The 55693-nt window shown below is 70.1% G+C and carries 52 protein-coding genes and 3 pseudogenes (1 of these 55 cut by a window edge); 27 read left to right on the forward strand and 28 right to left on the reverse strand.

Going from position 1 to position 55693, the window contains the following annotated elements; genetic code table 11:
• Window positions 1–76 precede the first annotated feature (76 nt).
• The 4 genes from ACIBK8_RS30785 to ACIBK8_RS30800 all read right to left on the reverse strand — a co-directional run bounded on the left by ACIBK8_RS30785 (window position 77) and on the right by ACIBK8_RS30800 (window position 2708).
• Window positions 77–184 (reverse strand): Ms5788A family Cys-rich leader peptide, encoded by a 108-nt coding sequence (locus ACIBK8_RS30785; RefSeq protein ID WP_393688062.1) that lies wholly within the window; start codon window positions 182–184, stop codon window positions 77–79.
• A 201-nt stretch (window positions 185–385) separates the two neighbouring features.
• Window positions 386–1087: a DUF2993 domain-containing protein gene (locus ACIBK8_RS30790; protein ID WP_399045418.1), complete on the reverse strand. Its 702-nt coding sequence runs from the start codon at window positions 1085–1087 to the stop codon at window positions 386–388.
• A 180-nt stretch (window positions 1088–1267) separates the two neighbouring features.
• On the reverse strand, window positions 1268–2452 hold the full coding sequence (locus ACIBK8_RS30795; protein ID WP_399045420.1) for a hypothetical protein: 1185 nt from the start codon (window positions 2450–2452) through the stop codon (window positions 1268–1270).
• 10 nt (window positions 2453–2462) lie between these two features.
• Window positions 2463–2708 (reverse strand): MoaD/ThiS family protein, encoded by a 246-nt coding sequence (locus ACIBK8_RS30800; protein WP_399045514.1) that lies wholly within the window; start codon window positions 2706–2708, stop codon window positions 2463–2465.
• Window positions 2709–2903: 195 nt separating this feature from the next.
• On the opposite strand from ACIBK8_RS30800, the gene ACIBK8_RS30805 reads away from it, so the two are divergent.
• Both ACIBK8_RS30805 and ACIBK8_RS30810 read left to right on the forward strand, forming a co-directional pair.
• Window positions 2904–4637 (forward strand): ABC transporter ATP-binding protein, encoded by a 1734-nt coding sequence (locus ACIBK8_RS30805; protein ID WP_399045422.1) that lies wholly within the window; start codon window positions 2904–2906, stop codon window positions 4635–4637.
• A gap of 92 nt (window positions 4638–4729) precedes the next feature.
• Window positions 4730–6640 (forward strand): ABC transporter ATP-binding protein, encoded by a 1911-nt coding sequence (locus tag ACIBK8_RS30810; RefSeq protein ID WP_399045516.1) that lies wholly within the window; start codon window positions 4730–4732, stop codon window positions 6638–6640.
• A gap of 34 nt (window positions 6641–6674) precedes the next feature.
• On the opposite strand, the gene ACIBK8_RS30815 is transcribed toward ACIBK8_RS30810, so the two are convergent.
• A complete protein-coding gene (locus tag ACIBK8_RS30815; protein ID WP_399045424.1) occupies window positions 6675–7562 on the reverse strand; it encodes an alpha/beta hydrolase family protein in 888 nt (295 codons plus the stop codon).
• Between the two features lie 237 nt (window positions 7563–7799).
• Here ACIBK8_RS30815 and ACIBK8_RS30820 point away from each other — a divergent pair, with 237 nt between their 5' ends.
• The 5 genes from ACIBK8_RS30820 (at window position 7800) to ACIBK8_RS30840 (ending at window position 13462) form a co-directional block, all read left to right on the forward strand.
• The gene (locus ACIBK8_RS30820; protein WP_399045426.1) at window positions 7800–8627 is read left to right on the forward strand and encodes a winged helix-turn-helix domain-containing protein; all 828 of its coding nucleotides are present in this window, start codon (window positions 7800–7802) and stop codon (window positions 8625–8627) included.
• A gap of 161 nt (window positions 8628–8788) precedes the next feature.
• On the forward strand, window positions 8789–9814 hold the full coding sequence (locus ACIBK8_RS30825) for a LacI family DNA-binding transcriptional regulator (RefSeq protein WP_393688073.1): 1026 nt from the start codon (window positions 8789–8791) through the stop codon (window positions 9812–9814).
• A gap of 124 nt (window positions 9815–9938) precedes the next feature.
• Window positions 9939–10958, forward strand: coding sequence for a S1C family serine protease (locus tag ACIBK8_RS30830; RefSeq protein WP_399045428.1), 1020 nt, complete (start codon window positions 9939–9941; stop codon window positions 10956–10958).
• Between the two features lie 234 nt (window positions 10959–11192).
• Window positions 11193–11930 (forward strand): response regulator transcription factor, encoded by a 738-nt coding sequence (locus ACIBK8_RS30835; RefSeq protein ID WP_393688077.1) that lies wholly within the window; start codon window positions 11193–11195, stop codon window positions 11928–11930.
• On the forward strand, window positions 11927–13462 hold the full coding sequence (locus tag ACIBK8_RS30840; protein ID WP_399045430.1) for a sensor histidine kinase: 1536 nt from the start codon (window positions 11927–11929) through the stop codon (window positions 13460–13462). Before ACIBK8_RS30835 ends, ACIBK8_RS30840 begins: the two co-directional genes overlap by 4 nt.
• Window positions 13463–13509: 47 nt before the next feature.
• On the opposite strand, the gene ACIBK8_RS30845 is transcribed toward ACIBK8_RS30840, so the two are convergent.
• Window positions 13510–14466, reverse strand: a complete 957-nt coding sequence (locus ACIBK8_RS30845; protein ID WP_399045432.1) for a phosphotransferase family protein — start codon at window positions 14464–14466, stop codon at window positions 13510–13512.
• Between the two features lie 152 nt (window positions 14467–14618).
• Here ACIBK8_RS30845 and ACIBK8_RS30850 point away from each other — a divergent pair, with 152 nt between their 5' ends.
• Both ACIBK8_RS30850 and ACIBK8_RS30855 read left to right on the forward strand, forming a co-directional pair.
• Entirely contained in the window at window positions 14619–14891 is a 273-nt protein-coding gene (locus ACIBK8_RS30850; protein WP_399045434.1) for a hypothetical protein, read from the forward strand.
• Between the two features lie 126 nt (window positions 14892–15017).
• Window positions 15018–16472 carry a tetratricopeptide repeat protein gene (locus ACIBK8_RS30855; protein ID WP_399045436.1) on the forward strand — a complete coding sequence of 485 codons (1455 nt, stop codon included), beginning with the start codon at window positions 15018–15020 and terminating at the stop codon, window positions 16470–16472.
• Between the two features lie 81 nt (window positions 16473–16553).
• On the opposite strand, the gene ACIBK8_RS30860 is transcribed toward ACIBK8_RS30855, so the two are convergent.
• Complete coding sequence (locus tag ACIBK8_RS30860) at window positions 16554–17999, reverse strand: DUF2993 domain-containing protein (protein ID WP_399045438.1); 1446 nt, start codon at window positions 17997–17999, stop codon at window positions 16554–16556.
• 211 nt (window positions 18000–18210) lie between these two features.
• Window positions 18211–20034 (reverse strand): bifunctional metallophosphatase/5'-nucleotidase, encoded by a 1824-nt coding sequence (locus ACIBK8_RS30865; RefSeq protein WP_399045440.1) that lies wholly within the window; start codon window positions 20032–20034, stop codon window positions 18211–18213.
• 281 nt (window positions 20035–20315) lie between these two features.
• On the opposite strand from ACIBK8_RS30865, the gene mshD reads away from it, so the two are divergent.
• Both mshD and ACIBK8_RS30875 read left to right on the forward strand, forming a co-directional pair.
• Window positions 20316–21254, forward strand: coding sequence for a mycothiol synthase (mshD, locus tag ACIBK8_RS30870; RefSeq protein WP_399045442.1), 939 nt, complete (start codon window positions 20316–20318; stop codon window positions 21252–21254).
• 143 nt (window positions 21255–21397) lie between these two features.
• On the forward strand, window positions 21398–22426 hold the full coding sequence (locus ACIBK8_RS30875; protein ID WP_399045444.1) for an aminoglycoside phosphotransferase family protein: 1029 nt from the start codon (window positions 21398–21400) through the stop codon (window positions 22424–22426).
• Between the two features lie 6 nt (window positions 22427–22432).
• On the opposite strand, the gene ACIBK8_RS30880 is transcribed toward ACIBK8_RS30875, so the two are convergent.
• Complete coding sequence (locus ACIBK8_RS30880; RefSeq protein ID WP_399045446.1) at window positions 22433–22723, reverse strand: DUF397 domain-containing protein; 291 nt, start codon at window positions 22721–22723, stop codon at window positions 22433–22435.
• Window positions 22720–23550, reverse strand: coding sequence for a Scr1 family TA system antitoxin-like transcriptional regulator (locus ACIBK8_RS30885; RefSeq protein ID WP_399045447.1), 831 nt, complete (start codon window positions 23548–23550; stop codon window positions 22720–22722). Before ACIBK8_RS30885 ends, ACIBK8_RS30880 begins: the two co-directional genes overlap by 4 nt.
• Window positions 23551–23722: 172 nt before the next feature.
• On the opposite strand from ACIBK8_RS30885, the gene ACIBK8_RS30890 reads away from it, so the two are divergent.
• The 4 genes from ACIBK8_RS30890 (at window position 23723) to ACIBK8_RS30905 (ending at window position 27898) form a co-directional block, all read left to right on the forward strand.
• Complete coding sequence (locus ACIBK8_RS30890; protein WP_399045449.1) at window positions 23723–24355, forward strand: hypothetical protein; 633 nt, start codon at window positions 23723–23725, stop codon at window positions 24353–24355.
• A 150-nt stretch (window positions 24356–24505) separates the two neighbouring features.
• Entirely contained in the window at window positions 24506–25423 is a 918-nt protein-coding gene (gene uppS, locus ACIBK8_RS30895) for a polyprenyl diphosphate synthase (protein WP_399045451.1), read from the forward strand.
• A 47-nt stretch (window positions 25424–25470) separates the two neighbouring features.
• Complete coding sequence (locus ACIBK8_RS30900; RefSeq protein ID WP_399045453.1) at window positions 25471–26427, forward strand: squalene/phytoene synthase family protein; 957 nt, start codon at window positions 25471–25473, stop codon at window positions 26425–26427.
• A 295-nt stretch (window positions 26428–26722) separates the two neighbouring features.
• Window positions 26723–27898: a methyltransferase domain-containing protein gene (locus ACIBK8_RS30905; RefSeq protein ID WP_399045455.1), complete on the forward strand. Its 1176-nt coding sequence runs from the start codon at window positions 26723–26725 to the stop codon at window positions 27896–27898.
• An 11-nt stretch (window positions 27899–27909) separates the two neighbouring features.
• Here ACIBK8_RS30905 and ACIBK8_RS30910 read toward each other — a convergent pair whose 3' ends face one another.
• Complete coding sequence (locus ACIBK8_RS30910; RefSeq protein ID WP_399045456.1) at window positions 27910–28545, reverse strand: GNAT family N-acetyltransferase; 636 nt, start codon at window positions 28543–28545, stop codon at window positions 27910–27912.
• Between the two features lie 97 nt (window positions 28546–28642).
• Between ACIBK8_RS30910 and ACIBK8_RS30915 the strand changes: the two are divergent.
• From ACIBK8_RS30915 to ACIBK8_RS30935, 5 genes and pseudogenes are all read left to right on the forward strand, one after another.
• A pseudogene (locus ACIBK8_RS30915) lies at window positions 28643–29563 on the forward strand (ATP-binding cassette domain-containing protein); the annotation flags it as partial.
• Between the two features lie 326 nt (window positions 29564–29889).
• The gene (locus tag ACIBK8_RS30920) at window positions 29890–30915 is read left to right on the forward strand and encodes an ABC transporter permease subunit (RefSeq protein WP_399045458.1); all 1026 of its coding nucleotides are present in this window, start codon (window positions 29890–29892) and stop codon (window positions 30913–30915) included.
• A 304-nt stretch (window positions 30916–31219) separates the two neighbouring features.
• Entirely contained in the window at window positions 31220–33514 is a 2295-nt protein-coding gene (locus ACIBK8_RS30925; RefSeq protein ID WP_399045459.1) for an RNA degradosome polyphosphate kinase, read from the forward strand.
• A complete protein-coding gene (locus ACIBK8_RS30930) occupies window positions 33441–35000 on the forward strand; it encodes a CHAD domain-containing protein (protein ID WP_399045460.1) in 1560 nt (519 codons plus the stop codon). Before ACIBK8_RS30925 ends, ACIBK8_RS30930 begins: the two co-directional genes overlap by 74 nt.
• 175 nt (window positions 35001–35175) lie before the next feature.
• Entirely contained in the window at window positions 35176–35631 is a 456-nt protein-coding gene (locus ACIBK8_RS30935; RefSeq protein ID WP_399045518.1) for an NUDIX hydrolase, read from the forward strand.
• Between the two features lie 91 nt (window positions 35632–35722).
• Here the strand turns inward: ACIBK8_RS30935 and ACIBK8_RS30940 are convergent, their stop codons facing one another.
• The 4 genes and pseudogenes from ACIBK8_RS30940 to ACIBK8_RS30955 form a co-directional block, all read right to left on the reverse strand.
• A complete protein-coding gene (locus ACIBK8_RS30940; protein ID WP_399045461.1) occupies window positions 35723–36199 on the reverse strand; it encodes an AbfB domain-containing protein in 477 nt (158 codons plus the stop codon).
• 361 nt (window positions 36200–36560) lie between these two features.
• Window positions 36561–36779, reverse strand: a pseudogene (locus ACIBK8_RS30945) (IS5/IS1182 family transposase); the annotation flags it as partial.
• A 79-nt stretch (window positions 36780–36858) separates the two neighbouring features.
• Window positions 36859–37527 carry a response regulator gene (locus ACIBK8_RS30950; protein ID WP_399045462.1) on the reverse strand — a complete coding sequence of 223 codons (669 nt, stop codon included), beginning with the start codon at window positions 37525–37527 and terminating at the stop codon, window positions 36859–36861.
• 33 nt (window positions 37528–37560) lie between these two features.
• Entirely contained in the window at window positions 37561–38733 is a 1173-nt protein-coding gene (locus ACIBK8_RS30955) for a histidine kinase (protein WP_399045464.1), read from the reverse strand.
• A gap of 195 nt (window positions 38734–38928) precedes the next feature.
• Between ACIBK8_RS30955 and ACIBK8_RS30960 the strand changes: the two genes are divergently transcribed.
• From ACIBK8_RS30960 to ACIBK8_RS30970, 3 genes are read left to right on the forward strand one after another with little or no spacing between them, the layout of a single operon-like run.
• The gene (locus tag ACIBK8_RS30960; RefSeq protein ID WP_399045466.1) at window positions 38929–39621 is read left to right on the forward strand and encodes an ABC transporter ATP-binding protein; all 693 of its coding nucleotides are present in this window, start codon (window positions 38929–38931) and stop codon (window positions 39619–39621) included.
• Window positions 39618–40985, forward strand: coding sequence for an FtsX-like permease family protein (locus ACIBK8_RS30965; protein WP_399045468.1), 1368 nt, complete (start codon window positions 39618–39620; stop codon window positions 40983–40985). Before ACIBK8_RS30960 ends, ACIBK8_RS30965 begins: the two co-directional genes overlap by 4 nt.
• A gap of 54 nt (window positions 40986–41039) precedes the next feature.
• Window positions 41040–41756, forward strand: coding sequence for a DUF4097 family beta strand repeat-containing protein (locus ACIBK8_RS30970; RefSeq protein WP_399045469.1), 717 nt, complete (start codon window positions 41040–41042; stop codon window positions 41754–41756).
• A 36-nt stretch (window positions 41757–41792) separates the two neighbouring features.
• On the opposite strand, the gene ACIBK8_RS30975 is transcribed toward ACIBK8_RS30970, so the two are convergent.
• The 7 genes from ACIBK8_RS30975 to ACIBK8_RS31005 form a co-directional block, all read right to left on the reverse strand.
• Window positions 41793–42911, reverse strand: coding sequence for a protein-L-isoaspartate(D-aspartate) O-methyltransferase (locus ACIBK8_RS30975; RefSeq protein WP_399045520.1), 1119 nt, complete (start codon window positions 42909–42911; stop codon window positions 41793–41795).
• Window positions 42912–42970: 59 nt separating this feature from the next.
• Window positions 42971–43093: a hypothetical protein gene (locus ACIBK8_RS30980; RefSeq protein WP_399045471.1), complete on the reverse strand. Its 123-nt coding sequence runs from the start codon at window positions 43091–43093 to the stop codon at window positions 42971–42973.
• Window positions 43094–43487: 394 nt separating this feature from the next.
• On the reverse strand, window positions 43488–44282 hold the full coding sequence (locus ACIBK8_RS30985; RefSeq protein WP_399045472.1) for a hypothetical protein: 795 nt from the start codon (window positions 44280–44282) through the stop codon (window positions 43488–43490).
• Window positions 44283–44284: 2 nt separating this feature from the next.
• Window positions 44285–44503 carry a hypothetical protein gene (locus ACIBK8_RS30990; protein WP_399045474.1) on the reverse strand — a complete coding sequence of 73 codons (219 nt, stop codon included), beginning with the start codon at window positions 44501–44503 and terminating at the stop codon, window positions 44285–44287.
• 254 nt (window positions 44504–44757) lie between these two features.
• Complete coding sequence (locus ACIBK8_RS30995) at window positions 44758–45207, reverse strand: hypothetical protein (protein WP_399045476.1); 450 nt, start codon at window positions 45205–45207, stop codon at window positions 44758–44760.
• Window positions 45208–45283: 76 nt separating this feature from the next.
• The gene (locus ACIBK8_RS31000; protein WP_399045478.1) at window positions 45284–45499 is read right to left on the reverse strand and encodes a hypothetical protein; all 216 of its coding nucleotides are present in this window, start codon (window positions 45497–45499) and stop codon (window positions 45284–45286) included.
• A 90-nt stretch (window positions 45500–45589) separates the two neighbouring features.
• Entirely contained in the window at window positions 45590–46009 is a 420-nt protein-coding gene (locus ACIBK8_RS31005) for an ATP-binding protein (RefSeq protein ID WP_399045522.1), read from the reverse strand.
• A 222-nt stretch (window positions 46010–46231) separates the two neighbouring features.
• Here ACIBK8_RS31005 and ACIBK8_RS31010 point away from each other — a divergent pair, with 222 nt between their 5' ends.
• The 3 genes from ACIBK8_RS31010 (at window position 46232) to ACIBK8_RS31020 (ending at window position 48730) form a co-directional block, all read left to right on the forward strand.
• Window positions 46232–47476, forward strand: a complete 1245-nt coding sequence (locus tag ACIBK8_RS31010; RefSeq protein ID WP_399045479.1) for an XRE family transcriptional regulator — start codon at window positions 46232–46234, stop codon at window positions 47474–47476.
• Window positions 47467–47985, forward strand: coding sequence for a GNAT family N-acetyltransferase (locus ACIBK8_RS31015; RefSeq protein WP_399045481.1), 519 nt, complete (start codon window positions 47467–47469; stop codon window positions 47983–47985). The genes ACIBK8_RS31010 and ACIBK8_RS31015 overlap by 10 nt, the downstream gene beginning before the upstream one ends.
• A gap of 163 nt (window positions 47986–48148) precedes the next feature.
• Window positions 48149–48730, forward strand: coding sequence for an HD family hydrolase (locus ACIBK8_RS31020; protein ID WP_399045483.1), 582 nt, complete (start codon window positions 48149–48151; stop codon window positions 48728–48730).
• A gap of 230 nt (window positions 48731–48960) precedes the next feature.
• On the opposite strand, the gene ACIBK8_RS31025 is transcribed toward ACIBK8_RS31020, so the two are convergent.
• The 4 genes and pseudogenes from ACIBK8_RS31025 to ACIBK8_RS31040 form a co-directional block, all read right to left on the reverse strand.
• Entirely contained in the window at window positions 48961–50220 is a 1260-nt protein-coding gene (locus ACIBK8_RS31025) for a hypothetical protein (protein WP_399045485.1), read from the reverse strand.
• 386 nt (window positions 50221–50606) lie between these two features.
• Window positions 50607–50911 (reverse strand): annotated as a pseudogene (locus ACIBK8_RS31030) (ISAzo13 family transposase); the annotation flags it as partial.
• Window positions 50912–51011: 100 nt separating this feature from the next.
• Window positions 51012–51725 carry an MSMEG_1061 family FMN-dependent PPOX-type flavoprotein gene (locus ACIBK8_RS31035; RefSeq protein WP_399045486.1) on the reverse strand — a complete coding sequence of 238 codons (714 nt, stop codon included), beginning with the start codon at window positions 51723–51725 and terminating at the stop codon, window positions 51012–51014.
• The gene (locus ACIBK8_RS31040) at window positions 51718–52707 is read right to left on the reverse strand and encodes a PDR/VanB family oxidoreductase (protein WP_399045488.1); all 990 of its coding nucleotides are present in this window, start codon (window positions 52705–52707) and stop codon (window positions 51718–51720) included. Before ACIBK8_RS31040 ends, ACIBK8_RS31035 begins: the two co-directional genes overlap by 8 nt.
• Before the next feature lie 147 nt (window positions 52708–52854).
• Between ACIBK8_RS31040 and ACIBK8_RS31045 the strand changes: the two genes are divergently transcribed.
• The gene (locus tag ACIBK8_RS31045) at window positions 52855–53502 is read left to right on the forward strand and encodes a TetR/AcrR family transcriptional regulator C-terminal domain-containing protein (protein WP_399045490.1); all 648 of its coding nucleotides are present in this window, start codon (window positions 52855–52857) and stop codon (window positions 53500–53502) included.
• Window positions 53503–53623: 121 nt separating this feature from the next.
• Here ACIBK8_RS31045 and ACIBK8_RS31050 read toward each other — a convergent pair whose 3' ends face one another.
• Together ACIBK8_RS31050 and ACIBK8_RS31055 are read right to left on the reverse strand one after the other, a co-directional pair.
• Window positions 53624–54589, reverse strand: a complete 966-nt coding sequence (locus tag ACIBK8_RS31050; protein ID WP_399045492.1) for an aminoglycoside phosphotransferase family protein — start codon at window positions 54587–54589, stop codon at window positions 53624–53626.
• Between the two features lie 122 nt (window positions 54590–54711).
• Window positions 54712–55693, reverse strand: partial view of a trypsin-like peptidase domain-containing protein gene (locus ACIBK8_RS31055; RefSeq protein WP_399045494.1) — the 3' portion only. 893 nt of this gene lie beyond the right edge of the window; only the last 982 of its 1875 coding nucleotides appear in the window; its start codon lies beyond the right edge, outside the window; it ends in the stop codon at window positions 54712–54714.

The raw sequence follows: 55693 nt of genomic DNA on the forward strand, positions 1-55693 counted from the left end.
TGCGCGCGGCGCTGCGCGGGGGAGGTGCGGAAGGGCCGGCCCGGAAGTCCGGGCGGCGGGACGGGTGCGGGGCCCGTCAGACAGGGCGACAGAGCATGGCGGCGACGCGGCACAGATCAACTGCCCGCCGCTTCGTGAGGTTCGCCTGTCCCCGGAAACGGAGACCGCTCAATGCGCTCTGCATGCTGCCGATCGTAGGGACGCACACCGGGGCCTGTCACCGGTGTGTCGGATGATGAGACGTGATTGTCCGTGATCCGAGACGGCAGACGCCGCCCGGCCGTGTGTGACGGGTGCCGGGCGGCGCTGTGCGGGTGGGGGGTCGGCTTACGGAACGCGATGTCTCAGCGATTGGACGGTGTGGGGGCGGCCGACCGGAACGGGGTCAGCCGGGGAGCTTGACGTCCTTGCCGGACGCGGAGATCGAGATGCCGCCCGACCCCGCGGTGACCTTGTCCAGCTTCAGGTTGCCGGGCAGCTGGTCCAGCTTCCACTCGTGGTCGGTCTGGCCGCGGACCTTGTCCGTGCAGCCGGGGATCGCCCCGCACACGGCCGGGATCCGGTCGGCGCGCAGCCGCAGCGTGTCGCCGCCGGAGACCGAGATCGTGCCGGTCACCTCCAGCGAGCTGAGCAGCGGGATGCTCGGCGAGATCTTGACCTGGCTGTGGCCGTCCTTCTGGCCGCCGTAGCTCACCTTGACGTTCGCGCCTGACGCCTTGGTCAGGTCCGCGTACGAGATCTTGGCGGTGCCGGTGGCGCTCGCGGCGTTCTCGATCGAGGAGAAGTCGCTCGACAGGGCCACGTCGTGGAAGGTCGCGCTGAGCTTGTCGATGCGCAGCGTGTGCCCCTCGGCGTTGGCCTCGATGCCGTTCAGCTCGGCGTGGACCTCGTCCAGGCTGCGGCCCGCCACCTGGGTCAGGAACGGAAAGCCCTCGATGGAGACGGTCGGGGCGGCCGAGAGCCCCTGACTGCTGCGGATCTTGTCCGCTGCCTTGTCCTCGGCGATGTTCACCGCGACCCGGTCGGCGGCCACGAAAAGACCGCCTATGACGATGACGATGACCAGCAGCCACCTGAGCGCACGCATCGAACCCTTACCCCCACACCTGGCCGGTCGCCCGGCCGCTTCGCTTCTGTCCGTACGGCACGGACCCCCTGCCCACACCGCACGGCGAGCCTAAACGAGAGCGTGCCGCAAACGACGGGAACGGCCGCCGGAGGCGCAGGTACGCGCTCCGGCGGCCGTTCAGGGCGGTGGCGGTTCCGGCTAGCCGATGACGTTGCCCAGGATGTAGACGGCCGGGGCGGCGAGCGTCAGCGGCAGGGCGACGCCTGCCGTCAGGTGGACGAAGCGGGACGGGTAGTCGTAGCTGGCCACCCGCAGGCCGATCAGGGCGCAGACGCCGGCCGCCAGGCCCAGCAGGGCGCCGGCCGTGTCCAGTCCGTTCAGCTGTCCCACGCCGTAGCCCGCGCCTGCCGCGGCGAGCAGCGCCAGGACCAGGGTCGCGGCGGACGGCAGCGGCAGCGCGCGGACGAGCGCGGCCACCGCGACCGCGGCGGCGCCGGCCGTCACCGCGTCCGCCTGGGCCGCGAGCTGGCCCGACGCGAGCACCGCGAGGGCGGTGGCGGTCAGCCCGGCGGTCAGCGCGGACATCCGCTCGTCGGCGCTGCCGCGGTTGCGGAGCTGGAGCACGAGGACGAACAGGCACCACACGCCGAGCGTGGCGATGGCGACAAGGGGGGCGCTGCCGTGGTCGGTGACCAGCAGCGCGACGTCGGTCGTGACCCCCGCGAGGAAGGCCAGCGCGATGCCCTGGCGGGCGGGCCACATGCCGTTCAGCCGGAACCAGCCCGCGGCCGTGACCGCCTGGAGCAGCACCACGGGCACGCACAGCACCGGCTGTCCCAGCGGCGCGGCGAGCGCGAGCAGCAGGGCGAGGGCGGCGGTCAGCGCGGCCGGCTGGATACCGGGCGGGATGATCGGCGACCGGCCCTCGGCGCGGGCCCGCTGGTTCGGCGCGAGCGGGGCGGCGGGTGCCGGGGCGGCGGCCTCGGGTGCGGTGGCGGTCGCGGCGGCCGGAGCGGGGACGGGTGCGGCGGGTGCGGCGGGCGGGTGCGCCGCCTGCGCGGCGTACGCCTGCTGGTCGTAACCCTGCGCGGCGTATGCCTGCCGGTCGTACGCCTGCGGGCCGTACGCCGCCTGGTCGTGCGGCGGCTGCCCGTACTGCTGCTGCCCGTACTGCTGCTGTGCGTGCGAGGGCTGCTGCGGCTGCCCGTACTGCGGTGGTGCGTACGGCTGTTGCTGCGGCTGCGGCTGCGGCTGGTGTTCGTATGCGGGTTGGCCGTAGGGGGCCTGCCCGTGCGGGGGCGGGGTGTACGGGGCCTGGGTGCCGTACTGCTGGTCGGTGTACGGCTGCTGCCCGTACGGGTTCTGGGGTTGCTGGTCGCTCATGGTCGTGTCCTCACCCTCCCGCGAACGGCGGCAGGACCTCGACCGTGCCGCCCTGGGCCAGCGGCACGTCCGCGTGATTGCGGCTGCCGACCGGATTGCCGTCCACCAGGAACGAGCAGCGCAGCAGGACGCGGGCGAACTCAGGTTCCGCGGCGTGCGCGGCGCGTGCCGCGTCCAGCGCCTCGGCGAGCGTCGCCGCCGCGTAGGGCTCCTCGGCCGTGCCCGCGGCGGCCTTGGCGGCTGCCCAGTAGCGCACGGTGCCAGTTGTTGTCACGGCGGCCTCTTCGTTGTGTGCGTCGTGTACGTCGTGATGCGTGGTGATGCGTCGTCCATGATGGCGCACACCGCGGCCGGTCCGGCTCGGGCAAGTTCTGGCAAAGGCTCCCGGGGCCGTCCTGCACGTCTTCGGATATTCGATTGCCGCGGGCAAGCGTTCGCATAGGGTCGAAAGGTGTTGGTCCGACTCGCGTGGGCGCATTTGCGGCCCCACAGGCGCTCGATATCCCTGATCGTCCTCCTCCAGCTCGTACAGACGCTGGCCACCCTCTATCTGCCCACTCTGAACGCCGACATCATCGACAACGGCGTCGTCAAGGGGGACACCGGCTACATCTTCGGCACCGGCGGCTTCATGATCGCCGTGACCCTGCTGCAGATCCTGTGCGCCATCGGCGCCGTCTACTTCGGTGCGCGGACGGCCATGGCGCTGGGCCGTGACATCCGGGCCGCGGTGTTCGACCGGGTGCAGTCCTTCTCGGCCAGGGAAATGGGCACGTTCGGCGCCCCCTCGCTGATCACCCGCACCACCAATGACGTCCAGCAGGTCCAGATGCTGGTCCTGATGACGTTCACGATGATGGTCTCGGCGCCGATCATGTGCGTCGGCGGCGTCGTCATGGCGCTCAATCAGGACGTGCCGCTCTCCGGTCTCCTCTTGATCATCGTCCCGGTGCTCGGGATCCTCGTCTCGCTGATCGTGCGCCGGATGCGTCCGATCTTCCGCGGGGTGCAGGAGCGGATCGACACCGTCAACCGCGTGCTGCGCGAGCAGATCACCGGTATCCGCGTGATCCGCGCCTTCGTGCGTGACCGGCACGAGCAGGAGCGGTTCGCCGAGGCCAACACCGATCTGTACGACGTGTCGGTGCGGGCCGGGCGGCTGATGTCGACGATGTTCCCGCTGGTCATGCTGGTCGTGAACCTCTCCAGCGTGGCCGTGGTCTGGTTCGGCGGGCACCGGATCGACAGCGGTGCCATGCAGATCGGCGCGCTGACCGCGTTCCTCAGCTACCTGATGTACATCCTCATGTCGATCATGATGGCGACGTTCATGGTGATGATGCTGCCGCGCGCCGAGGTCTGCGCCGAGCGCATCCAGGAGGTGCTGGCGACGGACACCAGTGTCGCGCCGCCGCAGAACCCGGTCACCGCCCTGCGCACCCGCGGTGAACTGGAGCTGCGCAACGTCGAGTTCCGCTTCCCCGGCGCCGAACAGCCGGTGCTCAAGGACATCTCGCTCGTCGCACGCCCCGGCGAGACCACCGCCGTCATCGGCTCCACAGGCAGCGGCAAGTCCACCCTGGTCGGGCTGGTGCCCCGCCTCTTCGACGCGACCGGCGGCGAGGTCCTGGTCGACGGCGAGGACGTCCGCACCCTCGACGAGGAGACGCTGGCCGGCGCCATCGGCCTGGTCCCGCAGAAGCCGTACCTCTTCTCCGGGACCGTCGCGAGCAACCTGCGCTACGGCAATCCGGACGCCACCGACGAAGAGCTGTGGCACGCGCTGGAGATCGCGCAGGCACGCGACTTCGTCGAGCGCATGGAGGGCCGCCTGGAGGCGCCCGTCGCCCAGGGCGGCGGCAATGTCTCCGGCGGCCAGCGGCAGCGGCTCGCCATCGCCCGCGCGCTGGTGCGCAAGCCGGAGATCTACCTCTTCGACGACTCCTTCTCGGCGCTCGACTACGCGACGGACGCGGCGCTGCGGGCCGCGCTGTCCCGGGAGACCGACCGGGCGACCGTCGTCATCGTCGCGCAGCGGGTCGCCACGATCCGCGGCGCCGACCGGATCGTCGTCCTGGACGAGGGCCGGATCGTCGGCACCGGCACCCACACCGAGCTGATGGCGGAGAACGAAACCTATCGGGAGATCGTGCTCTCCCAGCTCACCGAGCAGGAGGCGGCGTGACCACCCCGGACAAGGGAACGGCCTCCCGTACCGAGACCCCGGTTGCGGCGGCACCGCGCCGTGGCCCGGCGCCCGCGGCGGGACCTGGCCGGATGATGGGCGGGCCGCCGGAGAAGTCGATGGACTTCAAGCGCTCCGGCCTGCGGCTGCTGTCACAGATGCGGCCCGAGCGCGGCATCATGTCCGTCGCGATGGCGCTGGGCGTGGTGAGCGTGGCGCTGAACGTCCTGGGGCCCAAGGTGCTCGGGCACGCCACGGACCTGGTCATCTCCGGGCTCATCGGCCGCAAGCTGCCGGCCGGTCTCACCAAGGAGCAGGCCGCCGCGCAGCTGCGGGCGCACGGCCAGGGCGGGCTCGCCGACATGGTCGGCGCGATGCCGGTGGTCCCCGGCCACGGCATCGACTTCGGCGCGATCGGCACGGTCCTGCTCGGCGTCACGCTGATCTACGCGTTCGCCGCGCTCTTCGGTTTCCTCCAGGCCAGGATCGCCACCCGCGTCGTGCAGCGCGCCGTCTTCCGGATGCGCGAGCAGGTCGAGGAGAAGCTGTCCCGGCTGCCGCTGAGCTACTTCGACACGCAGCAGCGCGGCGAGGTGCTCTCCCGGGCGACCAACGACATCGACAACATCCAGCAGACGCTCCAGCAGACCCTGAGCCAGATCCTGGCCTCGCTGCTGACCATCGTCGGCGTACTCGCCATGATGTTCTGGATCACGCCGCTGCTGGCGGCGGTCGCGCTGTTCACGGTGCCGGTTTCGGTGATCGTCGCGGCGAAGATCGGCAAGCGGGCGCAGCCGCAGTTCGTCCAGCAGTGGAAGACGACGGGCAAGCTCAACGCGCACATCGAGGAGATGTACACCGGCCATGCGCTGGTGAAGGTCTTCGGACGGCAGCGGGAGGCCGCGGCGCTGTTCCGCGAGCAGAACGACGCGCTGCACGCCGCCGGCTTCAAGGCGCAGTTCATCTCCGGCATCATCCAGCCCGCGATGATGTTCATCGGCAACATCAACTACGTGCTGGTCGCGGTCGTCGGCGGGCTGCGGGTCGCCGCCGGTGCCCTGTCGATCGGTGACGTGCAGGCGTTCATCCAGTACTCGCGGCAGTTCAGCCAGCCGCTCACCCAGGTCGCCTCGATGGCCAACCTCGTGCAGTCAGGTGTCGCGTCGGCCGAGCGGGTCTTCGAACTCCTCGACGCCGACGAGCAGCAGCCCGACACCCGGCCGCCCGGCGCCCGCGCGGACGCGGTGCGCGCCGCAGGCAAGGTCGCCTTCGAGAAGGTGTCCTTCCGCTACGAGCCGGACAAGCCGCTCATCGACGACCTGTCGCTGTCCGTCGAGCCGGGACAGACCGTCGCCATCGTCGGCCCGACCGGCGCGGGCAAGACCACCCTCGTCAACCTTCTGATGCGGTTCTACGAGGTCAGCGGCGGGCGGATCACCCTCGACGGCACCGACATCGCCGAGCTGCCGCGGGAGGAACTGCGCGCCCAGATCGGCATGGTCCTCCAGGACACCTGGCTGTTCGGCGGCACCATCGCCGAGAACATCGCGTACGGCGCCCCCGAGGGCACGCCGTTCGAGAAGGTCGTCGAGGCGGCGAAGGCCACCCACGTCGACCGCTTCGTGCGGACCCTCCCCGACGGCTACGACAGCGTCATCGACGACGAGGGCGGCAACGTATCGGTCGGCGAGAAGCAGCTGATCACGATCGCCCGCGCGTTCCTCGCCGAGCCCGCGATCCTGGTGCTCGACGAGGCCACCAGCTCCGTCGACACCCGCACCGAGGTGCTCATCCAGCACGCCATGGCCCAGCTCCGCACCGGGCGCACCAGCTTCGTCATCGCGCACCGCCTGTCGACCATCCGCGACGCCGACCTGATCCTGGTGATGGAGTCCGGCGCCATCGTCGAACAGGGCAGCCACGACGCCCTGTTGGCGGCCGACGGGGCGTACGCCCGGCTGTACGCGGCGCAGTTCGCGGAGGCGGTGGCGGAAACGGAGTGACGGCCGGCGCCGGGGCGGTGGCCGCCGCCCCGGCTCAGCCCGTGGCCGTGCCGGGCGGCCGTTCGGTGAGCCAGTCCCCGATCCGCCCCAGCAGCCCGGCCCCCGCCGCGTTCTCCGCGTGGCCGAAGCCCGGTTCGATCCACAGGTCGGTGGCGGCCGGGTCGGCGGCGGCCATCAGCATGCGGGGGTGGTCGAGGGGGAAGTACGGGTCGCGGGTGCCGTGCACGATCAGCAGGGGGGTCGGTGCGATCAGCGGGGCGGCGTCGGTGGGGGAGAGCGGCACCGGGTTCCAGTCCTCGGGGTGGATCCGGGTGCGCAGGCCGAGCCGGGAGACCAGGCGCCCGGTGGGCCGGGTGACGACCCAGTGGAGGCGGCGCATCGACGGAGTGCCCCGGTAGTACCAGCGCGCGGGGGCGCTCACCGCGACGACCGCATCGGCGTGTGCGTCCGTGCGCCCCCTGCGCTCCCCGGGACGGTGCAGCGCCGCGTGCCGCAGGACGACGGAACCGCCCATCGAGAAGCCGACGGTGGCGACCCGGCGGTGCCCGAGCGAGCGGGCCCAGCGGACGGCCGCGGCCAGGTCACCGACCTCCCGGTCGCCGAGAGTGGAGCGTCCGCCGGAGCCGCCGTGGCCCCGGAAGGAGAACGTGACGACGGCGGCCCGCGCACGGAAGGCGGTGGCGGCGCGGCGCAGCGCCGGCCGGTCGAGCGCTCCGGTGAAGCCGTGCGCCAGGACGATCGCGAGGTCCTCCGAAGGACGCTCGGTCCCACCGTTCTGACCAGCGGGAACGCCGGGTGTTCTGGGTTCGTACGCGGCCTCGATGCGTACGCCGTCGTCGGTCAGCAGCGCCGCGCGGCGGCCACGCGACGTGATCGAAGGAACACAGGAACGTTCAAGATCGGCCTCGGGTCCGGACACCATGTGAGCTATTCTGCTGGGCATGAAGGATCCGGGCAGCGTTGCCCCCGGATCCTTTTGTGCTTTCGGGCAGGCCCCCGAGCGTGGCCGAAAGCATCGTTCGAAGCAGTGCCGCAGACTCCCCCGGCCGAGGCCGGGTGGTGCCCCCGTCGCAGGGACCGAGGAGGAACCAGACGTCATGGGCGAGCGAAGCGAGCAGTACCGAAGCAAACGGGCCGGGTATCGGGCAGGTGGTCGGAAGTGAGTTCCCTCCTGCTGCTGACCAACGCACTTCAGCCGTCGACGGAGGTGCTGCCCGCGCTCGGCCTGTTGCTGCACGGCGTGCGGGTGGCCCCGGCCGAGGGCCCGGCCCTCATCGACACCCCAGGGGCCGACGTCATACTGATCGACGGCCGCCGCGACCTGCCGCAGGTGCGGTCGCTGTGCCAGCTGCTGCGGTCCACGGGCCCCGGCTGTCCGTTGATCCTGGTCGTCACCGAGGGGGGTCTTGCGGCCGTCACCGCCGACTGGGGTGTCGACGACGTCCTGCTGGACACGGCGGGCCCGGCCGAGGTCGAGGCCAGGCTGCGGCTGGCCATGGGGCGCCAGCAGATCACCACCGACGACAGCCCCATGGAGATCCGCAACGGCGACCTGTCGGTGGACGAGGCCACCTACAGCGCCAAGCTCAAGGGCCGGGTCCTGGACCTGACCTTCAAGGAGTTCGAGCTGCTGAAGTACCTCGCGCAGCACCCGGGCCGGGTGTTCACGCGGGCCCAGCTCCTCCAAGAGGTCTGGGGCTACGACTACTTCGGCGGCACCAGGACCGTCGACGTGCACGTCAGGCGGCTGCGCGCGAAGCTCGGCCCCGAGCACGAGTCGCTGATCGGCACCGTCCGCAACGTCGGCTACCGCTTCGTGACCCCGGAGAAGGTCGAGCGCGCGGCGGCCGAGGCGAAGGCGCAGGAGAAGGCGAAGGCCGGGGAGCGGGCCGCGGGCCCGGCGGCGGACGGCGCACGGGAGCAGGCGGCCCGGAGCGAGCCGGCCGCCGCCAGGGAAGCGGCCGGGAGCCGGTCCGCCAAGAGGTGAACGCACGGAGGTGACGGGGCCGGTGCGGCCGGCGGTGGCCCGGGAGGGCCCGCCGCCGCCCGGCCCGCCCGGAGGCGCGCGATCCGGCGGTGCGCAAGCCGCACGATCCGGTCCGTGAACTGCTGGTAGCAGCCTGGCACCACCCGCGTAGACTGCCGCGCGTGGCCAAGGTGACGCGGGATGATGTGGCAAGGCTGGCGGGTACCTCGACCGCCGTCGTCAGTTACGTCATCAACAACGGACCGAGGCCGGTCGCCCCGGCCACCCGCGAGCGGGTCCTCGCCGCGATCAAGGAACTCGGCTACCGGCCGGACCGGGTCGCGCAGGCGATGGCCTCCCGCCGCACCGACCTCATAGGTCTGATCGTCCCCGACGCCAGACAGCCGTTCTTCGCGGAGATGGCGCACGCCGTCGAACAGGCCGCCGCCGAGCGCGGAAAGATGGTCCTGGTCGGCAACGCCAACTACCTGGACGAGCGCGAGGTGCACTACCTCCGCGCGTTCCTCGGGATGCGGGTCTCCGGACTGATCCTGATCAGCCAGGGCCCCAGCGAGCACGCCGCCGCCGAGATCGACGCCTGGGACGCCCGGGTGGTGCTGCTGCACCGCAGGCCGGACGCCATCGACGACGTCGCCGTCATGACGGACGACATCTGGGGCGCGCAGCTGGCCACCCGGCACCTGCTGGAGCACGGCCACCCGTACGTCGCCTTCCTCGGCGGTACGGAGGCCACGCCCAAGTCGGGTGACCCGGTCACCGACCACGTCGAAGGCTGGCGGCGGGCCATGCAGGAGTCGGGGAAGTCGCTGGAGGGGCGCTACTTCCAGGCGCCGTACAACCGCTACGACGCCTACCGGGTCGCGCTGGAGCTGCTGGCGGGCCCCGACCGGCCGCCGGCCCTGATGTGCGCGACCGACGACCAGGCGATCGGGGTGCTGCGGGCCGCCAGGGAGCTGCGCATCGACGTGCCGGGCGAGCTGGCCGTCGCGGGCTTCGACGACGTGAAGGAAGCCGGGCTCACCGACCCGCCGCTGACCACCGTGGCCTCCGACCGCCAGGCGATGGCGCGGGCCGCCGTCGACCTCGTGCTGGACGACGGGCTGCGGGTGGTGGGGTCGCGCCGCGAGCGGCTGCGGCAGTTCCCCTCGCGTCTGGTGGTGCGCAGGTCCTGCGGCTGCGGGGGCTGATCTCCCGTCGGCCGTCGCGGCCCGGAGCGGAAGCGACGGTTCCTTATACCGGGCATACCCACTTCTGTCGGGTCTCTCAGGACACTCTCAGACCGTTCTCATGGACCGCTCGCAGAGTAATCACATGACCGAGAGCTACCGCCCCAGCGGTGACGAGACGCCCCAGGACCGGCCGTACGGTTACGGCTACGAGCCCCGTCAGGGCGGCGAGCAGGCATTCCCGCCGCCGCCCGCGTACGCGCCGGATGCCGCGCCGCGGCGCAGGGCCCGCCGCCCGGTCGCGCTGATCGCGGCGGTGGCGCTCGCCTCCGGTCTCATCGGCGGCGGCAGCGCCGCGCTGCTGGCGGGCAAGGCCGGGCACAGCGGGTCCACCGTCTCCACGCCGCTGGTCAACGCGGGCCAGACCACCAGCGGCGTCGCGGGAGTGGCGAAGGCGGTCAGCCCGGCGATAGTGGAGATCCAGGCGCGGTCGGCCGAGGGCGAGTCCACCGGTTCCGGCGTGGTCGTCACCGGCAAGGGCGAGATCGTCACCAACAACCACGTGGTGTCCGGCGCCCGCGTCGTGACCGTCACCTTCAGCGACGGCAGCCGCAAGACCGCCGACGTGGTGGGCACCGACCCCGACAAGGACCTGGCGCTGATCAAGGTCCGGGGCGCCAAGGGCCTGACCGCCGCGAGCCTCGGCGACTCCGACAAGGTCGCGGTCGGCGACCAGGTCGTGGCGATCGGCTCGCCCGAGGGCCTGACGGGCTCGGTCACCAGCGGCATCGTCTCCGCACTCAACCGCGACGTCACCGTCCCCAAGAGCGAGAGCCAGGGGCAGCGGGGCCAGGGCCAGGGCGGCGACGAGTGGCCGTTCGAGTTCGGCGGCAACCAGTACAACGGCGACACCGGCTCGTCCAAGACCTCGTACAAGGCCATCCAGACCGACGCCTCGCTCAACCCCGGCAACTCCGGTGGCGCGCTGATCAACATGCAGGGTCAGATCATCGGCATCAACTCCGCGATGTACGCGCCGAGTTCGGCGGCAAGCAGCACGGCGGGCAGCGTCGGCCTCGGCTTCGCCATCCCGATCAACACCGTCAAGTCCGACCTCGACGGGCTGCGCGGCGGCGGCAGCGGCGGCAGCAACAGCGGGATCTGAGCCCCGTCGGCGAGCCCCCGCGGGCCGCCGGCCGCACCGTCCCCGTACGACCAGGAGGCCACCGTGGCCCACAAGATCACCGTTCCGGTCCACCGCGCGCGCCGTGCGCTGGCTGCGGCCATCGCCCGGTGCGCGGGCGGCGCACACCGCGGCACCGTGCAAGGCTGAGGGCAGGCTCAGCGCCCGTGTCTGAGCCGGCAGCCGTCCGTACCGCACCCCGAGGTAGTCACACACATGAGCCCCGCCGAGCACGGTGATCAGCCAGCCCGCATCCTGATCGTCGATGACGAGCCAGCGGTCCGCGAGGCGTTGCAGCGCTCGCTCGCCTTCGAGGGATACGGCACCGAGCAGGCCGTCGACGGCCTCGACGCGGTCGAGAAGGTCGCCGCCTACGACCCCGAACTGATCGTGCTCGACGTGCTGATGCCCCGGATGGACGGGCTGACCGCCGCCCGCAGGCTGCGCGCGAGCGGGGTGACCGTGCCGATCCTGATGCTCACCGCGCGCGACACCGTCGGCGACCGGGTCACCGGGCTCGACGCGGGCGCCGACGACTACCTGGTCAAACCGTTCGAGCTGGACGAACTCCTCGCCCGTATCCGCGCGTTGCTGCGCCGCAGCTCGTACGCGGCAGCCGCGGGCGCGCCGCCCGAGGAGGGCGACACGCTGTCCTTCGGCGACCTGCGGATGGATCTGGCGACCCGCGAGGTGACCCGGGGGAGCCGGGCGGTCGAGCTGACCCGCACCGAGTTCACCCTGCTGGAGATGTTCCTCGCGCACCCCCGCCAGGTCCTCACCCGCGAGCAGATCCTCAAGGCGGTCTGGGGCTTCGACTTCGAGCCGACGTCCAACTCGCTCGACGTGTACGTGATGTACCTGCGGCGCAAGACGGAGGCGGGCGGCGAGCCGCGCCTCGTGCACACCGTGCGCGGCGTCGGCTACGTGCTGCGGGCGGACGGCGGCGCGGAATGAGCACCCCGCACGACCCGCACACCCCCGGCGAGCCAGGTCAGGGCGGGCACGGGCCCGACGGCGGCGCCACGGCCGCCCCCGCCCCCGGCCTCGTCGGGCGGGCCGTCCGCCGCTACCGGCTGCTGCCGCTGCGCTCCCGGCTGGCGATGCTCACCGCCGTCGCGGTCGCCGTCGCGGTCGCCCTGTCGGCCGCCGCCTGCTGGCTGATCACCCGCGACCGGCTCACCGAACAGCTCGACACGTCGCTGCGCAGCGTCGACGTCGGCCAGGACTACGTCCAGGCGCTGAAGTTCTCCTGCTCGGGCACCGCGGAGGGCCGGGTGACCTTCCAGCCGACGCCGTACACCATCCAGCTGGTGTCGACGTCCGGCGACGTCTGCACCTCGCCGGCGAAGGACGCGATCCCCGCCCAGCGGGCCGACGTCGCGGTCGCCGACGGCCGGCTGGTCGGCACGGTGCACACCACCCGCTCCGCCAACGGCACCGAGATGCGGGTGTCGACGGTGCGCTACCCGGGGCCGATCACCGACGCCCGCGGCAACCGGCTGGCGATCTCCGTCGCCGCGCCCATGGACCAGGTCACCCAGCCGCTCAACCAGCTCGCGCTGGTGCTGCTGATCGTCGCCGGGGTCGGCGTGCTGGGCGCGGCCACCGCGGGCCTCTGGGTCGCGCGGGCCGGCCTCAAACCCGTCGACCGGCTGACCGAGGCCGTCGAACACGTCGCGCGCACCGAGGACTTGACCATCCGCATCCCCGCGGAAGGCGAGGACGAGATCGCCCGGCTCTCGCGCTCCTTCAACTCCATGACGGCCGCGCTCGCCGCCTCCCGCGAACTCCAGCAGCAGCTGATCGCGGACGCGGGCCACGAGCTGCGCACCCCGCTGACCTCGCTGCAGATGAACATCGACCTTCTGGTGCGCAGCGAGCGGTCCGGGCGGCAGATCCCGGCCGCCGACAAGGAGGCGCTGCTCGGCTCGGTCAAGGCGCAGATGGGGGAGTTGGCGGCGCTGATCGGCGACCTCCAGGAACTGTCCCGCACACCCGACGCGGGCCCCGGCAGCGCGGGTTCCGTGCGGGTCGTGGCGCTGCACGAGACCGTCGGCACGGCACTGGAGCGGGCCAGGCTGCGCGGCCCTTCGCTGACCGTGACGGCCTCGCTCGACCCCTGGTACGTGCGCGCGGAACCGGCTGCCCTGGAGCGCGCGGTGGTCAACCTGCTCGACAACGCGGTGAAGTTCAGCCCCGCGGGCGGCACCGTCGAGGTCCGTCTCGCGGCGGGCGAACTGACCGTACGCGACCACGGCCCCGGCATCGCGGATGACGAACTGCCGCACGTCTTCGCGCGGTTCTGGCGCTCCCCGTCCGCCCGCAGCCTGCCGGGCAGCGGCCTCGGCCTGTCGATCGTGGCCCGCACGGCGGAGCAGGCGGGCGGCGGCGTTCTGCTGCGCGCCGCACCGGGCGGCGGCACCGAAGCGGTCCTCACCCTTCCGGGGGCGCCGACACCGCCGCCCGATCTGCCGGGCGAGCCGTAGACCGGCTGCGGAGAGTCGGCGCTACGCCCGGCGGCTGACGGCGCGGCTCACACGTTTCCCGTGAGCCACTCCCGCACCTGCCGGGCGTACTGCGGCGCCCACTGCGGGGTCCAGCGCAGGAAGTAGACGTGCATGTTCAGCGCGTGCAGCACGTGCCCGATGCCGACGCGCAGCTCCCAGTCGTCCGGCAGCGGGCACGCGGCGGCGTAGGACGCGAGGAAGACGTCGCGGCCGGCCGGGAATGCGTCGAAGATGTGCTCGTCGAGCTTGCCGAAATCGCGGAACCGGTCCGCGTACGTGGCGTGTTCAAAGTCGAGGACGCAGCTGATCCGGCCGTCGCGCACCAGGAGGTTCGGCAGCCACAGATCGCCGTGGGTGAGGGCTGGGACGTTCGCCGCGTCCGCCAGCCGCGCCACGGCGGCGGCGAGCGTGGACCGGAGGGCGTCGGCAGGCCCGATCAGCCCGGGATCGGCCTGCGGAAGCAGCGCTTCCACCTCGGCGTCGACCGACTCCTCAAGCGACGCCGCCTTCCCGCCGCCCAGCACGTCCCCGAAGTGGGGCCCGACGATGGCGTGCAACCGCCCCGTGACCTCGCCGAGGTCCCGGACCAGGACCATCCGCTGATCCTCGTCGAGGGATTCCCACACCTCGCCCGCCGCGTCACCCTCCTGGTACTCCTGGATGAGCACCGGCCCGCCCAGGGCCGCCTCGTGCGGCACCAGCCGCCGGTACCGCACCACCGGGACGCCGTGCTCGGCCGCCACCTGCGCACTGGAGACGAGCCGCCGCAGGTGCTCGGGATCCCGCTCCCGCTGCGGCACCTTGACCAGCAGCCGCCCCTGGTCGGTCGCGGCCACCCACTGCTTGCTCGTATATCCCTTGTCGAGCGAACGGACCGACGTGACGCGGACCCCGGGGCACTCCCTCTCCAGAACGTTCCTGATCGCGGTCGCTGTCGCGGTATCGGTATCGGTGCCGGTATCGGTGTCGGTGTCGGTAGCCATGGGGAGCACCGTAGTGGCGGGTGGGGAGGAGGCTGGAGCGGCATCGGTTTGCTTGGCGCAAAGTGGGCTCTCGCGCTCCTCTCGCACGTAGGCCGGCCGGATGTACGCTGGCTCACAAACCCCTTTCAACGAAGGCTGATTGAGGGAGTGGGATGGTGGCTTGGCAGGCGGATCCTTCGGCGTTATTCGAGAGTCGGCTGGGGCAGTCGCTTCACGAGCAAGATCCGGAAAGCTGTGACGACAACAAAACCTGTCCCGATATCTGGCGGCTCAGTAACGGTGACGTGGCCGTGATCGGCCAGGACCTCACCGATGCCTATGCGGCACGGCTTCCGGAGGGGGTCGCGCTGGGCGCAGGCGAACGGCTGGTCATCATCCCCGGGATCATGCTCAGTAACGCGAAGAAGGACATTCCCGATGGTTGACCTCCAGGTTCCTGCCCTCGACCCCACGGCGGGGGAATGGTTGACGCTTGAGGAATACTCCGATGACTTCGACCTCCACTACGCGCGGGTACGCAATCGCGACTGCTGGCCTGGTCCTATCGCGCATTGTCCCCACAGGCCGCTCGCCTCTTCCGGCTGCTCGGCATCCACCCGGGGCCCGAGTTCAGCCTGCACGCTGCCGCCGCACTCGCCGGCCTCCCGGCCAGCCATGCCAGGCAGGCGCTGGACACGCTGGTCGGCGCACATCTGCTGGAGCAGACCGCGCCGGACCGGTACGAGTTCCACGACCTGCTGCGTGCGTACGCCACCGACCAGGCACGGAGGGAGGAACCGCCAGAAGGCCACACGGCGGCCCTGCGCCGCGTCCTGGACTGGTACGTGCACACAGCTGATGCCGTTCAGGGCTGGGTCGAACCGGATGAGGATCGCCTGCCGCTCGGTCCGCCGGCCGAGAGCGTGGTGCCGCTGGCCTTCGCCGACCGCGACCAGGCGGTGGACTGGTCCGAGCGCGAGCACACGAACCTTCTGGCGGCCGTGCGCGCCGCCGCCGCGGGCGAGCTCGACCGGCACGCCTGGCAGTTGACCGCGATCCTTTTCTACGCGAGGGCGCGTTCCACGTCCGTTGACGACTGGCTCTCCGTAGCGCCCATCGGCGTGGACGCGGTGCGCCGCCAGGGTGAACCCGCCGGTGAAGCCGGGCTGCTCGAATGCCTGGGCATGAGCTACACCAGGGCCAACCTCCTTGCCAAGAGCCGGGATTGTCATGAGGGCGCGCTGGCGATCCGGCGTGCGAGGGGGGACCGCTACGGCGAGGCCCAGTCCTTGAACCTCCTGGGTCTGGTACACCTCCGGCTTCGCGAGCTGTCCGAAGCCGAAGCGTCATTTCGGCGTGCCGGAGCGGCCTTCGGCGAACTCGGTTTCCCGTACTGGGAGTCCATCGCGTTGATCAATCTTGCGGACGCCCGGCACCAAGCGGGCCGGATCGAGGAGGCGGCCCGTGATGCCGAGGAGGCGCTGGCCGCCTACCGGGCCCGGGACGACCGGCCCAACGTGGGCAGAGCGCTGCGGCTGCTCAGTTCGATCCACCTGGAGCGAGGTGCGCCAGCCGAGGCGCGCCGTGCAGCGACGGAGGCCGTGAACATCGCCCTCGACCTGCGGCATCACGTCCTGGAGGGCTTCTGGCTCATCGCGCTGGGCAACGCTCAACGCGCACTCGGCGAGCATTCCGAAGCGCTCGTCTCCTTCCAGCGCTCCGCCGCGCTCCATCGCCGCCTCGGCGACCGCAGCCGCGAGGCGATGGCCTGGCAAGGTGCGGGCGAGACGTACCGGGCAATGGGACGCCTGGTGGAGGCGGCCGACTTTCACCGCCGCGCGGTGGCGGCGCACCGTGAACTGGGTGACCACTGGCAGGAGGCGCTGGCCCTCGACGCTCTGGCCGACGCACTCGCCGCGGACGACGGCGACCGGTCCCGTCGCCACCGCGCTGAGGCGCTGCGCATCGTCGACAGCTTCGACGACCCGAGGGCGGTGGAGCTGCGCGCTCGCGTCGAGGGGCGATAGGGCCGCCCGGGGTGGTGACCTGGTCAGCATCCGGTGCGCGGCAATCGTCGCCCCCCTGGCAGAAACGGCGCCCGGCGCCCCTCAGCCCCTCTTCGCCCCCGCGTCCTCGCCCTGCTGCCGTTCCGTCTTCTTCGCCGCGTCGCCGAACGGCAGGTCGGAGCCGGTCAGTTCGGCGCGGATGCCGTCCTCCTGTACGGAGATGTGGCGGAGGCGGACGTCGCCCGGTGTCTTGGGCAGGCGGAACGAGAGGGACAGCTGGTCGGCGAGCTGCGGCTTGGTCAGGCCGGTCAGGGCGCCGAGCACCTTCGGGTCGATGCCGACCTTCTGGAGCAGCCACGGGTGGTCGACGACCACGTCGACGAGGTTGACCTTCATCAGCTTCTCGACGAACCGCGGGGCGCCGGTCAGCTCGTGCAGTTTCTTCTCGCTGTGCAGGGCCTGGTCGATGTACTCCTGCGGGATGCCGATGCGGTCCGCGATGGCCGGGACGCTCAGCATCGCCTTCACCTTGGCGGCCTGCCGGCTCAGCTCGTCGGCGGCCTTGCGGGTCAGCCGCAGGCCCTCTTCCTTGCCGGTGCCCGGCCGGTAGACGGCGACGTCGCCGATGTCCAGGCGCATCTTGCTGATCTGGGTGGAGACGCCGCGGTCGCCCGCCTGCTGAATGCGGGCCTGGGCGTGGACACGCAATTCGTGCCCGGCGATCGGCAGTTGTCCGACGGCCCGGACCGCGTTCGGCCCCATTTCGCTGAATTTCACCTGCGATGCGCCCAGTTCGCGATTCATGTCCTCGAACGCGAGCAGCACGCTGCCGTGCATGGAACCGATCGTGGCGCCCTTGATGGAACTGGGCAGATCGCCGTCCAGTCGTATATCGCGGGCACTCGCCTCGAATTTCGCCAGCGAGACGCGGTCGGCGGCCACATCGGGAATGGTGACGTCGACCTGGTCGAGGTGTTTGTCGGCGACCTGGGTGAGGAACGGGAAGCCCTTGATTTCGACTTCCGGTGCCGCTGTGAGGTGCATCGCTTTCTTGATCTGCTGCTCGGCCTTGTTCTGCGCGTAAAGGACGGCGAACCGGTCGGAAAGGGTGAGGAACGCCGCGCACACCAGCACGGCGACCAGCAGCTTCAGGGTGAGCGGCACGGCGGCGAAGCGGCTGATGCCGCGCTTCGTGCGGCGGTGGTTGGGCGCCACCCACTCCTCGTCGCGCTCGTCGTCGGAGCGCAGGCCGAGGCCGAGCGGGTCGTCGCTGTCGTCCCGCTCGTTGAGGTATCTGCGGCGCTCGCCGAGGGGGATCCCGGTGGGTGCGGGGACCGGCTCGGGCTCCGGCTCGGGGTCGGCGAGCGCGGCCAGGTCCGCGTACGGATTGACCGGTGCGAACTCGCGGGTGTCCCGGGTCGACTCGTCGTCGGGGCCCGGTGCGGCGGGCCCCGGGGCGTCGGACGAGGACAGGGCTGCCGAGGGCGCCGCGGGTGTCGCGGACGCCCGGTGCGCCGAGGGTGAAGATATGCGTGTGGGGGTTCGCATCCGCACATCCCACCATGCGCAGGACCCTCGCACGCAAGTCCTACCGGCGGTAAGCGAGTTAAGCGAAGATTGTCGCGCCGACTTGGCCGAAATTTTCCGGGCGGTGCGTTCTCCGTACCCCGAATCCCGTACCCCGTACCGTATTTCCCATGCCGGATTTCCTGTTCCGCCTTTCCTGTACGGGAAAGGCGGAACAGGATTGCGGTCTTCCCTACTTCACCACTGTGATGCGGTCCGCCTTGGGCGGGTCCAGGGGCTTCTGGGCCGTCGAGTGCGCGGTCAGGTAGGCGGTGAAGGCGTCCAGGTCCGACGGGCCGACGTGGGGGTTCCTGCCGTCCTTGAACGCGGGGAATCCGTCGCCGCCGCCGGCCAGGAATTCGTTCATGGCGACGCGGTAGGTCGTGGCCGGGGCGATGGCCTTGCCGTTCAACTTCACCGAGTCCTTGACCACGCGGGCGGCGCCCGACTTGGTCATGTCCAGCGTGTAGGTGAGCCCTTCGGACACCTGGAGGATCTTCGGCGAGCCTTCGTTCGGGCCGCTGACCTGCTGCTGAAGCCCGGCGATCAGTTGGGCGCCGGTGAGGTCGACGACGCGCATCATGTTGGTGAACGGCTGGACGGTGAACGCCTCCCCGTAGGTGACCACCCCGTCACCCTCGCCACCGGACGCCGCGTACGCGAGGTCGGAGCGGATGCCGCCGGGGTTCATCAGCGCGAGCTGCGCCCCGCCCTTGCCGGTGTCCGCGGTGGCCGCCAGCTGGGCGTCGGCGACGACGTCGCCCAGGGGCGACTCGGGGGCGTTCGCGCCGCGGCCCGCGATGTCGGCGGAGATGTGGCCGACGGGCCGCCCGGCGACCGGCGCGGCCAGCTTGTTCCAGCGGGCGATCAGGGACGTCATGTCCGCGGCCTTGGGCCGGTTGCGGTCCACGACGTGGTTGGCGGCGCCCGGCACGTGCACGCGGGTGCGCACGATGTCGTGGGTCCTGCGGTCGTACGTCAGCGTGGTGTCGGTGTAGAGCCGGCCGAAGGAGGCGGCCGATGTGACCGTACGGGGAGTCCCGGAAGGGTCGGGGATGGTGCAGGCGTACGCCTGGTGGGTGTGTCCGGTGACCAGCGCGTCGACCTTCGGGGTGACCTTCTTGGCGATCTCGGTGATCGGCCCGGAGATGCCGTCGCCCGGCCCCGGGCTGTCGCAGTCGTAGTTGTACGAGGTGGAGGCGGGCATCCCGCCCTCGTGGATGAGCGCGACGACCGACTTCACGCCCTGCCGTTCGAGGACCTTGGCGTACTTGTCGATCGTGGCGACCTCGTCGTGGAACTTCAGTCCCTTGACCCCCTCGGCGTTCACGATGTCGGGGGTTCCCTTCAGGGTCACCCCGATGAAGCCGATCTTGACGCCCTTGTGCTTCCAGACGGTGTACGGCTTGAGCAGCGGCTTGCCCGTTTTGTCGTCGGTGACGTTGGCCGTCAGGTACGGGAAATCGGCGCCCTTGAAGGTCTTGCCGTCCTCGAAGCAGCCGTCCTTCGGGTGGCAGCCGCCCCGCTGCATCCGGGTCAACTCGGTCCGGCCCTCGTCGAATTCGTGGTTCCCGACGGAGGTGACGTCCAGGCCGAGCTTGTTCATCGCCTCGACGGTCGGCTCGTCGTGGAAGAGCCCGGAGAGCAGCGGGCTGGCCCCGATCATGTCGCCGGCCGCCGCGGTGACGGAGTACGGGTGCCCCTTACGGGCCGTGCGCAGCGCCTGCGCGAGGTACTCGACGCCGCCCGCCGCGACCGTCTTCTTGCCGCCGTCCGGCTGCGTCTCCTCCGCCGTCCCCGACGATCCCTGCGGCGGTTCGAGGTTGCCGTGGAAGTCGTTGAAGGAGAGCAGCTGGACATCGACGGTGCGGCCGTGCGACCGGTCGGCGCGGTGGTCCGTGCGCGGGCCCGCCCCGGCCGGTACGGCCGCCGCGGTGACGCCCACGGCGGCGGCCAGTACGGCGGTCCCTGCCGTCAAGCCGCGGATGCGGCGCCGCCGTTGAGATGTCGCTGGCATGTGGTCCCCTTCGTGGGCCGGTCGGGTGGCGGCGCCGTGCGTGCGGGCGAGGCGGCCGGCCCGTGCGCGTCGTACGTGTCCCAGGGACGCGCGGGACGAGTCCGGGCGGACGGCAGCCTACGGTCAACGCGCGTAGCGCAACAGGGGCCGGAAGGTGACGGGCCGATGACCGAAAGCCGATGCGGCCCGGCCGCCGGGCGGCCCGCCGGTTGCCTGCCGTCGGCCGTGGCGCTGCCCGGTCGGCACCCGGTGTCCCGCCCCGGCGCCGTACGCTTCGAAGCATGACTGACGCTGCACAGGAGACGGGCCGCACCGGCCGCAGGATTCAGGTGGCCGCCGAGCTGGCGCCGGAGGAGGCCGCCACGGCCCTCGCACTGATCGAGCAGGCCGCACGGACGGACGGGCAGCCCGCCGTGTCCGAACAGGGGCGGCTGCAACTGCGCGGCGGGGCCCGGGAGGGCGTACGGCACGTGCTGGTGTACGTGCCGGCGGACGACGGCGAGGAACTGGTCGGCTACGGGCAGCTGGAGGACACCGACCCGGTGGAGGCCCCGGCCGCCGAGCTGGTCGTGCACCCGGCGCACCGCGGCCGTGGGCACGGCCGGGCGCTCGGCGGCGAGCTGATGGAGCAGTCCGGCAGGCGGCTGCGGGTGTGGGCGCACGGCGGCCACCCGTCCGCCCGGCACCTCGCCCAGACCCTCGGCCTGACGATGTTCCGCGAGCTGCGGCAGATGCGCCGCCCCCTGACCAACCTGGACCTGCCCGAACCCCGCCTCCCCGAGGGCGTGACCATCCGCCCCTTCCAGCCGGGCGCCGACGACGCGGCCTGGCTCGCGGTGAACGCCGAGGCGTTCGCCCACCACCCCGAGCAGGGCTCCCTCACCCAGCGCGACCTGGACGCCCGCAAGGCCGAGGGCTGGTTCGACCCGAAGGGCTTCTTCCTCGCCGAGCGGGACGGCCGGCTGGTCGGCTTCCACTGGACCAAGGTGCACGCCGACGAGGGCATCGGCGAGGTCTACGTACTCGGCGTACGGCCGGGCGCGCAGGGCGGCGGCCTCGGCAAGGCCCTGACCGCCATCGGCCTGCGCCACCTGGCCGCGCAGGGCCTGCCGACGGCCATGCTCTACGTCGACGCCGACAACACGGCCGCCGTCACAGTCTACGAACGCCTCGGCTTCCTCACCCACGAGACGGACCTGATGTACCGCTCGGAGACCTGAGCGACGGAGCGGCCGAGCACCGTGCCGGCCCGGCGGACGGCCCCGTGATCCGCGCTCTGCGATCCGCGCTCACGGGGCCGTTCGCCGTCGCCGCTCCCCTTCCGCAGCCGCCGAGTTGACCCCTCACATGGAAGGATGCGCCCATGCGGTCGCGACCGTCCTTCGGGGACGAGCTACGGGCAGAGCTGGGCGCCCCCGGGCGCGCCCGGCGTCTGGACAGCAGTCCGCGCTCCCGTGTGTGGCGCGTGGAGCTGGCCGGGGGCCCGGCGGTGGTGAAGCAGTTCGTCGACGGTCCCGGCGCCGAGGAGCGGTACACCCGCGAGGTGACCGCCCTGCGGCTCGCCGCCCGCGCCGACGCCCCCGTGGCACCCGCCCTCCTCGCCACCGACCCCGCCGAACGCCTGCTGGTCCTGGAGCACTTGGACGACCAACGCCCGCCCGCGGACTGGATCGTCGGCTACGCGGCAGCACTGGCCAGGCTGCACGCCACCGCCCGCCCGGATGACGCCGGAACGCTCCCCCGCTGGCAGGGCCCGGACGCGGCGGACGTCGCCTCCTTCATCGGCCTCGCCGACGCCCTTGAGGTCCCCGTACCGCCCGGCGCATCCGGCGAGCTGGACGACCTCGTACACCGCCTCGGCCAGGCACCCGGACACGCCCTCCTCCACGGGGATCCCTGCCCCGGCAACGACCTGCACACCGCCCACGGCATCAGGTTCATCGACTTCGAACAGGCTTCACTGGGCAGCGGGTTGACGGAACTCGCCTACCTGCGCATCGGCTTCCCCACATGCTGGTGCGTCACCACGGCAGCCGACCCGCTGCTGGAACGCGCGGAGACCGCCTACCGCACGGCCTGGCACACCGCGACCGGCACCGAACCCTACGGCGACCTCACCGACGCGTGCGCCGGCTGGCTGCTACGGGGCGACGCCCTCGTCCAGAAGGCCCACCGCGGAGCCACCGACCACCTGGCCCGCATCCCGCACCGCGACTGGAAGTGGGGCACCGCGACCGCCCGCCAACGGCTCGCCCACCGCCTAGGTGTCGTCGCCCGCCTGACTGCCGACCGCCCCGACCTGAACGCCTTGAGCAGTCTCAGCACGGCCCTGCGCCACCGCATGCTCGCCCGCTGGCCCAGACTCCGCCCGGTCCCGTCACACCGCCCGTAACCGAGGTCAGCGGTCGCCGAACTCCCCGCCCTTGACGGCGGATACGAACGAGGTCCAGCCGCTGGCGGGGAAGGTGAGCGCGGGGCCGGTGGGGTTCTTGCTGTCTCGGACGGGGACAACGCCGTGGGCTTTGGTGAGGGCGGGGGAGAATTCGATGCACTCACCGCCGTTGCCTTCGCTGTAGGAGGACTTGACCCAGGTGAAGGTGCGGGAGAATTCGATGCAGTCCCCGCCATTGGCGTCGCTGTAGGACGACTTGACCCACTCGGCGGTGGTGAGATCCAGGCTGGGGCTCATGCGCGGTACTCCTTCAGCACAGTTGTGATCAGGTCCAGTGATCGGTCCGGGGACAACGCGTGTGCCCTCAGCAGATCGTAGTCATCGAGGGCAGCTTCGACTGTTTGTGCGGAGTCGTGCATCCTTCCTCCTACCCGGGTCTCCGTGTAGAGGACCGTCGGGGAGTCCGTGAAACGCAGCACAGTGAAGGGCCTTGTAGAGGCGGCTGGAGCGCCTGCTGCGAACGGCATCACCTGAAGCGTGATGTGCGGTGAAGTGGCCGCCGTCAGCAGATACGCAAGCTGACCGGCCATGACCTCGCCGCTCCCTACGACCGTCCGTAGGCATGCTTCGTGAAGGATGGTCCATAGGAGCGGCGGACTCTCCCGCTCGAACACGTCACGGCGTCGTAGCCGTGCGGCGGTCTTGTCCTCGATGGCTTCTGCTGCTTCTTGCGAGAAGTACGAGCGAAAGATGGCCCGCGCATAGTCCTGGGTCTGGAGGATGCCCTTTACGAGGTTCGCCGAGTAATCCAGTATCCGCGAAGCCTTCCGCTCCAGGTTGAGGTACGGGACGAACCAGCTCGGGTGATCCCCCTCGTCGATCCTCCGCAGCAGTCCGATGAATAACTCGCCGGTTCCAAAGGTGACATCGCATCCCTTGGCGAACTTCTCGCTCGGTCTGGGCAGCAGCGTGCCGGACTCGACCTTGCTGACGTAACCCTCGGAGTATCCCGTCGCCTTGCCCAGGTGCTTCTGCGTGAGCTTGCGGGCCAGGCGTACTTCTCTGACGTCGCGGCCGAAGCGCTGGAGTGGATTCAAGTGCTCGGGCGGGGTCGTCTCGTCCAACGCTGTGGCCTCTCTCATGTGGGCACACGTCAATGGAGCGGCAGATTGATGACTTGAGCGCTGCCGGTTCAAGTGACGCCATTCTATTGCCCGCCGCGTTGCCACGGTGACCAACTGAGCGCATCCCGGGGCGACTTCACCCGGGAGTGCGACGTGAAAAGGAGGCCACGGCATGCTGCACCCCGACCGGCAGGGCAAGGTGCCCGTTCCGTTCATCACTGCCTGGAGCGGGGAACGGGTGGCCGTACGTTCGCTGACGGTACGGGCGGACGGGGCAGGCATCGGCTACCGCGACGAGACGCCCGGCGACCGGGACGCGCACGGTGTGCTGTGGAGTCGGCTGGTCGAGGCGCCGGGGGAGGGGAAGCCCAACTTCCGTAAGGTGCACCCGGTTCGGCAGCGGCGGGCGTTGCTGGAGGGGTTGTGCCAGGTCTGCGGCGGGTCGGCCGGGCGGACGTCGCGGGGGTGGCTCTTCCTCCTGCCGCGGCCCGGGGGCGACGAGCTGTCGCCGGGCTGGCCCGAGGGCAAGTACGGGACCAAGCCGCCGGTTTGCGTGCCGTGCGCCGCGCTCGCCGTCCGGCACTGCCCGCACCTGTCCGAGCCGGTCGCCGTCCGCGTACGGAAGCCCCGCCCGCGCGGCGTCTTCGGCGGCTTCCACGCGCCGCGCGGCACGGTGCTGTCGGCCGCTTCGGATGACGGCTACCTGCCCTACGGTCATCCGCACGCGTCGTGGTTCCTGGCCTCCCAACTCGTCGTGGAGCTGCGGCGTTGCACGGTGGTCGACCTGGGGGCGGAGGCCGGGTGACGGCCTCCCCGTCCTCGGACTCCCGCCCGCCGCAGCCCCCTGGGCGGCATCCCCCGGAAGAGGCGGGACGGCAAGGAGTGCAGCGGACTCCTCCAGGGAATGCACCTCTTCGTATTCATATGAATGCGGTAAGTGACCCCTGGAGTGTGGATGGCGTCGAAGACTCCCCCTCGGCACGTCGCCTGCATCATGGACGGCAACGGTCGCTGGGCCAAGCGTCGCGGGCTCGACCGTACGCACGGCCATCTGGCGGCCAGGCTCGCCATCAACTCGGCCGTGGAAAGCGCCTTGAGCGAAGGCGTCGAGTGGCTGACCCTGTTCGCCTTCTCCACCGAGAACTGGTCACGTCCGGAGGAGGAAGTGCACTTCCTGGTGAACGTCCTCCCGCAGGAGATCATCGGCCGGCAGGCGTCGCGTCTGCACCAGCAGGGCGTACGGATCCGGATTCTGAGCCGGGCCGACTCCCGCATCCCCGCGCCGACGATGGCCGCGTTGCGGGACGCCGAGGAGCTGACGTGCGACAACAGCACCCTGCATCTGACGCTCGCGGTCGACTACGGCGGGCGTCAGGACCTCGTCGACGCCTCACGTGCCCTGGCCGCACAACAGACCCCCGCCGACGAGATCACCACCGAGACCTTCGCCCGCCATCTCTGCCGGCCCGAACTCCCGGACGTCGACCTCCTCATCCGCACCGGAGGCGAGCACCGGCTGTCCAACTTCCTGCTGTGGCACTGCGCCTACGCCGAACTCATCTTTCTCGACGTCCTGTGGCCGGACTTCCGCTCCGGCCACTTCCGGCACACCCTGGACCTCTACCGGCAACGCCAGCGCCGCTTCGGCGGCCTGATCCCGGAACAGCCAGGCCCGGTGGACGCCGATACCCCGCCGGACACCCCGCTCCCCGCTTCCCCCGACAGTGCCACCCCCACCGCACCCGGCCTGTACGGTCTGCCCAGCCTGTCGGACCTGCTCAGCCTGCCCGGTGACCTCGCCGCCCAAGTGGGCCTCAGCCTGCTGGACCGGCTCAAGACGGCCGGCGAACGGCGACCGGACCGGTGGTCATGACACCGTCCAGGTCTACGCCCCGTGAACTCGCCTGTACCGTACGGGCATTGCCCCTCCCGACCCTCCGTTCGCTGACCTCGCACGCCACGCCTTGGCGGCTCACGATGACCGTCGCCGGCGTGCCCACCGGCGCTCTGCGCGACGACTACACCGCCGCCGCCCGCCTGGCGGCACGCAGATATCCGGCCTTCTACTCCGTCATCCGCCTGCTGTTCCCCCCGGCATGGCAACCGCACTTCTACGCCCTGTCGGCCTTCGCCCTGTACGCCGACTGCCTGGTGGACGTGCCGGTGCGGCAGTGCGATCCGTCGCGGTTCCACGCCTGGGCCGGTCAGGTCCGCCGGGGGCTGCTCACCGGGCAGGCCGACCAGCCGTTCCTGCGCGCGTTCCTGCACACCGTCGACGTCCGGAGCGTCGCGCACCGCGACGTGGAGGACTACCTGGTGGGCCAGGCCGAACGGCTGTGGACCACCGGCTACGCCACCGAGCAGGACCACGACGACACCGTCGACCACATCGGCATGCCGGCTGCCCGCATGCAGTGCGCCGTATGGCTGGCAGCCGCCGAGCCCGTGCCCGAGCGCCCGGTGCGACTGGTCATGGACGCCGCCCAGCGGGTGGACGATCTGGCCGACCTCGCCGCTGACCTGCGGCGCGGCTTCCTCACCATTCCCGAGACCGAGCTGCTGCGCTTCGGCGCCAGCCGCACCGACCTGGAGACCGGCCGTGACACCTGCGGCGTCCGGGCCCTGCTCACTCATATGCGGACGAAGGCCCGTACCGCCCTGGCAGCGGCCCGCGCCGCCCTCGGAGACGCGGACGACGCGACACAGTTCGTCTACGGGCTCGTCCTGGCGGGCTGCGACCCGGTCATGAGCGGCGTGGAACACCAAGGCGCCGCACTCCCCCGCCACGGCATCATCCGCCAGGTCCGCCCCTCGCCTTGCGGCCTGCTCAACGACGCCCGACGCGTGCTGGTCAGCCGTTTGCGGGTGGCGTGGTGAGGGGGTGGCTGTTGCCTGCTGTGTGCCTCAACGCGCCCCGTAGGTCCGGGTGTTGGAGCGAATGGCAGGTCGTTGAAGCGGGGTAGTCGGCCGAGAGCACCATTTGACCTTTGAGGCCGTCTGACCGATTGAGGAGAGCAATGCGCATGACTGGCGTAGCGAGCATTACTGCCGTGGACGGTGGAGACCAAGGGCAAGGGGGCGGAGGCGACGGGCACCCCGGTCAGCCGTGGACGCCGCCTCCTCCGCCGCCCCCGGACGGGGAGATGCCGCCTGGTGACGGGACGCACCGGAAGTGACTCTGAACTCCGAGAAGGACGACCGCGCCGGTGATGAACCGGTGCGGTCCCTCCTCGAAACGGGAGTGCTGGCGCCCGAGTGGGCGGAGGCGTTCCGGGGTACGCCGCGGTCGTTGTTTCTGCCCGAACTCGTCTGGGCGCACGACATGGCGACCGGCCGAAGTGTGTCCGTCCGCCGGGGGGACGACCCCGCCGAGTGGGAGCGGGTGGCTCGCGCGAATGTTCCGCTGGTGACGCAGTGGGACGACGGGCGGCACTCGGGTGCCGAGCCGGGGACCGTGCCGACCAGCTCGGCGAGTATGCCGTCGGTCGTGGCGGCGATGCTGCGTGATCTGGACGTGGCCGAGGGGATGCGGGTGCTCGAAGTCGGCACCGGTACGGGGTGGAATGCCGGGTTGCTCGCCCGTCGTCTGGGCGGCGGAGACGTCGTCAGTGTGGAGATCGACGTGGCGGTGGCCGACCGTGCCCGAGAGGCGTTGGCGTGTGCCGGGCTCGACCCTGCGGTCGTGCGGGGGGACGGCGGGGACGGCTGGCCGGGCGGGGCGCCGTACGACCGGGTGATCGTCACGGCGGGTGTGCGGGCCGTGTCGCCGCGCTGGCTGGAGCAGACGCGGCCGGGCGGGATCGTCCTGGCTCCCTGGGGAACGCACTACAGCGATCAGGACGCCCTCGTCCGGCTGGTCGTGGGGGAGGACGGCAGCGCGTGCGGCCCGTTTCTGCGCCTGGTGGAGTTCATGAAGCTGCGGGATCAGCGCCTGGACTGGAACCGGTTCCGGGAGCACGTACCGGAGTTCCCCGGGGATGCCGAGGTGTCCCGTACGGCGATGACCTTGGCGGATCTGGGGGACCGCTACGCGGCGGCCCGATTCGTTCTGGGGCTGCGTGTTCCCGGCTGCGCGCATGTCGTCAACCGGGCGGACGCGGGGGCGGCGAAGGCATGGTTCTTCGACCTGACGAGCCGGTCGTGGGCGGCTGCTGTGTGGAGCGACGGCGAGCAGGGAGCCGTCGTTCACCAGTCGGGGCCACGTCGCCTGTGGGATGAGGTGGAGGCGGCGCACCGGTGGTGGACCGGCCGGGGCGCGCCGGACCACACGCGGTTCGGCCTCACGGTCACGGCGGGCGGGGAGCAGCGGGCCTGGCTGGACGAACCGGCGGACTCCTGGGCCCTGTGAGGGGGAGCGGGTCAGGGAGCCGGTGAAATCTGCGTTTGCCGGCCCTCCGGGGCCCGCAGTGCCCGCCACTCGGCGGCCAGCATCGCGTAGATGACCTCGTCGGTCCATTCGCCGTCGAGGAATTCGTTCTCGCGCAGGTGGCCCTCGCGGCGCATGCCGAGGCGTTCCAGGAGGCGGGCCGATGCGGTGTTGCGGCCGTCCAATTCGGCCTGGATGCGGTGGAGGTGGAGGTCTTTGAAGCCGATTTCGAGGAGGGCTCGGGCGGCTTCGGTGGCGTAGCCGTGGCCGGAGTGGGCGGGGTGGAAGACGTAGCCGATGCGGCCCTGGCGGTGTGTGGTGCTGGTCAGGACGAAGGTGACGTCGCCTATCAGGTGGCCCGTTTCGCGGATGACGACGGCGAGTTGGAGGACGTCGCCGCTGGTCCGCAGGGTGGTGCGGGCCGCCTGTGCGGCGACCGTTTCGTGGACCGTCGTCTCGTCGACGGGGTCCGAGTAGAGGTAGCGGCTGACCTCGGGCAGGGACCGGTAGGCGTGGATCGCGGTGGTGTCGTCGAGTGTGACGGGCCGCAGGTCCAGGCGTTCGGTGCGCAGGGGGTGGGCTGGTGTGTAGGGGAGCGGCGGGAGCGCGGGCGCGGGAGAGGCGGACATCGGGGCAGCGTATGCGGCGCAGGTTGACAGGCGCAGCCCACTTCCCCCACCCTTTCACTACTTAATTAGTGGAATGGCTGGGGAGGGGATGCGGCCGATGGGTGTTCCGACCGGTCGGGCCTCGGGGCGTACCGCGATCGAGGCGGTCGGCCTCGGCAAGCGGTACCGCCGCCGCTGGGCACTGCGTGACTGCACCTTCCGACTGCCGGCCGGCCGCATCTGCGCGCTCGCCGGGCCCAACGGCGCGGGCAAGAGCACGCTGTTGTCGCTGTTCTCGGGCCTGGCCCGGCCCGCCGAAGGGGCCGTGCGGGTCTTCGGCGCCGACCCCGCCAAGCCCGCCGGTCGGACGGGCATCGGCCACCTCACCCAGGACAAGCCGCTCTATCCGCGGCTGACGGTCGACGAGACGCTGCGGATGGGCCGCGTACTGAACCCCGTCGGCTGGTGCCAGGAGCGCGCCGAACAGGTCGTGCGCGAGGGGCGGGTGCCGCTGGACGCCCGCGTCGGCAGTCTGTCCGGAGGGCAGCGGACCCGCGTGGCGCTCGCCCTCACCCTGGGCAGGTGCCCCGAACTCCTCCTGCTTGACGAGCCGTTGGCGGACCTCGACCCGCTGGTGCGGCACGGGATGACCGCCCTGCTGATGGCCCAGGCCGCCGAGTACGGCACCACGATCGTGATGTCCTCGCACCTGCTCGCCGAGCTGGACGGGGTCTGCGACTACCTGCTGGTGCTGGGTGAGGGGCGGGTGCGGCTCGCGGGTGAGGTGGATGACGTCATCGGTGCGCACAGCTTGCTGATGGGGGAGTTGGGCGGTTCCGGGGCCGGGCTGCCGTCCCGGATCGCCGCGCATGCCGTCGTCGAGGCGCAGGTGAGTGGGCGTCAGTTCACGGCCATGGTGCGGCGGCAGGGTCCGGTGGACGGGCCGTGGGAGGCCGTCGAGCCTTCCCTGGAAGAGCTGTTGCTCGCGTATCTGCGGGCGCCAGGCGTGCCCGCGCTGATCGCGCCGAGCGCCGAGCCGATCCTGTGCAGGCCCCACGCGCCCGCCGTGGCCGGTCCTGGCGCCGGGCCGGGGGGACCGCGGCTGCGGCACAAGCCGGGCATCCCCGGGATGCCACGCAACGGCCCGCGGCTCCGGGGGGACGGCGACGGTCAGCGGCAGCGCATCGGCACGAGCGGTGGGAGCAACGCGGGCAACGCGGGCAACGTGAGCGGTATGAGCAGCACCAGCGGTACGAGTGGCACGGCCGGTACAGGCAACACGAGCGACATGAGTGACACGAGTGGTCATCTCGGCCACGGCGGCGGCAGTGACAGCTGCGGGCGCAGGGGTAAGGGAGCAGCGGCATGAGTACGACGGCAGATCTTGGGGCGACCGGGCGCGGGCAGCTCGCGCAGGGGGCGGACAGGGCGCGGACGGGCGGGCTGGTGTGGCTGGTGTGGCGCCAACACCGCATGGTTTTCGCGGTGTTGCTCACCGTGCTGGTGGCGGGCTGCGTCTATATGGCGGTGCTGCGCGGCCAGATGAGCGGCTTCATCGACGAGCACCACATCGCGGGCTGCTCGGCGATCTCCCTCGACCCGCACTGTGATGGCACCCAGGACGCGGTGGACGCCTTCCGTGCCTCCTACGGCTCGCCGTTCCGGCTCGCCGAGATGGGGCTGCTGGCGCTGCCCATCCTGATCGGCATCTTCGTCGGAGCGCCGCTGATGGCCCGCGAGTTCGAGGCGGGCACCCACAAGCTCGTCCTGACGCAGTCGGTCGGCGCACTGCGCTGGCTGGCCGCGAAGGTCGCGCTGCCGGCCGCCGCCGCGGTGGTCACCTCCGTGGCGCTCGCGGCGGTCTTCCTGTGGATGTGGCAGGTCGGCGGCGACGAGGTGACCGGCTCGTACTGGTACTCCACGACCGGCTACGCCGCGCTCGGTCCGGTGCCCGTCGCGCAGTGCCTGCTCGGTCTGGCCGTCGGCACGCTGGCGGGGCTGCTGCTGCGGCGGACGGTGACGTCGATGGCCGTGACGCTCGGCGTGATGGTGGTCGTCAACATGGTGCTCCAGCTGGTCCGGCCGTACCTGATGGCGCCGGCCACCGCGGTCTTCAAGGGCGGGGAGTCGCAGCAACTCCCGGACAACGCCTGGCCGTTGGACCAGGGGAGTCTCACCGCCGCCGGATCCCGGCTGCCCAGCGGTGCCTGCGAAGCGGGCCCCGACTACAAGTCCTGCGTGCACGACCGCGGCATCGTGGCGAGCTACGTCGACCAGCACCCGGTGTCGCACCACTGGCAGCTGGCCTGGACCGAGGCGGGCATCGTGCTGGTGCTGGCCGTGGCGCTGACCTTGATCGCCTTCCGTGTCATGAAGCGCCGGCACGGCTGACGGGAGGGGCGCCGCCGGGCGCCGGGGGACGGCGGTGTCACCCGCCCGGCCCCGCGGGGACGAGGAGGCCGGGCCGGGGGCGTTTGCCCCGGCCCGGCCTTCTGCCTGCCGATTCCCGTTCCGGCCGCCTGCCGGTAGCCCCCCGCTTGCCTCGTCGCCACGTTCGCGTTACCGATCATTCAAACTCGCTTGCGAGCATCGGCGGATGCAGCCCGCTGTGCCGAACGTCCCCCACCCGCGGCTCCGTGTAGCGCCGCCTCCGTCCGACGCGCCTGAAATCGCCCAGACGCGGAAGAATGAGGACATGAACCAGCAGCCGAGCGTTCAGGCCCAGAGCAAGACCGAGAGGCAGGCCCCGGCGCCCTCCACGGCGTCTTCGCAGGTCAACGGGGTTTCGGCGCAGCCGTCCGTGGGATCCATCGCGGCCCACCGCCCGAACGCGGTCGCCGCGACGGTACCGGAGCTGGAACCCGACCTCGACTCCGACGCCGACGCGTACGAAGAGACCGGGGTGCCCGGCGCGGACGGCGAGGAACTGCCCGTCGGGCGCTTCCTGGACCGCGAGCGCAGCTGGCTGGCCTTCAACGAGCGGGTGCTCGAACTGGCCGAGGACCCGGCCACCCCGCTCCTGGAACGGGCGAATTTCCTGGCCATATTCGCCAGCAACCTGGACGAGTTCTTCATGGTCAGGGTCGCCGGACTCAAGCGCCGGATAGCCACCGGTGTCGCCACCCGGTCCGCGTCCGGCCTCCAGCCGCGCGAGGTCCTGGACCTGATCTGGACCCGCTCGCGTGAGCTCATGGCCCGGCACGCCGCCTGCTACCAGCAGGACGTCGCCCCCGAGCTGGCCGACCAGGGGATACACCTCATCCGCTGGCCTGAGCTGACCGAGAAGGAGCAGGCCCGCCTGTTCACCCTCTTCCGCCAGCAGATCTTCCCGGTCCTCACGCCGCTGGCCGTGGACCCCGCGCACCCCTTCCCGTACATCTCGGGCCTGTCGCTGAACCTCGCCGTCGTCGTCCGCAACCCGGTCAGCGGCCACGACCACTTCGCGCGGGTCAAGGTGCCGCCGCTGCTCTCCCGCTTCCTGGAGGCGTCACCGCAGCGCTACGTCCCCATCGAGGACGTCATCGCCGCCCACCTGGAGGAGCTGTTCCCGGGGATGGAGGTGCGGGCGCACCACATGTTCCGGGTCACCCGCAACGAAGACCTGGAGGTGGAGGAGGACGATGCGGAGAACCTCCTCCAGGCGCTCGAAAAGGAGCTGATGCGACGCCGCTTCGGGCCGCCGGTGCGGCTGGAGGTCGAGGAGTCCATGGACCCGTCCGTCCTCGACCTGCTCGTACAGGAACTGAAGGTCTCCGAGGCCGAGGTCTACCCGCTGCCGGGGCCCCTCGACCTGACCGGCCTGTTCGGCATCGGCGCGCTGGAGCGGCCCGAGCTGAAATACCCCAAGTTCGTGGCCGGAACGCACCGTGACCTCGCCGAGGTGGAGTCGGCGTCCGCCCCCGACATCTTCGCCGCGGTGCGGGCCCGCGACGTCCTCCTGCACCACCCCTACGACTCCTTCTCCACCTCCGTGCAGGCGTTCCTTGAGCAGGCCGCCGCCGACCCCGACGTCCTCGCCATCAAGCAGACGCTCTACCGCACCTCGGGTGACTCGCCGATCGTCGACGCCCTGATCGACGCCGCGGAATCCGGCAAGCAGGTCCTCGTCCTCGTCGAGATCAAGGCGCGCTTCGACGAGCAGGCGAACATCAAGTGGGCCCGCAAGCTGGAGGAGGCCGGCTGTCACGTCGTCTACGGCCTGGTGGGCCTCAAGACGCACTCCAAGCTGTCGCTGGTCGTCCGCCAGGAAGGCGAGATCCTGCGCCGCTACGCCCACGTCGGCACCGGCAACTACCACCCCAAGACCGCCAGGCTCTACGAGGACCTCGGGCTGCTGACCGCCGACCCGCAGGTCGGAGCCGACCTCTCCGACCTCTTCAACCGGCTCAGCGGCTACTCGCGGCGGGGCACCTACCGCCGCCTGCTCGTCGCGCCCAGGTCGCTGCGGGAAGGGCTGCTGCAGCGCATCGCCAAGGAGACCGCCCACCACCGGTCAGGCCGCCCCGCCTACGTCCGTATCAAGGTCAACTCCATGGTCGACGAGGCCGTCATCGACGCGCTCTACCGCGCCTCGCAGTCGGGTGTGCCGGTCGACATCTGGGTGCGCGGCATCTGCGCACTGCGACCGGGGGTCGCCGGCCTCAGCGAGAACATCCGGGTCCGCAGCATCCTCGGCCGCTTCCTGGAGCACTCCCGGGTCTTCGCGTTCGGCAACGGCGGCGAGCCCGAGGTGTGGCTGGGCAGCTCCGACATGATGCACCGGAATCTGGACCGGCGGATCGAGGCGCTGGTGCGGGTGAGCGACCCGGCCCACCGCGTCGCACTCAACCGGCTGCTGGAGACCGGGATGTCGGACTCCACCTCCTCCTGGCACCTGGGCCCGGACGGCAACTGGACCCGGCACGCGGTGGACGCCGATGGCGCGCCGCTGCGCAACGTACAGGAAATGCTCATTGACGCGCGGAGGCGCCGGCGTGGCCCAGCGACATGACCTGCCGGCCGGGGGGCCGACAGGTCTCATCGGCAACGGCATCGGAAACGGATACGAGCCCGGCTCCGGCAACGGATACGGACCCGGCGGGGCGCCCGGCGCCCGCGCCGCGGTGGTGGACGGGCCGGGGGGCCCGCAGGACACGGGGGGATGGCAGGAACCAGTGGGACCGTTCGGCTCAGGGGGGCCACAGGGGGCCGGGGGGCCGTACGGCGCCGAGGGGACGCGCGAGCACGGCGGGGCGTTCGCCCCGGGGGACGCGCTGCCCGCGAACGCCACGGCCGGCGACGTACTCGCCGACTACCTGCACCGCCAGTCCGCGGAGTTCCTGCGCAGCCTCCGCCTGCACCGCGAGAGCGGCTCCGACGCGGAGGGCGCGGAGGCAGCCGCCAGGCAACTGCGCGCCGCCGCCCGCCGGATCAGCGCCACCCTCTACACCTTCCGCCCGCTGACCGAGGAGACCTGGGCCGACCAACTACGCGCCGAACTCGGCTGGTTGTCCGGCACCCTGGCCCGCGAACACGCCTGCGCCAGGCGCCGCGACCGCCTGATGGCCGCCCTGCAACGCCTCACCGGCCGCCCCGAACGCGGCACCCGCACGACCGCCGCGACGGAACGCACCGGGCGGGGGCGGGGGACGGAGCGGAGCGAGCGAGTGGGCGGTGGCGACCGTACGGGGAGCGCGGGGCGCGGCGGGCGTACCGGTGGGGCCATCGCGCCGGGCGTCCCCGCACCCGCGGGCCCGTCCGCCTCCACCAACTCCTCCGCCTCCACCGGCCCTTCCATCCCCACTGGCCCTTCTGCCTCCACCGGCCCGTTCGCCTCTGGTCCCGCCATTACGGCGCAGGCCGCAGATCCGGACGCCGAGAGCGTGCTGTCCGCCGGTGCCGCGCGGGCCGCCGCGCTGCTCGACCGGCAGCTCACCCTCGCCCGCACCCGCGCCCACTCCGCGGCGCTCCAGGCACTCGGCTCCGCCCGCTTCCACGCCCTCGCCGACTCGGTGGCGGTACTGGCGTCCGAGGCACCCCTGGACCGGGCAGCCGTGGCAGGCCCGGCCGCCGAGACCCTGCGTCCGCTCGCCGACCACGCGCACCACCAGCTGACCGAGGCCGTCGCCGCCCTGCCGCTCGCCCGCGCCGGTCACCCGTACCCCGCCGACGCGCTCGGCGCCGAGCACCGCCACGACACCCCCTGGCACCAGGTAAGGGCGCTGGTACGGCTCAGCCGCTACGCCCAGGAAGTCGTGGCGCCCGACCGGACCGACCTCCGCCTCGCCGAGGCGGGCCGCGCCCTGGAACACCACCGCGACGCCGCCGAGGCCGCCAACGCCGCGGCCTCCGCCGCCCGCACCCCCCGCATCGCGCCCGCCACCGCCTACGCCCTGGGCGTGCTCCACGCCGACCAGCGCCACGACGTGGCAGCGGCCCGCTTCACCTTCGGCCGCCTGTGGCTGCCGGCCCCCGCCCCGGAGAGCCGGTGGAGCTGACGCGACCGTCCTGCAGCCCGCACTGACGACCGGCACAGCAGAGGAGCGACACGTGACGCACGACGGGAGGCATGACGTGACGGGCGGTGCGCGGCGTGACGTGACGGGCGGTACGCGGCACGGCGTGACGGACGGTGCGCGGCGCGACGCGGTGGCACCGCAGAGCCCGCCGCCGGTGCCGCAGAGCCCGCCGCCGGTGCCGGTATCGCCCCCACGGCCGATCCGCGCCGCGGGCTGCGTACTCTGGCGCCGCGTCCCGGACGGCGACGGCCCGCAGATCGCCCTCGTACACCGTCCCAAGTACGGAGACTGGTCCCTCCCGAAAGGCAAGCTGAAGCGGGGCGAGGACTTCCGGGAAGCAGCGATACGCGAAACCCTGGAAGAAACCGGCATGACCTGCGCCCCCGGCCCTCAACTCCCCTCCGCCCACTACGTCGTCGACGGCCGCCCCAAAGAAGTCCGCTACTGGGCAGCCGAGGCCACCGGCGGCAACTTCATCCCCAACCGCGAGGTGGACCGGGTGGTATGGCTACCCCCGGCCGCAGCCCGCAACTGCCTTACCCAGGAACGGGACCGGGGATTGGTGGATGCGTTGCTGGATGCGCTGGGTGAGGCGGGGGAGGTGCGGTGAGGCGGCGACCTCCTCGGCGGGGTGAGGCGGCGACCTCCTCAGCGGGTGGTCGCGGCTGTCGCCGTGCGCCCGCGATACCTCACCGGCATGTCTAAAAATCGGCCGGGTGGAGTGGCTGGGCAATCCTGAAACATGCGGACTGCAGCTCGGGAGGGGTTACCACCGGCTCGGCAAAGAGCTCGAAGTTCCTGTGCCGGATGAATCGATCCGGGAACTTCACAGAGCGGAACGAGGCTTGATTCGGGTCGATTTCCGCCTGTTCGAGGACGTATGTGGATTCCTCGATGACTTCGGCTTTGACCTGAGGGTCCGTGATCCCGGTGAAGAACTTGCTGTGTATGCGGAAGTTGTCGAACGTCGCGATGCGCAGACAGAAGCCCGCCGGCGCAACTGCTCGTACCAGCATGCCTTTTTCGCCGAAATTCAGGCTGGGGCCGGTCCACTGGAACGTGGCGTTCCGGCGATCCTCTTCGTTTACGATCTTGGCGATGTCAGCAAGGCCGGTGTGATCGATGATGAAGAATTCGGGAAAGTTGTTCGAAAAGAGTGAAAGCTTGAGTACAGCCACGGTGTCCCTCGTTCCGTGATGCATCCACTTGAGTGTCTGAGTGATGCACTATTCGAATCGGCATCAACCACTCCACTTGTGTTGGGACGGGCTTGAGAGCCGAGAAGGCTGTCATTCTCCTGCGTCCATGCGGGTGAGAGCGCTGTCTCCATCATGCGCTGCCAAGGGCGTGAGCGCCAACGCTTCACAACGGTTATCAGCTCAACCACACGCGTCCCTGGTACCAGTGGCCGAAACTCAGACTCTGATTCAAGTACGGGTGCGAGCCTCGCGCCCTGCGAGCTGGATCGGTCGACGCGTGAACCAGGCAGCCTCGGTACGGAAAGCCGTAGCGGGCGGGTTCGGCTAGGGGCTGTGTGAGGTCGTGAGTCACGGGTCGGCCGCCTCGGCTGCCGCGCCTCTTGCTGTTCGCGGCCTGGTCCTTCTGCTCCGGGATGACGGCCTTGATGCCGCGCCTGCGCAGGTAGGCGCGGTTGGCGCGAGAGGAGTACGCCTTGTCGCCGGCCACCGCGTCGGGCCGGGTGCGGGGCCGGCCGACGGGCAGCCGGATGCGGACCTTGCTCAGGACAGGCCCTTGCGGATTTTGCTGAGCGCGTGGAATCCATCAAGAACGAGCAGCGGCAGCCCGATCAGCCGACGGAGACCCCTCAGGCTTGAACTCAGTAGTTGTACTCGAACCAGGTCAGAATGGCCTTGACGCGGCGGTTGTCTTCGTTCGGGGGCATTCCGAGTTTCACGAACACATTGGCCACGTGCTTACTCACGGACGCTCCGGAAAGAAACAGCGCTGATGCGATTTCCGCGTTGGAGCGCCCTTCCGCCATAAGGGCGAGCACCTCGCGTTCGCGGTCGGTGAGCCGGGCGAGCGGGCCCTGGGGCGCGTCCGCGTGTGTGACATAGCGGACGACTTCCGGGTCGATCACGACGCCGCCACCGGAAACCGTATCGAGTACGCGCAGGAAGTCGACGACTCTGCCGACCTTTTCCTTGAGCAGGTACCCGACGGCCCCGTCCGCGCCCGGACCGTTCAACAGCTCTTGGACGTACGGTCCGGTGACGTAGGCGGAAAGGACGAGGACCGGCAGATCCCGATGGCGTGATCGCAGGTCGATGGCGGCGCGGAGTCCGTCGTCGGTGTTTCCCGGGGGCATGCGGACATCGGTGATCACCAGGTCCGGTGCGGCCCCGGAACTCGCGAACTCGTCGACGGCGGCGACCAGTTCGGTAGCGTCCTCACATTCACGGATCACCTCGTGAGAGTTGGATGTCAGGATTTCCCGAATTCCGGCACGAATCAGCATGCTGTCATCTGCCAGGACAATTCTCATGGCCTCTGCCTCACCTGTTCGCCTTCATTCACTTCATTCCCAAGTGGGTTGGCCGGGAGCGGATGCTACGACTTCTGTTCCGCGACCATCCGCAGGGCTTCGGATCTCGAGCTCCCCACCGATGCTTCGCATCCGCTCGCGCAGTCCGGCAAGTCCTGAACCCGCGTCGATTTCCGCGCCGCCCGCACCGTCGTCACGCACGCAGACACGTACGCCACTTGAATTGCACTGCAGGTCGATCCGAGCGCTGCCCACGCCCGCATGCTTCGTAATATTCGTGAGCGCCTCGGAGACCGTGAAATAGGCCGCTGTTGCAGTCGGCGACGACAACTGGGCGTCATCTCCCGTGCTGTTCAGCTCGACCCGCAGCGGTGATCGCGCGGCCAGCTCGCGGACGGCGGCGACGAGGCCGAGGTCGCTCAATTCACGAGGGTGGATCTCGCGCACTGTTTCCCGGAGCCGTTCCAGCGCATGCTCGGCCTGGTCCTGTGCCTGACGTGCCAGTTCCACGATGCGTTCCTCGCCGCTCGCCGAGGCTGCGGCCTCCAGCATCCCGAGGCGCATCACGACGGCGACCAGCTCCTGTTGAGCGCCGTCGTGCAGATCACGTTCGATGCGCCGGCGCTCGAATTCGAAGGCCGTTGTCAACGAGGCCCGGCTGGTGCGGAGTTCCTCCAGCTTCGCGAGCAGATTCGGATCCCGGCTTCTCGAGAAAGCGCGCAGGACGAGGTCCCGGAGAAGGGAAACTCCGGTCAGAAGACCTGTGGTCACCGCACCCAGAAATACCCCTGCAGGCATCGCCAGAAAGGATTCCGTAAGCGATGCCGGAGTGAAAGGGCCGACCTGTGCGGCGATACCGAACGACCAGAAAACGGGAGAGAAAACCAGCGCGGCGGCACCGATGAACCCAAAGAATGCCACCACCAGTGACAGCGCGGAAAGGAGCGTGGCGGCGACGAAGACCGGGAGGTCGGTACGCCACATCGACCGCGATCGCAGTTGGCGCGCCACCCACTGCGCCCAGCTCTGGTCCGCGGGCCGCAGCGGCATCGCGCCGACGCCGCACCACCGCGCTCTCGAGCGGTCCAACTCCGTCAGCACGGCCGCCGAGGCCGGTGCAACAAGAAGGGAGAGCAGCAGAATCGGAAAGGCCATTGCTGCGATGATTTCCGTCAGCATCCTTCGGGCGACACGAATCTGCGACATGACCATAATTATGACATACGGCGGATCTCAAGAAGGTAGACCTAGGTCTACCTCGAAGTAGCGCTGACACCCGTGCGGAGCGTGTTCAGCGCTGCCTAATATCATCCCATGCCTATCGCAGCCCCCATTTCCGCACCGTGTATCCGTATGCGCGGCCTCCGTATGGACTTCCCCATTCCCGGCCGTAAAAGAGAAATGACACGTGTACTGCACGATATCGATCTGCACATTCCTGAGGGTCGGCTGACCGCGATCGTCGGACCCTCCGGATCGGGAAAGTCGACGCTCCTGCTCTGCATGGCCGGCCTGGAGCGAGTGACCGCAGGTTCCATCGAGATTCTCGGAACGGATGTCCTGTCGCTCGGCCCACGCAAGCAAGCCGCGTTCCGCAGCGAGAACATCGGTTTCGTCTTCCAGGAGTACAACCTCGTCAGCTCGCTCACGGTCGAGGACAACATCTGTCTGCCGTCGAGACTCGCCGGCCATCGGGTGCCCAAGTCACGGGTCCGCGAGGCCATGTCACGGCTCGGCATCGCCCAGCACGCCAGGCGGCGCCCCGACCGGCTCTCCGGAGGCGAACGCCAGCGCGTGGCCGTGGCCAGGGTCCTCGCGAATCAGCCACGGATCGTCTTCGCCGACGAGCCGACCGGCGCGCTCGACCTCAAGTCCGGTCACGTCGTACTCGATTGGCTGCAGGCACTGCCCGCACAAGGATCGACGGTGGTCATGGTCACGCACGACCCGCATGCGGCTGCGCGTGCCGACCAGGTCGTGGTGATGGGGTCCGGGCGGGTGCACGCAGTCATCTCCGGCGGCGACCCGCACACGGTGAGCGATGCCGTCCTCGCGGCGCAGTCGAAGGACGACGCGAACGAGACGGCGGCGTGAGCGGCGTGAGCGGTACGAGCGGCATGTTGCGGCTCGTCGTGTCGGACGTCCGCATGCAGGCGTCGATGTGGGTGTGGACGCTCGCGTGTGCGGTCGTCGGCGCGGTCTGCTCGGCGGGCTCGGTCATCGCCATGTTCACCGCCGTCTCGGCGGCGCGGACGGCGGGCGACGCACGGATGGTCTCCGCGTCGATCGCGCTCGGCGGCAACATCGTCTTCTTCACCGTGCTGGCCGCCGTGGGTGTCGTCGCCTCGACCGTCGGTCTGACCTTGACGACTCAGCGACGCGAACACGCCCTGTGGGTGATCCTCGGGATCCCGCGCCGCCGTGTCAGGTCCGTTCTCCGCGCCGAGCTGGTGGTCCTCGGCACGGTGGCCGGCGCGCTGGCCGTACCGTTGGCCCCCTTCGTCGCGAACATCGCCCTCTCGCAGTGGACGGCGACGGGACTCGACCTGCACGGAGCCACCGCCGGACTCCAGCTCTGGCACATCGGCGCGAGCCTGCTGGCCGCAGTGGTCCCGTGCCTGCTCGGCGGCTGGGGCGTCACACGCCGAGCCGCCAGGACGCCGGAGATGCGCGCCTTCCGGGACCACTCCGATCCGTCGGCGCGGCCCGGAGTCGCGCGGAGCATTCTCGCCCTCTGCCTCCTCGCCGGTGTGCTCGGGATGTGGATTCCCGGCCTCGGCCTCGAACTTGAAGGGGGCATCGAACAGCGGACCGCCTTCGCCTTCGCCGGAAACCTCTTCCTCGTCTGCCTGCTGCTGCTGATGGGGCCGTGGGTGCTCACACCTCTGATGAAACTTTGGACCGCCCTCGTCCCGTCGCGTGGCGTCGCCTGGCACCTCGCCGTGCAGTCGTGCCGAACGCGCGCAGCCCGAAGCGTCACCACGGTGCTGCCCTTCGCGCTCTCCCTGTCGTTCATCGCGCTGTTCATGACGATGGGCAACGTCATGCCCGGAAGTACCGCAGGGCTGGGCGATGTCATGACCGTTCTGGGCTGGGTCTTCGTCGTGTCCTGGTCCGGTGGCCTGGCGGTGATTGCCCTGGTCGGGCGGGAGCGCACCCGCGATTCCGCGGTCGTTACCGTCGCCGGCGCGCGGCCGGGCGTCACCACGCGGTCCACGGTCTACGAGGGCGTGATCTACGCAGGCACGGCGATCGTCTTCAGCGCGGTCTTCCTCGCGGTGGCGAGTACCACCATCGCCGTGGGAGCCAAGGTCGGCGTGGGCCAAGTGCTCGACGGCCTCCCGTGGGCGACGCTCGGCGCGCTTGCCGCCGTGACGCTCGTGACGACCTGCCTCGCCCTGGCACTCCAGGCCGCCCGCGTCTCCCGCACCGTCCCGGCCCGGGCTCTGCGCTCCTGAACTGAACCGGGACGACGACCGAACATGCAGCTGAATCACTAGGGAACGGAAACAATGAACGACAGCCGGACACGCACGATCCTCGCCCTCGGCGCAGCCGCCTTTCTCGCTCTCGCAGCAACCGGCTGCGACCCGGACGTCGACCAGGCGAATGCCACTCCTGAATCGAAGTCCTTCGGCTTCAGCGGCGACAGCCTGACCGTGAAGTCGAACTCCGCCGACCTCCACCTCATCGCCTCCGACGTCGACGACATCGAAGTGGAACGCCGGGTCAGCGGCACGAAAATCGGCGGTGAGATAGATGCCGGATGGCAGTTCAAGGGCGGGATTCTCACACTCTCGGTGGATTGTGATGGTGTTTCCGTCAACTGCGATGCGAAGTACACCGTGAAGGTGCCGCGCAATGTCGCGGTCACGGCTGAATACGGCAACAGCGACGTGCAGTTGTCGAACCTCGGCGGCGCCGCCCTCCACCTGGAAGGACGCGACGGAACCGTGCAGGGCGACGGGATCTCCGCGATGTCTGTGAGCGTCGTCTCGCGAAACGGCGACACCGACCTCGACCTCACCTCCGTACCCGATCGTGTCGATGTGCGGAGCCAGGACGGCAACGTTCAACTCGGTCTGCCTGCATCGGCATACGCGGTCCGTACGGCGGCGAAGAAGGGGCACGCCACCGTGGGTGTCGCGGACGACAGCACGAGCAGCCACAGCGTGAACGTGCAGACGCGTAATGGCGACATCGACATCAGCGAGGGGGAGTCGTCCTAGGTCCTGTCGTCGAACTACCACGACCTCACACAGTCCCTAGAGCGCCCAGGAGTTGGCCGGGTCGTCCAGCCAGACGCGTTCGCCGTCGGCGGTGACGGTGAGGCCGAACCGGGTTCGGTCGGGTTGCCCTTGGTGGACCCACCAGTGGTAGGCGTGTGCGGCGTCGTCCCAGAGGCGGCGGGGGCCGTGCTGCCAGACCCGGGCGGTGTCGCCGTCGCGGAACATGGCGCAGGCCCAGGAGCGGTCGGTGAGGCTGTAGAACCAGACCGGGCGTGCGCCGTCGTCCTTGGCTGCCACGACGTGGAAGCACTGGGGGACGCGGAGGCCGATGGCGAAGCGCTGGGGGCCGAATCGGCGGCCGACGAACTGTTCCTCCGTGATCGTTGCGGAGGTTTCGTCGCCGTCGGCCACGCTGCCGGTGACGTAGTCGGAGTGTTCACCGACATGCAGGCGTTGGGCGCGGAGCTTCATGAACTCCACGGGGCCGGTGAACCTGCCGGATGCGCTGTTGCCGTCGGGTGCCACGACCAGCCGGGCCACGGCGTCGACGTGGCTGTAGTTCGTCCCCCACGGGGCGACGATGAGGCCGCCGGGCCGGCACTGCTCCACCCACGTGAAGGGGATGGTGCGCAGGCCGCACGTTGCCATGATCCGGTCGTACGGCGCCCCTGCCGGGTGGCCCTGGAAACCATCTCCGTGGACGACCTGGACGGCGTCGCCGAACCGTCCTGCGGTGGCGCGTGCTGCGGCGGCCAGAGCTTCGTCCACCTCCATGGCGGTGACGTTGCCGGGCCCGGCCCGGTGAGCCATGAGGAGTGAGTTCCACAGGGTGGCGGCGCCGATTTCCAGCACCTTGTGTCCGGGGTGGAGGTCCAGATCCTGGAGCATGCGGAAGACGACGGAAGGCATGGACGCGGAACTGGTGGGGACGTGGCCCGGCTCGGTGCCGGGGTTGGTGCCGTCGTCCCACTGGGTGACGATCGGGACGTCCGCGTCCGCGTACTGCTGCCACGTGTCGGGGTCCTCGGCCTTGGACACGGGGACGCTGGTGCCGGCCGCCATGTCGAACGGCCAGATGAGGTCGGGCAGGACGGCGGATCGGGGCATGGCGGCGTAGGCGGGGGCCCAGTCGGAGGAGAGGGCGCCGGAGGCCATGAGGGCGCGCCCCAGCTCGTTGAGGCCGGGGCGGTCCTGGTTCGCGTGGGCGGTCACTGTCAGACGGCCTTGGGCGGGTTGGGCCGACCGGGGCCGCCGTCGGGCGACGGGGGCTGGTGGGGCCCGGGGTAGGGGGATCCGGGGAGCTTGTCGCCGCCGCCGTTGTGGAGATTCACGGTCATCTCTTCTTCCTTCCGGAGTTTGTGGGGTGGGTGGGTGGTCGGGGGCCTGCCCGTAACAGCGGCTTTCCTTTCCTCCCTTCTCGTGCTGTAGCCGTCCGGGTGAGTGCAACCGGCACCGACACGTCCGTTTCTCGGGCCGGAGGCTCGGAAAGTGCTATGGCTCCTGTCCGGGGTAGTTGTGCGGGCCGGGACGGCGCAGCCAGTGGGTACAGACCTGCCCGTGCTTCACGGCGTCACAGTCGGGCAGGATCAGCAACTTGCCCTTCGACACACGCCACTTGAACCACAAGGTGTGGGGGGGCGAGGTAGCGCAGAGCCGCGTAGTGCGAACTGGGGTGGCACCCGCCGCGCTGCTGCGGAGGGCTCGTCTACTCACGCTGTTCAACGGCACGCTTCACACGGGTACGCCCCGGTGGTCGGCCCATGCCTGAGCTGCGGCAACTATGGTGCCAAGCCATTTCGCGTCGGGGAAGCGCTCACTGCGTGCCTGGGCCATGCGCAGTGCGGCGGCGGCGAAGGCGTCGATCGCGTGTGGGTCGGCCTTCTCCCATGCGGTGCAGCGGGCTGCCCAGTGCTCGGCCGAGGCGGCGCTGTGTCCGGCGACGATGAGTTGTATGGCGAATTGGGAGGGGTCGATCACGGCGGCTCCGCGCGTGGGCCAGGACCAGTCCACGGCCCAGGCGGAGTTGCCCTGGATGATCAGGTTGCTTTCGTGGACATCGGTGTAGAGCAGGGCGTCGCCCTTGAGCAGGTCCGCTTCCGCCTCGTCGGTGCAGAAGCGGTCCCAGCGGTCTTCCTCCCAGTCTTGTGCGACGTCGGGCAGGGGCAGCGCCCCGATCCGGTTGAGGAGGGCGACGACGACCGGGAGGTCCGGTGAGCCGGGCCGGAGGTCGGCCCGCCGGCCGGTGATGGCCTGGAAGCCCAGGGCGATCCAGTCGTCGTTCTCGGTATGCCACCGCAGGGGCGGGGAGATCGGCTGGACGTAGGGGTTGATCAGCCGTTCCCGGGTGATCGAGTTTCGGCGCCCGCCGGGGCGGTTGTGCATCGCCTTGAGGAAGAAGCTGCCGTTCTCCGATTCGATCAGCGCGGTCACGTCCGAGTCGTTCCCCCCTGCGGGGTTGACCGCGGTGATCTTTCCGGTGTGCGGCTGGATCAGGGCGCGGAGAGCGTCGGTGAGGTCTCCTGCCATGTCTACCTCCTCGGGTCGCACTCGCTGCTGGGAAAGCCGGGGGAGCATTCCGCGTTGGGGTCGCAGGCCGGGTCGCAGGGCTCGTCGCCGCCCTTCTTCTTCGCGAGGCGGATCTCGGTGTTGGCCGCGATCAGGGCGGGGCCGCCGAGGATCTGGTGGGGGCCGGGGTAGGGGGATCCGGGGAGCTTGTCGCCGCCGTCGTTGTGGAGATTCACGGTCATCTCTTCTTCCTTCCGGAGTTTGTGGGGTGGGTGGTTGGCCGGGGGCCTGCCCGGATCAGCGGCCACGCTGCTTTCGCTGTTGCTGCTCACGCGCTTTTCCTTGCGGGAGGCCCCTCCACCCGCCGCGCTTGCGGTCCAGGAGGGTGCGGTGGGTAGCCCGTTCCGTCCGCGTCACGGGGCAGGAGGGGCGGACGGAACGGGGATCGTGGGGCTTGCCCCGGGGTCGCGCGAACGGGCCGGAGGCTCGGAGAGCGCTACGGCCCTTGTCCGGGGTAGTTGTGCGGGCCGGGATGGCGCAGCCAGTGGGTACAGACCTGTCCGTCGTTCACGGCGTCGCAGTCGGGCAGGATCAGCAACTGGCCTATCGGATAGCGCCACTTGATCCACAGGGTGTGCGGGTCGAGGTGGCGCAGAGCCGCGTAATGCGACCTGGGATGGCGGGGCCATAGGGCGCATCGAGAGGGGCCTGTGTATTCGTCACCGCCAGGACCTCCCTTGATGGCGCGTGCGGCAGCTTCCTGCTCCGGAGTGAGAGGAGGCTCCTCACCGCAGACAGCCTTCATTCGGCCTGTCGAGATGAGGAGGTCAACGAAACGTGAGGCGTAGGAAGGGTCGGAAGCGGCGCGGGTCAGATCCTCCGGGGTGATGAAGGGTTCGCGTGGGCGCAACCGCTCGGGGAGTTTCTGGGGGGACGGGATATGCATCAACTCGCCATCCTGTAAAAGGTATTGCCGTTACGCTGCCGGTTGACCTCCCGGCGAGGAATCGCTCGTACGTCGGTCACCAGATGTCACGTTCCGCGATCCGCTGCGCGCGGGGCCGTTTGACTCGTAGTGCACCTGTGTTTTCAACCGGCCATTCACGCGGACCGGCCCGCAGGTAGAGGGTGCCTTCGCGAATGTCCGTGACAATCGCGTGCAAGCCCGGCAGATATTCCACCTCGTCACCAACTTCAGGGCGGGAGCCGGTTGTTCGGGCATCTTCCGGAACGTTCACGGTGTCCTTGCCGTCGGTCGTGATCTAGATCTTTGTGGGGGGCCGCTTGAGTTACTGGCCACGCCGACTGCGCGCCGCGCGACTCGGCAGTCACGAGTGCTCGCCGGACATGAGGAGTTCCGACCAGACGACTTTTCCCCAGCACCGGGTGTCGGTGCCCCAGTGGACCGACAGGCTGTCAACCAGCAGGATTCCTCGCCCCGATGGATCATCGGCGCGCGGACGTCGAATGACGGGAAGTTGAAGCGACTTGTCGGTCACGGCGATGCGCACCCGAGGCGCGGCGACGCGTTTGATGCTGACCCGCAGCGAGTGGCCACTGCCGTGCTGCACCGCGTTGGCCACCAGTTCGGCGACGATCAACGAGGCGTCGTCCAGGATGGCGTCAAGGGCCCATGTGTGCAGAGCCGTTGACACCAGTCGGCGAGCGGGTCCGGAGGATTGCGCCGTACGCGGGTACGTCTGGCTGTAGGCCGGCACGCCGACTGACGCTGATCTCGTAGCAGTCATGGTCACGTGCTCTTCCCTCCGGGAACGGTGGACCGACCGGGCGCCTGCGTCCCTGCGCCCGGAGGCTGACAGTGGATGAGGCAACGGGGCTGGTGTCTGGTTCAGTTCACCGCCAGGACTGCTCTCCGCAACAGGTGAAAGCGCGGTGGTACGCCGTCGTGACCCCGGTGATTTTTACCTGCGGGATGTCGCCGCGAGCACAGGCCCCGCTACCGTGCGGGCGTGGTGAAGAACCGAGCGCTTGCCGAGGCCATGGACGAACTCGGCTTTTCACAGGCAGGTCTGGCCCGAAGACTCAACGCTGAGAACGAAGCGCTGACCGGACAGGAGGGGCGCCTCACGGACCGAGATGTGCGTCGGTATCTCGAAGGGAGGACCAGGTGGCCGCATGCGCGGCAACGACTGTGTCTTGAATGGGTGTTCGGGCGTACCGTCACCGAATTAGGGTTTGTGCCGCGGGGTAAGACCGTCCAGGTTCCTTCGGAGGATCTTGTGCACCGCCGTGCGTTCATCACAGCTGCCAGTGGTACCGCCCTCACCGCGACGTCCCCTGCCCTGACCCGACTCGGGATAAGTGACGTACACCGGTTTCACCGTGGGTACGTCGAAATCCTGGAAGATGACTGGAGGGTAGGTGGGGCACGGCAGGTGGAGAGGGACGCCGTTGAATTATCTCTGCGCATCCAGTCGGCTCTCTCATCAGGGACAGCGTCGCCACGGGTTCGTCAGAGGCTGTATTCCCTGGGCTCCGACGTGATCAGCACCGCGGCCTTTGCTGCAATCGACGCCAAGGCCAGGAATCGGGCGCGCGGGTATCTGGACAAGGCTGTCACATTCGCAGGGTTGTCCGGTGACAGTGAGACTCAGTACCACGTGTGGAACCACCTTGCGATGACGGCCGGGCAGCGGGGGGACTTCGTTGAGGGGGCAGCTGCGGCCGACGCTATGAAGACGTTGTGGATCGCCCGGCGAGACCCCGTGTATGCCTCTCTCGCGCATATGCGCAACGCGCGGGCGCTGGCACGGAGTCACCAGCGAAGTGATTCCTTGAAGGCTCTCACCGCGGCAAAGAAGTCATTTTCCCGGGGCGCGGGTGAGGAGCGGCCGACCTGGATCGGTTTTTACGATCAGAGTGAAGTCGATGGGCTTTCGGCGAGCGTGTGGTTCTCCGTGGGTGAGTTCGGCAGAGCTGAATATTTCTTTCACCGGGCGTTGGCGGGAATCCGTCCGGAACTGGTGCGGAACCGGGCTCTGTACTCGGCCCATCTTGCCCTGGCCCAGGCAAGTCAAGGGGAGTTGGAACTGGCCTGTGCGACGGGGCAGGGAGCGTACGACATGCTCAAACCGGGTTCGGGATCGAAGCGCACCACGGACACCCTGGTCAAGGTGCGGAAGTTGGTTGTCTCCGCAGGCTCTAATGCACCCGAAATCACGTCCTGGATCGAGAGGTCGCGGCAATGGATCTGAAGCACTATGGGCAAGAAGACGTGAAGGCTATCCGGAGCATGCTTCTGGACATCCATGACGCGGTCTACGAGGGCATGCCGGGGACCTTCGACTCCCGTGAGCGCTTTGCGGAGTTCGTTGACGGCTGGAGCAGCCGGGACGGGTGGGTATGCGTCATGGGCTTTGATGAGGGCGAGCCGGTGGGCTATGCCTACGGGGCGCCGTTCAGTCCTGGAGGTTGGTGGAGGGGGTCGGAACGACCTGCGTCTTTGGGGCCCGGGGAGTGTGCCTTCGCGCTGTCGGAGCTGATGGTGATGCCGCGTTGGCGGAAGACCGGCGCTTCCTTGGAACTGCACGAAGGGCTGCTCGCCGGCCGGGATGAAGAGGCGGCCACCTTGTTCGTCGACCGTTCGCACCCCAAGGTTGTGGCCCTATATGGATCTTGGGGGTACGAGATCGTTGATGAATCCCAACCGTTCGATGATTCGCCGACGTACGCGGTGATGTTGAAGCGGCTCCAAGTCGCTTGACTCTTCTGTCCATTTCGCCACGGGCGGTTTATGCGAGCCCTCCGTGCTGCGGTCCAGCGGGCCAGTGAGCCGACGAGCTGAATGATGCGAACAAGCGTCTTGTGCATTGCGCCGTGCACTACGTTCTACGGGAAATCCACACGTGACAGACCGGAGGCACCACATGGCCGAAGAGGCAGAGCAGGTGACGGGCACCGCGGGCTTCTTGCTTGAGATGGGCATGCTCAAGCGTGCCAAGCGGAGCGGGTGGTGGATCGCCGGTGTCAAGGATCCCGAGACGATCGCCGAGCATTCATTCCGTGTTGCCCTTATCGGATCCGTCATCGCGATGATGGAGGGTGCCGATCCCGCGAAGACCGCGCTCCTCGGCCTGTGGCACGACACCCAGGAAACCCGGGTGAGCGACATTCCGCACATCGGCCGGCGCTACTTGGATGCGGCTTCCAACGAGACGGTCACCGCGGATCAGGTCTCCGCAGCCCACCCGGCAGTTCAGGCCGGGGCCAAGCGCATTGTGCAGGAATACGAGCATGGCGATTCGCTCGAAGTCGTCTGCGCTCACGATGCCGATAAGCTCGAATGCCTCATCCAGGCCGTCGAATACCGTGAGCAAGGCGTCTCGACCGTGCAGCCCTGGATCGACAGCAGCCTCAGCAAGCTGAAGACCGGTTCGGCCCAGGCCCTTGCCGAGGCGGCTCTCAGCATGTCGTCGGTGGACTGGCAGAAGACCTACCTTTCGCGCTGAGCCGCGTCGGCCGCCGTACGGGCAAGGCCCGCAAGCCGTGAGCTGCGGCGCCGAGCGACCAGGACGCCGGTGCGATCCGGGCCTGGGGCAAGGGAAACGGATACAACGGCCGCGGCCGTGTCCCTACTCCCAGTGACGGGACAACCCTGGAGTCAGGCCGGTGCTGGGATTACCCAGGTCGTGGTTGGGGGCAGTCTTCGCATCGGCCTGGCGCCTCGGTGTCTGTGTGGTCAGCCGGTGAGCTGGGCCAGGATCCACTCGGCGAGGGGCTCGGTGACCACGCTGTGTTCCGAGTTGGTGGTGTCACATGTGAAGGCGTCGAGGTCGGTGCTGCCGGCGGGCAGGGCGTTCAAGTCGGTGTGGAGGTCGACATCCCAGGTGACGGGGTCGTGCTTGAGGGCGACGGCACTAACTGAGGGCACGAAGCACCCCGACCGGTGCTCCGGTTCGATCTGGGCGCCGAGCGCGTCCGCGAGCATCCCGTAGGAGGCGAGCGTGCCGCCGGGCGCGCCGTCGAGTGGCGGAATCTGGCTGGTGCGGCTGATCCGGTACGCGAGCAACGGGATCTGCATCCTCACGACCTCCTGCTCCTCGCCGAAGGCGGGCTGGGTGCGCAGCACCGCGCGGGCCCCGAACGGGAGGTCGGGGTCGAGGATCAATTGGTCGGGCTGTAGCGGTCCGCCGATTCCGTCGCCGGCGCCGTTGGCGACGCCGATTCTGCGCAGGCCCGGCTTGGACGGGAACCATCCCACGTCCTTGAGGTCTTGCAGGAACTGGCCGCGCAGGGGGCTGGCGGTGGCCACGGGGCCCTCGTACTTGTCGTCGTCCACCCAGGCCCACAGGAGTTGCTGGGCGGCGGGGCTCCTGATCAGGTCCGCCTGCTGGGGCTTGCCGTCCGGGTCCGGGAAAGGGGACTCGAAGAAGTAGGCGAGTTGCTGGAGGGCGACGGGGATCCAGGCGCCGTTGTGCGGGGAGTCGTAGGAGAGGTAGAGCCGGCTCTGGTGGTCTTGCCCTTCGCTCTCCATCCTGGCCAGGGCGTAACGCGTGATGAGGCCGCCCATGCTCACACCGCCCACGATCAGCGGCGCGTCGCCCTGACGCTCGGCGATGACCTGCCTGATGGCGCTCACGGCGACCGCGGCATTGGCCTGGATGTAGGTGTGCCGCTCCGTGAAGCCCAGCAGCACGATGTCCACGCCGGCGGCGAGCAGTTGGTCGAGCAGTCGCTTGCCCTGGGAGTTGTACGGCGCGTTCAGGTGGGCGAAGAAGTCGTCGAGGTCGCTCTCGCCGTAGTTGAACCCGTCCGCGAAGACCATGGGGTTGACGAGGCCCTCGTGGGGTGTGCCGTCGGGGCCGAGACCGTAGTAGACCGCGGCCGTCCCGGTGGCCGTCTTCTCCTCGTGTGCCCAGGCCCCGGTGAGCTCCCATACCTTGTTGGGCTTGTTGACCTTGCGTGCCGTGTCCGCCCGCGAGGCGGGTGTGAACAGCACGCCCCCGGCCAGCAGATCCGGCGCCCCACCCGCAGGTGCCTTCCCCTCCGGCGCCCCGGAATCCTGCGCGTCCCTCCACACCTCAGTACTGACATCGACCCTCGCTTCACTGCGCACCGCCATCGCTGCCGCCTTCCCTGGTCTTCGGATGTGCTCCGCGCGCCCTGCCGACGGCCGAACGCCTCGACGTGACAGCCACTTCCGGCCAGCCGGGCACATGCCCGGTGGTCACGTGCTGCGCGCTGATCATTCCGGGAAGACCAGGCTCCACGGAGCAGGAACACCCCTCCAGCCGGTTGCGTCGCGAACTGGGCCCGGATGGCGGAAGGCGGAAGGCATCAGCAAACCCGGCCGGTTCACCGGGCCTGCCGGCGAACAGTACGGCGGGGGGCCGCGGCCAGGGCGACCTGCAGATGGGGCACGGTGGCCAGGACTGGTTCGGAGAAGGAGAGCCGGGGCGAGCGGCCCGCGCCGGGTATCGCCGTCAGGGGCCAAGGTCTTGGTGAGGTCGTCCAGTTGTTGCTGGGACATCCCGGTCAGCGCGGGATCGGGCAGCAGGGCCTGGTCCCACTCCGGCTCCGGCGTCTGCGGAGTTCGGCCGCCGGGATTGCGGAGCAGGGCTGGGGCGAAGGGCAGGGGTCCAGTCGCTGGGGAAGGCGTGTCGGGTCAGCGGCAGGGCGGCACCGCGAGCTGGGCAGGAGCCTCGTCCCTGATGTGCGCACCACACCAGCGAATCCAAGGATGCGAAGCAACACCTTGATGAACTGCAAGCCCTAAGCCCCCGCCTCATATCAAAACAGCCCCTCCCGATAATGCTCTTCCACGATTGTGCCGAGGGCGCCGAGGCCGGTGCCGAGGTGGGTGGCCATTTTTTCTGCCATTTGGGCGGTTACCTGGTTGTAGAAGTTGGTGCCGATGGTGAGGGAGTCGGCCAGGTTTCGGGGGTCGTCGGACCAGAGGCCGGCGCGGATCACGGCCTTGCCGCACTGGAAGAACGCCTCGCGTACCTTCACGATCGTGGCGAGGACGGCGGGTTTGCCCTCGGCTCCGAGGTGTTCCAGCAGGTCGGGGTCGTCGGTGAGGAACGCGTCGCCGTTCACCCGGAATGTCTCCCGTACGCCGGGGACGAAGAAGACCAGGCCCACGGCCGGGTTGCGGGTGATGTTCTCGAAGGTGTCGGCGGTGCGGTTGCCCGGACGGTCGGGGAGGGCCAGCGTCCAGGGGTCCAGGATGCGGACCGCGCCCGGCGGGTCGCCCTTGGGGCTGGCGTCCACGCCTCCGCTGTCGTCGGCGGTGGCCAGGCAGAAGAACGTGCTGTGGGCGATGAAGCGGCGCATGAAGTCGCCGAGGAAGGGTTCTTTTTTCTCCGCGATGAAGGGTTCGGGGTAGCCGATGATGTCGCGGACGCGGGCCATGTCGATGGGGCGGTAGGCGTCGGCGGCGGTGCGTTCGGGGGCGGGGACGCGGGCGTCCCAGATTTCCTGGGTGTCGGTGGGATCAGACATCGAGGACCAGCCTGGGGGTGCGTGCCCGGGAGACGCAGAGGTACATGCGGTCGCCCTTTTCCCGTTCCGCCGTGGAGAGGATGTCGTCGCGGTGGTCGGGTACGCCGTCGAGCACCCGGGTCTCGCAGGTGCCGCAGACTCCCTGGCGGCACGAGCCGGTCACCGGCAGGCCCGCGGCGGTGAGCGCGTCCAGCACGCTGCGCTCCGCCGGTACGTCGACGGTGCGGCCGGACCTGGCGCAGACCACCTCCACCGGGGTGTTGCGGGTCTCTTCCCTGGTCCGCGGCTTGAACCGTTCCATGTGCACGGCTTCGGGAGGCAGGTGCGTGGCGCCGTCGGTCACGGCGGTCAGCAGGGGTTCGGGGCCGCAGGCGTAGACGGCCGTGCGGGGGCGAACCTCGGCAAGCAGCGCGTCCAGGGGCATGCGGCCGGACTCGTCGCCCGGGTAGAGGCGGACGGCGCCGCGGTGGGGTGCCAGCTCGTCGCGGAACGCCATGGAGGCGGCGGACCGTCCGCCGTAGGCGAGTTGCCACCTCGCGCCCGACGCGGCGGCCCGGCGCACCATCGGCAGGAGCGGGGTGATGCCGATGCCGCCCGCGATGAACAGGTACGAGTCGGCCGGCTCGAAGGGGAAGTGGTTGCGGGGGCCGCGGATCCGCAGGGGCTGGCCTGGCCGCAGGAAGGAGTGCACGTACTCCGATCCGCCACGGCTCGCGGGGTCGCGCCGTACCGCGATGCGGTAGCCGGACGGGTCGTCGGGGGAGCCGCACAGTGAGTACTGCCGGGTGATGCCGGTGGGCAGCACCAGTTCCACGTGGGCGCCGGGCTGCCAGGCGGGCAGTGGTCCGCCGTCCGGCCTGGCCAGCAGCACCGAGACCACTCCGGTGGCCTCCCAGCGCAGTTGCCGCACGATCACCGGGGTCTCCTGCGGTCCGGTCCCGGGGGCCGGTGGGTCGGTGGCGGGCACGGTCGGGGTCGCCATTCCTCCTCCTTCTGACGGGCTGCTTCTCGTGAACTGGCGGAGAGCAGTGGTGAGTAGTGGGCAGCGAGTAGTGAGCAGCACGTAGTGGGTGGTAGGTAGTAACGGTGTTAACAAGGTGGCTTCGACGTTAGTGATAACGTCGTTAACATGTCAATGCGGGAGAGTAGTGGCGCCGGGGCGCGCAAGGGGCCGGTCCGGCCGGACACCGTGGTGGATGCCGCGCTGGCCCTGGTCAATCACGGCGGTCTGGAGTCACTGACCATGCGGCGGCTGTCCGACGCCCTGGCGACCCAACCGCCCGCGCTGTACCGGCTGTTCAGCGACAAGGGTGCCCTGGTGGACGCGATGGCCGACGCGGTGCTCGCCTCCGCGCTCGGTCCGCTCCCGCAGGCGGACTGGCAGACCCGGATCAGCGTGCTGGCCGGACGGCTGCGGGCGGCCATGCTCGGCCAGCGGGACGGGGCCCGCATCGTGGGCGGTTCCTACACCAGCCGGCAGCCCACGCTGACGCTCGCCGACTCCCTGCTGGCCGCCATGGAGGAGGCGGGGTTCACCGGAGAGGCGGCGGTGTACGCCGTCACCACGGTCTTCTCCTACGTCCTGGGCGAGGTGCTGGAGCAGCAGGGGCGCACCGAGGTCGACCTGGAGGAAGTGACGGCGAAGTTCTCCGGTGCGGACTATCCGCACCTGGCCGGGAGCCCGCTGTCCGCGATGCTCGACTTCGACGCCAGATTCGCGTTCGGGCTCCGGGCGATCACGGCAGGGCTACGGGAGGAACTGGCGCGGGAGGGGTGAGAGGGGGAGAGGGGGAGAGGGGGAAGCGTGGCCCGGATGCTCTTCGGAGTGGGGCGCTCAGCCCTTCAGCCCTTCAGTCCGTCAGTCCGTCAGTCCGTCAACCCTTCAACCCTTCAGCCCTTCAGCCGTCCAGTCCCGCGTCGAACGCGGTCGCGCGCCACTGCTCGATGGACGGCTTCAATGCCTCCACGAGCAGGGGCAGTTCGGAGGCGAGGGTGAGGCAGGCGATCACGCGGCAGTTGCCCACGGCGTTGACGAAGCGGAGTACCCGGTCGTCGAGTTGCCGCAGGCCACGGCGCTTGGCGGCGGCGTTGTAGGCGGCCTCGCACTCGGGGCCGAGGGACGCCAGGTCCCATTCGACGGGGCCGAGCGTGGCCAGTTCGAAGTCGGAGTACAGGGCGCCGTGCGGGCCGGGGACGATGTTGACGGCGGGGGCGTCGCCGTGGAGCGGCTGGAGGCCGATGCCGGGGAACGCCGCCTCGAATGCGGCGCGGGAGCGTACGACGGGTTCCAGGATTTCCCATTCGCGGCGCGCGCGGTCGAGAGCGGCCGGATCGATGAGGTCGGGGCGGGAGGCGAGAGCCGCGAGTCCTTCCGTGGTGAACTGCGGTTCGGCGGCCGAGAGGAACGGCAGGTCGCCCGGGTAGTCGCGCAGCGCGGCGTGCAGGTCGGCGACCAGGCCGGACTGGTGGACGTAATCGGGTTCGGCGGCGGTGTCCAGCTCGGTGAACTGCCAGAACGTCATGGAGAATCCGTCGCGCTGTACGGGTTCCCGCGGCACGAGCGGGCTCGGCGGGATCACCGGGGTGCCCTGGTCCGCGAGCCACTGCACCACGTCGAGTTCCAGCCGCTGACGCGCCGCCTGGACGTCGGGTCCTGCGTACGGCGGCAGGACGGTGGGCACCCGGACCACCACCGGTGACGGGGCGAGGTGCACGACGACGGAGAACACGTCGTGGAGCACGGTCGGGTCGGTCACCGTCAGCCCGAGGGCGCGGCCCGCGGCGGTGGCCGCATCGCGCGCGCGTGACGCGCGGGCGGCGAGCTGGTCGGGCGTCATGAAGGCGGGGGGCGTGGCGGCGGGCATGCCGGTGATCGTGCCAGGTGCGGGAGTGTGGTGCGACGGAATTACGGGTGGGGGAGCGGAACGTGCGGTGCGCCCCTCGCCGCGATGAAGGGGCGCACCGCACGTTCTGCCATGGGGCCGGGTCAGCCCTTGGGGACCAGTGTGCGTTCCCCGGCGAGCGAGGTGAGGGTGGTGCCGGTGTTCATGGTGAGCTTTCCGCTGCCGGGCCAGAGGGTGACGATGTCGTCCTGGCGGGCGGTGCCGCCGAAGGTGCCGGCGGTGGAGAGGGAGCCGTAGCGCCAGGCGGAGTTGGCGGGGCGGAGGCGGTGTTCGGATGACAGGCCCTGGCCGGCGATGTCCGCGTAGACGCTGACCTCGCCGTCGGTCCAGCGGACGAACAGGTCCTGGCCGCCGGAGCCGGTGCCGAAGTCGCCTGCGGTGAGGTCGCGGGCGTAGGTCCAGGTCTTGTTGGGCTTGGCGAGCTGCTTCTCGGCGTGCAGGCCCTTGGCGTCGATGTCGGTGTAAAGGGTGACCTCGCCGTCGACCCAGCGCACCACGAGGTCGTCGGCGCGGGAGGTGGCGCCGCCGAAGCGGCCCGCGGTCATGCCGGAGGCGTTCTTCCAGGTGGAGCTGGCGGGCTTGAGCTTGATCGCGTTGCGGAGCTTGTTGGTTTCGTTGACGTCCTTGTAGAGCGTCAGCGAGCCGCCGTTCCAGCGGACGAGCAGGTCGGAGGTGCCGTCGCCGGTGAAGTCGCCCGCGGTGATGGCCGCCGCGCGCTTCCAGGTCTCGTTCGCCGGGGTCAGCCGGATGTCCTTGCGGAAGCCGTGGGCGCCGTCGCCGGGGTAGAGGGAGACCTCGCCGTCGACCCAGCGCACGACGAGGTCGTCGTGGGCGTCGCGCACCGATGCGGTGTGGAAGCGGCCGGCGGTCATGACCTTGGCGTTCTTCCACGTGGAGGCGTTGCCCATGGGGTTGGGCGCGTCGTCGGGCTCCGTGCCGCTGACCGCCCGGTCGTAGAGGCGGAAGACGTCGTCGTCGAACTGCGAGGTGTAGGAGGTGTGGTCGTACAGGCCGCCGGTCTTGTAGCCGCCGATGACGCCGACGAGATCGCCGCGGTCGCCGTCG

This window comes from Streptomyces sp. NPDC050161 (assembly GCF_044460025.1).
Classification (GTDB): Bacteria; Actinomycetota; Actinomycetes; order Streptomycetales; family Streptomycetaceae; genus Streptomyces.

Excerpts from the sequence above, each read along its gene's own strand:
- ACIBK8_RS30785 (WP_393688062.1), bottom strand. The coding sequence starts at position 184 with ATGCAGAGCGCATTGAGCGGTCTCCGTTTCCGGGGACAGGCGAACCTC.
- ACIBK8_RS30790 (WP_399045418.1), bottom strand. The coding sequence starts at position 1,087 with ATGCGTGCGCTCAGGTGGCTGCTGGTCATCGTCATCGTCATAGGCGGT.
- ACIBK8_RS30795 (WP_399045420.1), bottom strand. The coding sequence starts at position 2,452 with ATGAGCGACCAGCAACCCCAGAACCCGTACGGGCAGCAGCCGTACACC.
- ACIBK8_RS30810 (WP_399045516.1), top strand. The coding sequence starts at position 4,730 with ATGATGGGCGGGCCGCCGGAGAAGTCGATGGACTTCAAGCGCTCCGGC.
- ACIBK8_RS30815 (WP_399045424.1), bottom strand. The coding sequence starts at position 7,562 with ATGGTGTCCGGACCCGAGGCCGATCTTGAACGTTCCTGTGTTCCTTCG.
- ACIBK8_RS30830 (WP_399045428.1), top strand. The coding sequence starts at position 9,939 with ATGACCGAGAGCTACCGCCCCAGCGGTGACGAGACGCCCCAGGACCGG.
- ACIBK8_RS30835 (WP_393688077.1), top strand. The coding sequence starts at position 11,193 with ATGAGCCCCGCCGAGCACGGTGATCAGCCAGCCCGCATCCTGATCGTC.
- ACIBK8_RS30840 (WP_399045430.1), top strand. The coding sequence starts at position 11,927 with ATGAGCACCCCGCACGACCCGCACACCCCCGGCGAGCCAGGTCAGGGC.
- ACIBK8_RS30845 (WP_399045432.1), bottom strand. The coding sequence starts at position 14,466 with ATGGCTACCGACACCGACACCGATACCGGCACCGATACCGATACCGCG.
- ACIBK8_RS30850 (WP_399045434.1), top strand. The coding sequence starts at position 14,619 with ATGGTGGCTTGGCAGGCGGATCCTTCGGCGTTATTCGAGAGTCGGCTG.
- ACIBK8_RS30860 (WP_399045438.1), bottom strand. The coding sequence starts at position 17,999 with ATGCGAACCCCCACACGCATATCTTCACCCTCGGCGCACCGGGCGTCC.
- ACIBK8_RS30865 (WP_399045440.1), bottom strand. The coding sequence starts at position 20,034 with ATGCCAGCGACATCTCAACGGCGGCGCCGCATCCGCGGCTTGACGGCA.
- mshD (WP_399045442.1), top strand. The coding sequence starts at position 20,316 with ATGACTGACGCTGCACAGGAGACGGGCCGCACCGGCCGCAGGATTCAG.
- ACIBK8_RS30875 (WP_399045444.1), top strand. The coding sequence starts at position 21,398 with ATGCGGTCGCGACCGTCCTTCGGGGACGAGCTACGGGCAGAGCTGGGC.
- ACIBK8_RS30880 (WP_399045446.1), bottom strand. The coding sequence starts at position 22,723 with ATGAGCCCCAGCCTGGATCTCACCACCGCCGAGTGGGTCAAGTCGTCC.
- ACIBK8_RS30890 (WP_399045449.1), top strand. The coding sequence starts at position 23,723 with ATGCTGCACCCCGACCGGCAGGGCAAGGTGCCCGTTCCGTTCATCACT.
- uppS (WP_399045451.1), top strand. The coding sequence starts at position 24,506 with ATGGCGTCGAAGACTCCCCCTCGGCACGTCGCCTGCATCATGGACGGC.
- ACIBK8_RS30910 (WP_399045456.1), bottom strand. The coding sequence starts at position 28,545 with ATGTCCGCCTCTCCCGCGCCCGCGCTCCCGCCGCTCCCCTACACACCA.
- ACIBK8_RS30920 (WP_399045458.1), top strand. The coding sequence starts at position 29,890 with ATGAGTACGACGGCAGATCTTGGGGCGACCGGGCGCGGGCAGCTCGCG.
- ACIBK8_RS30925 (WP_399045459.1), top strand. The coding sequence starts at position 31,220 with ATGAACCAGCAGCCGAGCGTTCAGGCCCAGAGCAAGACCGAGAGGCAG.
- ACIBK8_RS30930 (WP_399045460.1), top strand. The coding sequence starts at position 33,441 with ATGGCGCGCCGCTGCGCAACGTACAGGAAATGCTCATTGACGCGCGGA.
- ACIBK8_RS30950 (WP_399045462.1), bottom strand. The coding sequence starts at position 37,527 with ATGAGAATTGTCCTGGCAGATGACAGCATGCTGATTCGTGCCGGAATT.
- ACIBK8_RS30955 (WP_399045464.1), bottom strand. The coding sequence starts at position 38,733 with ATGTCGCAGATTCGTGTCGCCCGAAGGATGCTGACGGAAATCATCGCA.
- ACIBK8_RS30960 (WP_399045466.1), top strand. The coding sequence starts at position 38,929 with ATGACACGTGTACTGCACGATATCGATCTGCACATTCCTGAGGGTCGG.
- ACIBK8_RS30970 (WP_399045469.1), top strand. The coding sequence starts at position 41,040 with ATGAACGACAGCCGGACACGCACGATCCTCGCCCTCGGCGCAGCCGCC.
- ACIBK8_RS30975 (WP_399045520.1), bottom strand. The coding sequence starts at position 42,911 with ATGGCCTCCGGCGCCCTCTCCTCCGACTGGGCCCCCGCCTACGCCGCC.
- ACIBK8_RS30980 (WP_399045471.1), bottom strand. The coding sequence starts at position 43,093 with ATGACCGTGAATCTCCACAACGGCGGCGGCGACAAGCTCCCCGGATCC.
- ACIBK8_RS30985 (WP_399045472.1), bottom strand. The coding sequence starts at position 44,282 with ATGGCAGGAGACCTCACCGACGCTCTCCGCGCCCTGATCCAGCCGCAC.
- ACIBK8_RS30990 (WP_399045474.1), bottom strand. The coding sequence starts at position 44,503 with ATGACCGTGAATCTCCACAACGACGGCGGCGACAAGCTCCCCGGATCC.
- ACIBK8_RS30995 (WP_399045476.1), bottom strand. The coding sequence starts at position 45,207 with ATGCATATCCCGTCCCCCCAGAAACTCCCCGAGCGGTTGCGCCCACGC.
- ACIBK8_RS31005 (WP_399045522.1), bottom strand. The coding sequence starts at position 46,009 with ATGACTGCTACGAGATCAGCGTCAGTCGGCGTGCCGGCCTACAGCCAG.
- ACIBK8_RS31015 (WP_399045481.1), top strand. The coding sequence starts at position 47,467 with ATGGATCTGAAGCACTATGGGCAAGAAGACGTGAAGGCTATCCGGAGC.
- ACIBK8_RS31020 (WP_399045483.1), top strand. The coding sequence starts at position 48,149 with ATGGCCGAAGAGGCAGAGCAGGTGACGGGCACCGCGGGCTTCTTGCTT.
- ACIBK8_RS31035 (WP_399045486.1), bottom strand. The coding sequence starts at position 51,725 with ATGTCTGATCCCACCGACACCCAGGAAATCTGGGACGCCCGCGTCCCC.
- ACIBK8_RS31040 (WP_399045488.1), bottom strand. The coding sequence starts at position 52,707 with ATGGCGACCCCGACCGTGCCCGCCACCGACCCACCGGCCCCCGGGACC.
- ACIBK8_RS31045 (WP_399045490.1), top strand. The coding sequence starts at position 52,855 with ATGTCAATGCGGGAGAGTAGTGGCGCCGGGGCGCGCAAGGGGCCGGTC.
- ACIBK8_RS31050 (WP_399045492.1), bottom strand. The coding sequence starts at position 54,589 with ATGCCCGCCGCCACGCCCCCCGCCTTCATGACGCCCGACCAGCTCGCC.